Genomic DNA, 57,671 nt, shown 5'->3' with positions numbered 1-57,671 from the left:
GTTTTGCCTCGCTCAGCGTACGCCCAATAACCAGGCGACCAATGGCATTACCAGAGACGTTTCGAGCTTAACTACGATGGGCATGGAAACCGACGACGCTGCACTCAAAAACCTCAGCCGTTGGGATTCTCGCCAATACGTCAACATTTGGATAGTACGGGATATCAACAGCAAAGCGCACGGCTCAGGAGTGGCGGGTTACGCCTATTATGCTTCAGCACACGGCTCCTCATTCGATGGCATTGTGTGTGAGGCGCGTTATTTTGGCAATAGCCCCGCCAATGATGTGGTGCTGATTCATGAAGTAGGGCATTACCTCAATTTGTACCACACCTTTGAAGGGGGCTGTTCCAACAACAATTGTGAATTGGAAGGCGATCGGGTATGTGACACCCCTCCTGATCAAGCCAAACACACTGGATGCGTCTACAACTCCTGTAGCACCGATACCGATGATGCCCGGCCAGTCAACCCACTGAAAACAGACGCCAATGACTTGACCAACAACTACCTGGATTATTCCCCCTTTTCCTGCCAGCATGCCTTTACACCCGGGCAGTCGGCGCGTATGTTGGCGGCATTACAAACCGTGCGATCCAGCTTGTTGGATTCTCCAGGCTGTTTACCTCCCTGTACTCAGCCAATTGCTGCGGATTTCGTAGTGCCTCCAAACTTGATAGTTGGAACTCCGGTCACATTTACCTTTAGCGGTTCAGGGGCGACTCGTTTTGAATGGAAATTGAACGGTACGATTTTTTCTACCCAACAAAACCCTACCTATACCTTTACTCAAGCGGGGATTTATACCCTGGAATTGATTGCAGGGAACAATGACGCCAATTGTATAGGCCGGAAACAAACAAAAATCAATGTTCTCTGTAATGCTTCTGCCGATTTTAGCCCTAAACTCAGTCAAGTCCAATTTGGCGATCAGGTCACTTTTACCAGCACTGGTGCGGGCATCAACATGTACGAATGGACAATTAATGGTGCCATCGTTGGTAGCGGAAAAACCTATACCCACAGTTTTAATAGTTTTGGCGACTACCAACTTGAGTTGAACGTTATTAATCCCAATTGTAGTTCGACGGCGACACAAAGCATCGCTGTCCAGAGCCCTTGTGGGGATTTGGTGCAGGAGTATTCCTATGAGTACAGTTTGCCTCACTTGACTAGCCGGTTTAAGGCGGCCAAAAATGGTGATTTAATGGTTGGAGGCTGGGGACTATCTGAAGATTACAAGGCTGTGATGATGAAATGGAATGCCAAGGAAGAGCTAGAATGGATAAAAAAAGAGCGCAGTTCGGAGTGGAACCTCTGGGATGTTGCTCCACTTTCTGATGGGAATTGGGTGTACTTGAAAAAGCATAGAGACTCTACGAATTGGGTAGAATTGGTCAAAATCACCCCTCAAGGTGAACCGCTCTGGAATCGCCGATTTCGTTTGCAATCCGCTTTTACTTTTGAAAATCAACTCATCTCGCTTGAACAAACCAATGGCTTTTTATTGAACTCGTTCCATAGCCTAACCCAGTTCGACAATGCAGGTAACCTTGTTTGGAGCAAAACCTTGCCAGATGGCGTATTTCTTGGGGGGGCACAGCGAACTGATGGGATGGTTCTCATGCTTACGCAGGAGGTATCCGCCGAAGCGTCTTTGCTGCTCATGGATGACAAGGGCAATGTCGTCAAACAAAATACACTGAATGGTCTGACCTTGAATGCGGCTTTAGGGTCTGTTTATGCTTTGACGAATAATCTGTGTATGCTTCGAATCAATGATCAGAATATTGCCAGATTGATCCAAATCAATGCCAATTTGATTCCTGGCTGGGGTAAGGAAATCCCCAATTATCAACTCAATCAAGATTTAATTATTTCCAAAAACGAGGCTATTCTTTTGCCATTTTATGAAGCGAATAAAATTGATGCCTTGGTTTTTGACAAATATGGCGATTATTTGTGGAGCCTAAAGTTTCAAGGATTCCGACCAGGTTCCGGTGTCACTCATGGCGCTCCTTATTTGGATGGTTGGAAATTTTTTGTTCCCGATTTAAACTTTGAACTACCCGCTAAAAGTTTTTTGTTAAAAATGCCCAACACTCAATTGCCAGAGGAAACCTGTTTTTTTACCCCAGGGCCTCCACCAAGCTTTAAAGACATTAAACTTGGAATTTTGCCTGGAAAAGTTGTACTCAGCAACTTTTTGCTTAAGGAGATACCCTCTGCTCCGATCATTTATGAAAGCATTCAATCGGTACGCCGAACGGCATGCCGTGTTGCCAATCCCTGCCCCGAAATCTGTGACAACGACATCGATGACAACGATGATGGCCTGATCGATTGCGCCGATCCTACTTGTGAATGTGCGGAATGCCGCCAACTCCCCGATGGCATCATCAGTGCAGTGGACAGCATCGAATGCCTGGGCGACAGCCTCCGGGTTTACCTTAAAATTTGCAACCAGGGGCAAGGTGTGTTACGCGCCACTACCCCTATTGCTTTTTACAAAACGGATCCCACGACCAGCAATGCTATGCCCCTGACTGGGACTAAAACCATCGGAATCAATATTCCGGCAGATACCTGCATCTGGCAGCGTTTTGTGATCAAAGCACCGGGTAGCAACCCCATTTTTGTAGTCTTGAACGATGACTACCGCCGCCCACGTCCTTATACCCTGGAACGTTACCTGACCGAACGACATCCCGAATGCACTTACCTCAACAATAAATTTCAATTTACCTACGACTCCCCTCAAACGCCTCAACTCGATCTTGGCTCCGACCAATTGGTATGTGCCAACAGTGTAACCATCCTTCGGGCTACTCCAGGTTTTGCTCGCTACCGCTGGTTTGATGGCAGTACGGATAGTACTTTCACGGCTTTTTCGCCAGGGCTATATTGGATAGATGCCTGGGATGCCTGCGGAAATTTGTATAGGGATTCCATTCGGTTGACTTTGCAGCCACTGGGGGATGTAGAGCTAGGGGCTGATCGCAATATTTGTGCCGGAGATACCTTGCATCTTTCGGTTACCGGATTTACAAAGTTAAAGTGGTGGCCAGCGCAAGGTTTGAATTGTGATACTTGTAAGAGCATCATTGCCAAACCCGATACCACTACCCGCTATTATGTGACGGCGCGGCGCGGCAATTGTTTTGCCGGGGATTCAGTGTTGATTACTATAAATGCTGGGCCAAAAATTGAGATTGAACTTCCTGATACGCTTACCTGTGCTCAAAGTCAGATTCAACTAAGCGTTAATCCAGCAGTCCCTCAAACAAAAATTCAGTGGTACGACTCTTCTGGCCGGGCGCTCAATGGAATACATCCTTCCATTGGTACAGCAGGGTGGTATAGCTTAGTGGCTACGGATAGCAGCGGTTTGTGTACTACGCGGGATTCAGTACAGGTGATACAAAATACAAGCTCGCCCAGCATAGATTTGGGCCCAGATCTAACGCTTTGCAGCGATTCCAGCTTGCAACTTTTGGGGCCATTGTTGCCTGGGTTGAAGTATCAGTGGAGTACTGGAGCAATTTCTCCTTCGATTTCTGTTGCTCAAAGTGGAGTTTATGTACTGGAAATCAGCAACATAGCCGGATGTATTGCCCGAGATACCCTAAGCGTAACTTTTGGCCCCGAGTTTACTTTCGATTTAGGTACAGATACGACCATATGTTCAGGCGAAATGCTCCGCTTGCCCTTACGAGGCATTGATGCCGATGTTTACCGCTGGTCCACCGGCGAGCAAGGCGCTTCAATCGAAGTGACTGGAGCGGGTTTTTACGTCCTGGAAGGTACCAGTGGCAATTGCAGTTGGCGGGATTCAATCAAAATTATGCTGGAAGATTGTAGTCAATTTGCAGTTTACGTCCCCAACGTTATGTCGACCAGCAGCACAGTGAATGCGCAGTTTCATCCTTTCTTTTCAACTCAAACCGAACTGGTCACCTATCAATTCGACATTTACAATCGTTGGGGTGAAATGGTGTTTCGAAGCCTGGATGCCCAACAAAGTTGGGATGGAAGCAAAAATGGCCAATGGTGCAATCAAGGCGTCTACGTGTGGACTCTGCGGGTGCGTTATCGAGAGGATGGGCAGGAAAAAGAGGCATTTAAGGTGGGCGAGGTGCTGTTGCTTCGTTAATAGACAAAACTGGCGTTGAGGGCAATTTGCCGACTCAACGCAAGTTTTGATGACGAGAACTATTATAACAAAGTAGTTGTCAAAGTGATTTCAGCATTCAACAACTTGGATACCGGGCAATTCGCCTTGGCATCAGCAGTGAATTCTTCCAATTGAGCCAGACTTACTCCCGCAACTTTCACTGAAGTTTCCAGCTGCACCGTGGTGATGGCACCAGCTTCAAGGATGACGGTAGCTTTGGTGTCGATGCTATCGGCAGTAAAGCCAGCAGCTTGGAGTACAAACGCCAATTTCATAGAAAAACAACCGGCATGTGCTGCGCCGATGAGCTCTTCAGGGTTGGTACCAATACCGTCTTCAAAACGGGTATTGTAGCTGTACTGGGTATCGTGCAGTACGGTACTTTGGGTGGCCATGGTGCCAATGCCGGTTTTGCCGGAGCCTTCCCAATGGGCAGTAGCTGATCTTTTGATTTGCATGATGGTACGGGAATTTTATGGTTGTATCGAAGAATCAGAATGATTCATTCAAGGGTAAAGATAAATGTTTCTCAAAAAAGTTGATTTAAAGTGTATTTGACTGGCCATTTTCTGTTTGTTTAGCAAATTGATCACTTTTAAGCAAGCCAAAGGCAAAATCAATCAATAATCTCTGCACCTGTTCTTCGCTGTTTCCTGATTTAAAAGAGATGTCGGTCAAAGAGGGCAGGTGTTCTGAAAAATAGACGTGGCTTTTGGCCATTTCCAATAGGGTACTTGACAAGGCCCTGGGATAGGGAAATTGAGGGTTGATCTCCTCTATGATGGCTTGTATGGTTCTGCACAAGGCTTTGTAAGTAAGGAACAAACCTTGTCGGTTCTCTTCATCGACCTGCTTAGTGTAATACCCTTTGGCCGATTCGGCGATGACGATGCGGTGAAGCACAGCTTCATTGACGTGGTCGGTGTTGGGGTCATCGCGGTGGGCGGCTTCTACCAAGGTTTCCAGGGCAATTTTCAATCTACGGGCTGGGTCCTCAATGTTGAGAATTTTGAGGTCAATGCAATACTTTACCCATTCCCAATACCAGCTCAGCAAAAAAAGCAAGAGGCGGTGTTTGTTTTCAAAATAGCGATAAATCGAGGCTTCGGTAGACTCAATTCGTTCGGCTAGTTTTTTGAAGGTAAAGTCTTCGAAGCCCATTGCGTCGATCATCATGATACTGTGTTGGATGATGTTTCTCCCCAACTTGGTTTCTTGAGGATCCCGCAAATAGAGCTTCTCGTTTAATTTCATTTTAATTGCAACAGCCATATACCACTTTTTCCAAAAAGACTTTAGTTATTGTTCACATTGCTTCGAGAAGGGGGCGATAAAAAAATAAGTGCTCATTTTGCCAAAGGATTAGATAAGTAAACGATTCATTTTAAGTGTCTTATCTAATCCTTTGGCTCAGGAAAAATGAGCACTTATTTTTGCCCCACTACTAGGAAACAAAAATACATCTCTTTTCTTAACGCCCGAGCAACTTTTTCGTTCTTGGAGAAATAAAAAAAGGGTTGTTCAACTTGATAAAAGTCGAACAACCCCCTGAAAAAGAAGGATTCCTTCTTATTTCTTCTTCTTAGGATCTTTTGCTTCAGCGGCAGCAGCAGAACGCAATGCACGTGGAATTTCGATGGTAACCACCGGAATGCTTGGTGAGTTCAACAGCTCGATTCCTTCAGGAACCTGGATGTCGCGAACCCGCAAAGATTGGCCCAGATCCAAAGGAGAAATGTCGATAAAAAGCTCAGTAACCATTTCCTCTGGCAAGGTTTTTACCTTTACCCGACGTAGTTTTTGCTGCAATTTACCCCCCAGCTTTACCCCAGGAGAAACGCCTTTGGTCCGCACTGGCACTTCCAGTTTTACTTTTTGACCATCAATCAGACTCAGGAAGTCGATGTGGGTCAAATTGCTGGTCAGTGGGTGCAATTGGTAATCTTTTACGATACAACGGTAAGTTGCACCGTCAACAGTCAGATTTGCAACGCGGAAATCTGGTGTATAGATGAGGTTTTTGACGTCGTTCAGTGTAACTGAAAAATGAACTACGTCCTGCCCTCCGTACAATACACACGGGATTCGGCCATCGTTCCGCAAATCTTTGGATGGCTTTTTGCCCAGGCCAGATCTAGACTGACCAGTGATAGCAATTGTTTCCATGATTTGAGACAAATGTATGGTTAATAATACGTTAGATACCCAAGCCTTCGCTTAGGGCACGCAAAGATAAAAACTTTCTGATTTTTTTATCCCACACCCCGAATAAATAACGCCAATCCACAAGAATGAGTGTGGGTGTGAAAGTGTGATCGTGTGGGTGTGTTGTCCGTTGCCCCTAGGAATCTTGCATAAGCTCAGCCAACCCACGGATTTATCCGTGGGAGGCCACCCAACCGCCTCAACCCATGACTTTAGTCGTGGGAGTTAGTCTACGAAGAGGGCAGATATCGACCGATGCTCATGCGTATTCCGAATCGCCCGCGCAAACAACTTCGCAGTCGACAAGACTTTAATCTTAGGTGAACTTTGCTTTAACGGAATCGTATCACACACAATCAACTCAGTCAGCGCAGAATTTTCTACATTTTCGTACGCCTTGCCAGAAAGTATCGGGTGGGTACAAATGGCGCGCACACTAGTCGCTCCTTTTTCCATGATGATATCCGCAGCCCGGCAGAGTGTACCAGCTGTATCCACCATATCATCCACCAAAATGACATCGCGGCCTTCCACATTTCCAATCACGGTCATCCCGGCAATTTGGTTGGCTTTTTCGCGGTATTTGTCACAAATCACTAGTTCGGTGCGAAAATGTTTGGAGTAAGAACGGGCTCTTTTGACCCCACCCACATCCGGCGAAGCAAAAATGATATTGTCCATCGCCTGTTCTTGCAGGTAAGGAATATAGATGGCTTCACTTTTGAGGTGATCCACAGGGATGTCGAAAAAGCCCTGGATTTGATCAGCGTGGAAATCCATGGTCATGATCCGATTGGCACCCGCTGCTTCCAATAAGTTGGCAATCAATTTGGCTGAAATGGGCACCCGTGGCTGATCCTTGCGGTCTTGTCGGGCGTAACCAAAATAGGGAATCACCGCGGTGACGTAACCCGCTGAAGCCCGCTTGGCTGCATCTATCAGCAGCAACAATTCCATGAGGTTTTCAGCAGGGGGGAAAGTAGATTGGATAAAAAAGACGTAAGCGCCCCGTACCGATTCATTGATGACCGGCTGCATTTCGCCATCGCTGAAGCGGTTCATTTTTACATCGCAGAGCGGGTTCCCGTAATAATCGGCAATTTTTTCAGCCAAATAACTGGAATTGGTTCCTGAAAGAATTTTGACTTCAACCATTGTATGTTTATTGCCCCTGACCCGTGAAGATTCTTTTCTTCCGGGAACAGTTTTTTTGATCAGCTTTAAAAATTTACTGCAAAGGTAAGTGCATTTTGGAAGAGTTGAAAAGTTTAGTGTTGAAGAGTTGAAAAGTTTACGCCGCAAAATAAAAAGCCTATCTTGTATTGGCTCTGAACTTTTCAACTTGTTTCACATGATTTTGCGCCTCGAACACATCGGCATTGCCGTAAAAAACCTGGAAGACAGCAATGCTCATTTTGAAAAACTCCTGGGTATTGCACCTTATAAAGAGGAAGAAGTAGCTTCGGAGTATGTCAAAACCTCTTTTTTGCAAACTGGTGAGGCAAAAATCGAATTGCTGGAGGCTACCCACCCGGATAGTGCCATCGCCAAATACCTGGAAAAAAAGCCCGAGGGCTTGCACCACATCGCTTTTGAGGTCGACGACATTTACGCCGAAATGGAACGCCTGCGCAAAGAGGGTTTTCAACTCCTCAATGCGGAACCCAAGCGCGGTGCCGACAATAAGCTGGTGTGCTTTGTCCATCCCAAGTCAGCCAACGGCGTGCTCCTGGAACTTTGCCAAACTATCGTTTGAACCCTTTGGGGAAAAGACCACTACTCTTAGAGCGTTTGGCTTTGGGCATTTCTTTACCTCCAGCCAGGCGGGAACTGACGGTGTCTACGGCCGGGCAACCCGATTTTCGGCTGCAACTAAAGCTGCTGGCACTGCCCACCACACAGAAAATACAGAGCAAGAGCAAGGCCAAATTGGACGGCAAGGCAAAAGTTTTTCTAAATTTAGGTAACATAACAACTGTTTTTTTGCGTTTATGAGGGTATAACGCTCGAAAGCCCTTGTGAAATCTAGGTTTTTCGGGTTTTTTACCAAAAATAACTTGGTTTTAAAAATGAGAGCCCCTAAATTTGACACCAATTAATTTTTAATCAAAACCCTTTGAGATGAATAAAGGAGATCTGATTAACAAAATTGCTGAAGGCGCGAAGATTACCAAAGCCCAAGCAACTGACGCGCTGAATGCCGTTTTGGACAGTATTGCTGCCGAATTGAAAGGCGACGGAAAAGTAACCCTAATCGGTTTCGGTACTTTTTCTGTTTCCAAACGTGACGCTCGCTCTGGCCGCAACCCACAAACTGGTGAAACCATCACAATTGATGCCAAAAAAGTGGTAAAATTCAAGCCTGGCAAAGAACTTTCTGACTCAGTTAATTAACCGAGCGGACTATTCTACGTTAACATTATTGCTTGAATCAAAAGGGCAATCCGGGTTTCGATCAGGGTTGCCCTTCTGTTTTTAAAAAAACCTCATGAACAACCACCTGCGCTGGACACCCTCCCCGGAGTGGATCGCTCAAACCAACCTGACCCATTACCTGAATTGGCTGGAAAAAGAATCTGGACTCGCCATTCCTGCGGATTATACCTCCGCCTGGCAATGGTCGGTGGATCAGCCTGCGGCATTTTGGACTTCCCTGCTGCGCTATTTTGACTTGGACTGGACTTATTCCGCAGCCATGCAGGGGGAAATGCCCCATACTCGTTGGTTTGAAGGCGCGCTGCTCAACTATGCCGAGGAGATTTTTCGCCGTGCAGACGATCGGTTTCCAGCGATTATTTTCCAGGCTGAACACATTGAGCGGCAAGAAACAAGTTGGGATGAGTTGCGTACTCAGGTTGCCGCACTGCGGGCACACCTATTATATGTGGGCGTGAAGCCCGGTGATCGGGTCGTTGGGTACCTGCCCAACATCCCGCAGGCAACAGTGGCGCTCTTGGCGAGCCTGTCCATTGGTGCGGTTTGGTCCTGCTGTTCCCCTGATTTTGGGGTCAGTAGTGTGCTCGAACGTTTTGTACAAATCGAGCCGGTGGTCTTGATTGCCGTGAATGGGTATTATTATGGTGGGAAAAAATTTGATCGGCGGGCTGAAATCCAGCAGTTGAAGCAACAGCTCCCCACTTTGCTGGATACAGTAGTGATTCCTTATGTGGAAGAGTTTGAGCTGAATTTATTCCAAAGCAACGCTTGGTCGACCATCCTCCTTCAAAACCAAGATGCTGAATTGACCTTCACCAAAGTCCCTTTTGACCACCCCATTTGGATTTTGTATTCTTCAGGCACCACGGGTTTGCCCAAGGCGATTACCCACAGTCAGGGCGGGATGCTGCTCGAACACCTCAAGTACCTGCATTTTCACAACGATGTCCGACCCGGTGAACGCTTTTTCTGGTACTCCACCACGGGCTGGATGATGTGGAATTTTGTGCAGGCGGCCCTCTTGGCCAAGGCGACCATTGTCTTGTACGACGGCAGCCCCGGTTATTCCGATCTCAATGTATTGTGGAAAATGGCCGCAGATTTGCGCATCAACCATTTTGGTACCAGCGCTGCCTATATTTTGTCCTGTATCAAAGGGGGGATTCAGCCTGCTAGTTTTGGACTGGAGCATCTGCGTTCGATTGGGGTGACTGGTTCACCGCTGCCCCCCGAGGGTTTCGCCTGGGTATACGAGCAAGTGAAATCGGATCTCTGGTTGTGTTCCATCAGTGGCGGAACGGACGTGTGTACCGCTTTTGTGGGTGGCAATCCACTTTGGCCGGTATACGAAGGCGAAATCCAGTGCCGCACCCTCGGCTGCGCCATGGAATCCTGGGATGAAGCCGGATACCCGCTCATCGACGAGGTCGGCGAAATGGTCATCACCCAGCCGATGCCCTGTATGCCCGTGAAATTTTGGAATGACCCCGATTTTAGTCGCTACACGGCCAGCTACTTCGACACCTATCCCGGTGTGTGGCGCCAAGGCGACTGGTTGCAAATCACCCCCCGCCAAAGCCTGATCATCCTGGGCCGCTCGGATGCTACGCTCAATCGCCAGGGCATCCGCATTGGCACCAGCGAAATTTACCGCTCGGTGGAAAAACTACCCGAAATCCGCGATAGCCTGATCGTCAACCTGGAGCAGGAAAATGGGGATTCGATGATGCCTTTGTTCGTGGTACTGGCGGAAGGCGTGGTATTGGATGAGGCTTTGTTGAAAAAAATTGCCAACACCTTGCGGACGGATTTTTCCCCGCGCCATGTGCCGGATCGGGTGATTGTGGTGCCGGAAATACCGTATACATTAAGTGGTAAAAAGATGGAACTTCCAGTGAAGAAAATTTTGTTGGGGAAGTCGATAGAGTCGTCGGTGAATCGGGATGCGATGCGGAATCCGGGGGCGCTGGAGGTGTTTAAGGGGATAAAAATGGGGTGAGGATAAAAATTTAACAGTAAAAACACAGAGAGATTTGCTTTGATTTGTATGGATGTATTATTTTTGTTGGAAAATTACTAAACCAAAAAATGGATGCTGTAATGAGGAAATGGAGATTGACCCTGGTTGTAGTAGTGATGGTTTTGGGAATTTTGGGGCGTGTTTGGGGGCAGTTTGGGAAGGAGCGGGTGATTGAGGAATGCGAAGTATGTGAATTGAATGATATCCAAGTTGCCGATTTGGATAACGACGGGGATGAAGATATTCTTACTGCTTCCTGGGATAAAATATCTTTATACCGAAATGAGGGCAGGGGAGTTTTTTCAAAGCAAATAGTAATACTTAAAGGTTCATTCAGAATAGATGCATTGGCAATTGCCGACATGGATAGAGATGGAAAAAAGGATATTGTCTTTGCTGTAACAACTGCGAGATGGAATACTTTTGGCCCTGTTCAAGGCATCAAATGGATCAAAAATAAAGGAAACAATCAATTTGATGAAGCGATTACAATCAAAGAAAGACTAGAACAATATGGATCAACAATTAAATTTCAGGTCGTGGATTTGGACAATGATAAAGATCTGGATATTGTCACTTCTTTTGGCACTTTGTTTAAAAATGACGGGAATAATAAATTTTATCAGGAAGCAATACCGCCTTTTGTTTATAATATGGTTGTAACCGACTTGAATAAAGATGGGTTTGTTGACCTTATTGCAGTAGCTGAAAACCATTTATTGCAGTGGTGGAAAAATGACGGGAAAGGAGGTTTTAAACCTGTTGAAATTTATACCAACAATACATTTATGAACTCACCTATTGAAATTGGTGATTTGGATAATGATGGAGATAATGATCTTGTTTATGGGCTGGACTTTGGACAGAAAAGAGATTCAACTATTATCTTGATAAATATAAATCAGGGAGGTGAAAAATTTTCTACTCCAATTCGGCTTTCAGTGATTTCTGGAGGCATATCTAGTTTGAAATTTGCAGATATTGATAAAGACGGAGATCGAGATATCCTTTTTACTACTTTTGATTATCCCTCTTCCCTTTTCAGTTATAAAAATGATGGAAACGGTAATTTCAAAGAAAAAGCCATCTTGCATAAAACTTTCACTGGCGGGAATGGACACTTGGCTTTATCAGACATGGATAAAGATCAAGACGTTGATATTATTTATGGAATTGAAAATGACGAATTAGGGCTATTTATCAACAATGTAAAGACGGGTTTTGGGGCTTTTCAGAATTTAATACACCCCAATATTAAGGATGTACGTGCTCTTATACCTGGTGACCTGGATGGAGATGGAGATTTAGACATCATTGCAACATCCTATACTGATCATACGATTGGATGGTTCAAAAATCTACAAAAAGGTAATTTTTCAGAACAAATTATTATCAGTGATAGAGAAAATGCCCTCGATGCCAAAGTAATGGATGTGGATGGAGACAAGGATCTTGACATAGCGGCCATGATGTCTGGATCTGCTGTTAAATGGTTTAAGAATGAAGGCAACAAAGGGTTCTTATCATTTAATCCTGTGACTAAATATGGGCTTTCATACAGTACTGTTGGCCAAGGCGATATAAATGGAGATGGTTATTTAGACCTTGTGCTAAATGATGACTCAAGAGAGGAACTACTTTATTTTAAAAATGAGGGCAATGGTACTTTTGTAGATTTCTACACTATCGCGCATGGATTTAAAGACATTAAAGATTTAGCTGTAAAAGATATTGATAATGATTTAGATATGGATATTGTATTGATAACTAAACGTGATTTTTTGATTCATTTTTTTGTCAACGATGGGAAAGCGAATTTTACCAAACAAGTTTTGCGAGATACTTATTTACCTCACCAACTTTTAGTTGATGATTTAGATAATGATGGTGATCATGATTTGTTGACGATAGGAGATAGCTATGTTAGTGCATACACAGTATGGTATCAAAATAACGGGCAAGGTGTATTTAAAGCTATAAAACTGAGTGTTGACTCACTTGATTTCCCATCACTATTAAATTTTGATGTCGATAAAGATGGAGACACTGATATTATTCAAGGAGAAAACAATGGAAAAATAAGATGGCTTGAAAATCAAGGCAATGAGGCTTTCGTTAAGAGATTTATTTCTTTTGCTGAAAAAAAAAATATAATATATCGTATTTCCTCAGCTGATTTGGATTTAGATGAAGATGAAGATTTACTTTTGGCGATTGTAGGGAAGGTTGAAAAAATATCCTGGTTGGAAAACCTTGCCAACCACCCATCCATTTCCGGCTTCGCCTTCTGGGATGAAAACAACAACCACAAATACGACTCTTCGGAGCAAAAAATCTTCAATCTGCCCGTCAATCTAGAACCTGCTGCCCTGGCCTCCTACACGGATGCTCAAGGCCAATACCGCTTTTATGCCCCCGAAGGAAAATACCGCATCAGTGTCGCGCCAGACTCTTGCTGGGAGCTGAGTACGGATTCTCTGAGTTATCAAGTGGTGTTGGAAAAAAACAAACCACTGGTTCGCCACTTTGGCTTCAAACCTACTTCAAGCGCCCCCAAACTTAAAGTAAGGCTAAACTCCGCACCAACACGTTGTGGTTTTGAAGTTCCCTTTTGGTTGAGTTTGCACAATGAAGCTTGTTTGTTTACTCAGGGTAGGTACGGCTTGGTATTGAGCAAATTGGCCAATTTTGTACAGGCTGAGCCTGCGCCAAGTCAAATTCAGGGAGATACCTTATTTTGGGATGTGGATCAATTGTATGGCTCCGAAACCAAATCCGTGAAGCTACTTTTCCGCATTGCCGGGACAGATTTCCTTGGGGACACCATTTTGATGCGTGGCTTAGCCTATGTCGAAAACAATACGGGACAGCTCCTCCTCGCGAATACTTACGATTATCGCTCAGAAATTCGCTGTGCTTACGATCCCAATGACAAATTGGTTCAACCTACTCGGATTGCCAATTACAACCAAAATTTCACCTTGTTTAAAGAGCGTATGGAGTACACCATTCGCTTTCAAAACACGGGTACGGATACTGCATTTACGGTGGTAGTTAGAGACACCTTGGATGGCAATTTGGATTGGAAAACCTTTAAGCCGATCATGGCTAGCCACCCTGTAGAAACCCACCTAGTTAAAGATGGGGCCGTTGAATTTTTATTCCGCAATATTTTGCTGCCTCCAACCAAAACAAATGAACCGCTTAGTCACGGCTTCGTGCGGTATCAGATTTCGGCTAAAGCGGGACTAGCGGAGCAGACTGAAATTGCCAATACGGCGCACATTTATTTCGATTACAATCCTCCGATTACGACCAATACGACAGGGAATATTATGGTATCAGCGTTGCCTAAAAAGGGTGGAGGCCAGGGGCCGACTGGGATCGAAGCAAAGGTTTACCCCAATCCATTTTTTGATTATTTGCAAGTTGAATTAGTAAAAAGCAGCACCAATGCAGCGCTATATACTTTCTATCTGCAAAATAGTCAGGCCCAAGTATTGCTAAATCAGCACATCAATGGTGCGATTGAACGGATTGATACCGGACGGTTACCCAGCGGCCTTTACTTCTACCTAATCAAAGACGCCCAAGGCAGTGTGGTCGCTTCAGGTAAAGTGGTGTGCCGTTGATATCACTTACCGCCACCACCCATTGTCCCGTGTCTCCTTTTCCCGTTCCGACTTCGTCTTCAAAAACGCATCCCGGTTCAAAAAGAATTGTTCCTGGTTGTAAGTCGGGTCATTTTCCCAGGAGGGAACTTGCCGATGTTCATCGCGTTCAATCGAATTTTTGAACACAAAAGAAGCGAATATTCCCACCATAGCCCCCAACAAATGGCTTTCCCAACTCACACCCTCCTGGCCCGGGAAAATGCCATAAACCATTGAGCCGTAATAAAAGCCTACGATCAAGGCTAAAGCGATCGACTTGAGGTTGCGCCGAAAAATACCGCTGAACACTACAAACGCTGCCAAACCATAAATTACACCGCTGGCCCCGATGTGGAACACTGGCCGTCCAAATACCCATACCGCCGCGCCTGTCAGCAAATAAATCAGCGAAATACTGGAGATGGCTACACTGCGGTAAAAAAACAGCACCATCGCACTCAGTATAAACAATGGTGGGGTATTGGACAACAAGTGGGGAAAATCGGCATGAATCAGCGGCGCGGTGATGATACCCGGCAACCCGAAGGTCTCCCGTGGGTAAATGCCCCAACTACCCAAATTCAAATGCAAAATACTTTGTGCAAAGTGGATCAGCCAAATGCCTACCACAAACTTGAAAGGCAATGAAAGGCTTTCATATACACGCTGCTGGACAACTTTTTTCGACATGGTTTTTATTTTCGATAATGCATTATGCAGAATTTAACGGATAGATGCAAGGAAAAGTTTTTGGGGATAGCCTGTTCGGGATTTTGGATCAAAAAGGCATTAAACTAGACGACTTTATTCTGAAACCGTTCTTTAGCATTTCACTGACAAAACTTTAAGCTTTCCTTTCCATCCTCGAAATGAGATTTGTCGTTTTAAATTCGAAGCAATCAAATCCAGCCATCCAACTGAGTACATGCAGCAGCCCTTTACCTTTACACTAAGAGATGTTTAAGTTTTTGAATCACCCGGTAAAAAGGAAAATGATGTCAAGGGTAAAATATTTAACAGGAATCCTATTGCTGAGCTTATGGGCATGCACTCCCGAGGCAGACGACAGTTTGAGCATTAGACCAAGCGAGCCCGATGATTGTTTAGTCAAGGCTTCAGCCAGCAGTGGTGCCATCATTGTAGGAACTTACATTGTAGCGATGAAGGAAGGCAGCCTGCGCAGTAGTGCAAGTGCTACATCGATACAAGCCCGTGCCGAAGACCTCATGCAACAGTACAGCAGCACGACCGAAGAAGAGATAGAAAGTAGTTTTCACGGCGGTGCCATCGATGGCTTTGTAGCTCAGCTCAGTGAAGCTACTGCTCAGCGTTTGCAAAAAGATCCTGCGGTAGATTTTGTTGAACCCGATCGCATCCTGGGCTTGTGTGCCTGTGTAGAATTGGTCAGTTCGCGCCAAGTGGTGTGGAATGTGCGCAAAACCGGCTACGGCAATGGCCTCAAGTTTAGTGATAAAACCGTCTGGATCGTCGACTCCGGCGTCGACCTTGATCATCCCGACCTCAACATTGATGCCGAACGCAGTCGCTCCTTTGTATCTGGCGAAACAACCGTCGATGACGTGAACGGACACGGCACCCACGTGGCGGGCATCATCGGTGCGCTGAACAACAACCTGGGCGTTTTGGGCGTCGCCTCAGGTGCCAAGATGGTCGCGCTCAAAGTGTTAGACAAAGAGGGTGAAGGCCGGGTTTCGGATATTTTACGCGCGGTGGCTTATGCGAGCCTGAATGGCCAAGCGGGCGATGTGGTCAACATGAGCCTGGGCGGCGAAGGCACCTCCCTGGCCTTGGAACGTGAAATCCGCGCTGCTGCCGACAAAGGTATTCTTTTCGCCATTGCCGCAGGCAACGAAGGTGAAGCTGCTTCAGCTTATTCCCCCGCCCGGATCAACCACAGCAATGTCTTCACCGTATCCGCCGTAGACAGCACCGATACTTTCGCTAGCTTTTCCAATTTTGGCAACGATGTAGTGGATGTAGCGGCTTACGGCGTTCGGATTACTTCCACCTGGATGAATGGAAGGTATGCGATTGCTTCGGGGACTTCGGCGGCGGCACCACACGTAGCGGCACTATTGCTGATTCGGGGCGTGGGTATTCCGACCAGAGGAACGGCTAAAAATGACCCGGATGGGGTGGCTGATCCCATTGCGAGGGAATGACTCGCTACTGAGGTGCCCCTTCAGTGTCTTTCGTTCCTTAGGTGGTGAAAATAAAACCAGCACAACATTTTTCACCACCTAAGAAACCTAAGGCACTTAAGACTCACCTCAGCCGCTATTTCCTCCTCGCCCTTACCCTGATTTTAAACGCCTCCTGCGGATTTTTTACCAACATCCATTCAATCTCTTTTTCTGAAAAACCCCGCTCCCGCAAGACTGGCAATAAATGTGTAAAAATCAACGTATACGGCTGAAAACGCCCGCCCCCTGGTACCCCATGCGTATACCAGCCCGCATCGTGCGACAACAACACCCGGCCCAAGCAGCCCGCCGCCTTTAATGCTTCAATGGCCTTGACGTAATGCATCAAGGCCGTTGAATCTCCACCTCGCTCAGCCGGGTTCACCCAACCCAGGCCATCCAGCGAAATCCAGGCCCCTTTTTTAGCCAAGGCTATCCGAGTTGCGTCAGTACCACCTTGGGCGTGCGTCCATACCCAGGCATTGAGGGCTACACCTGCTTGCTCCAGGATTTCTACTTGGCGCAAAGCCAATGGATCAGGGCCAGTATGGGCCACAATCGTCAAGCCGCTGCGCAAGTGGGTACGCGCTGCCGCGCTAACGATTTTGGCATCAATTTCGGAAAGCGTGGAATCTCCATCCACCCCAATTTTGATGAACCCAGGTCGGACGGAAGTGCCATCGATGCCGTTTTTGAATTCATCCAACCAGCGCTCGGCAATTTGTTCGACAGTTTCGGTGTAGGCACTCGCAGGGATGTGTTGGTCACCTCTAGCCCCGTAATACCCCGTATTGCTCAAAAACTGTAGCCCGGTACTGTCCGCCAAACGTACCAGCAATTTGGGGTTGCGGCCAATGTAGTTGGGGGTACATTCCAGGATGGTTTTGACCCCATATTTTTGGACTGCCCGCAGATAAGGGAGGATGACTGCTACCGCTGAGTCGTTGTTCCACAATTCGGGTCGAGTCGTTTCAGCTCCTGACCAATCGAGAAACACGTGCTCGTGGATGAGTGTGAGGCCCATTTTAGCGGGGGAAATACGACCACGGATGGTTTGGATTTTTTGTGCACTGAGCACAGTTAGGCTGCAGCAGAGCAATAGGGAAAGTGTAATAAAACGGCTGAACATGGTGATCTTTTTGGTTTGGACGATAGACTTTAGGTCAAATTGCATAATTTTTTTAGAATCGTTCACCCGTACTGGAAACTTTTTGCCCCTATTTTTGGCTTTTGATTAAGAGCATGTTTAATTTTTTTTGTTTGAGGCGAAAATGACCCAATTTAGGCTGAACGAGACTCGAAAAGCGGAGTTTATCCCGACAAGCCGGGACAGGACAGCGCTAAATGAGCATTTTCGGGGCGAAATGCAGCCTAAATTGGGTCATTTGCAGCCAAACAAAAAAATTTAAACATGCTCTAAAACTACTTTTAGCAATGGACACAATCCTGGAACAACTCCACGCCACCCGCCAGGCGGCCCGTAAACTGAATCAACTCAGCAACGCTGACATCAATACCATTCTAAATCGTTTGGCTGATGCCTGTATCGCCCAAACTCCCGCCCTTTTAGCTGCCAATCAACAGGATTTAGACCGCATGGATCCCACCGATCCCAAGTACGATCGACTCTTGTTGAATCCTCAGCGCCTTCAGGACATTGCCAGCGACATACGCAAAGTAGCTCAATTGCCTTCGCCTTTAGGGCAAGTACTTGAAGAAAAAACTTTGCCCAACGGACTGGAGCTTAAAAAAATCAGCGTGCCGATGGGCCTGATTGGCATCGTGTACGAGTCTCGACCCAATGTAACTTTTGACGTGTTTGCCCTTTGCCTCAAATCGGGGAACGCCGCTGTGCTGAAAGGTAGCCGCGATGCCCATTTTTCCAACTTAGCCATCGTGGGACTGATCGAAACTATCCTGGCTGATTATCAACTCGAGCAAACGGTTTACCTCGCCCCCAGCGAACGGGACGCCCTTTTGCCCATTTTGACTGCCAACCAATACATCGATCTGGTGATTCCCCGGGGTAGCCAGGGGCTGATCGATTTTGTGCGCAAAAACGCCACCGTGCCCGTCATCGAAACCGGGGCGGGCATTGTCCATACCTATTTTGATGCCAGTGGCGACCTGACTAAGGGCAGTGCCATCGTGCACAATGCCAAAACCCGGCGGGTTAGTGTCTGTAATGCGCTCGATACCTTGATCGTGCACGAAGCCCGTTTGGGCGATTTGGCCGCATTGTTGCAGCCATTAGCCGCCAGCCAGGTGGAATTGTTTGCGGACGAAGCTGCCTTAGCGCAATTAAGTGGACATTACCCTGCGGAACTATTGTCCTTAGCCACCGAGGAGCATTTTGGGACGGAGTTTTTGTCCTACAAAATGTCGGTAAAAACCGTGGCGAACCTGCAAGCTGCCCTCGATCACATCGATCAGTATTCCTCCCGCCATAGTGAAACCATCGTGGCGGAAGATCCCGATGTGCAAGCGCAGTTTTTGCGCGATGTGGACGCAGCGGTGGTGTATACCAATGCTTCTACGGCCTTTACCGATGGTGCGCAATTCGGAATGGGTGCCGAAATTGGCATCAGTACCCAAAAGTTACACGCCCGTGGGCCGATGGCGCTACCAGAACTGACCAGTTACAAGTGGGTGGTGAAAGGAGATGGGCATATTCGGGCATAGTTTTTGGCGACAAAGAGAATAAGGAACAAAGGGCGTCCCTTAGGTGTTTCCTTTAGTGCCTTAGGTTTCTTAGGTGGTGAAGAAAGAAAATTTTTAACCACCTAAGAAACCCAAGGCACTAAAGCTACACCTAAGTTAAAATAGCACCTTATTTTTTTCCGTTTCCTGAGCAGGCTTTCAAATTTTTACCATGCAAAATCCCTTCCTTACCGCCGAATGGCGTCGACTCCTGATGTTCAATTACGCTGTTGATCCAGCGGTATTGGTGCCTTATATGCCAGCCGGGGTAGAACTGGATTTGTGGAATGATACCTGCTACATCAGCTTGGTCGGTTTCCGTTTCATGAACACCAAAGTGCTGGGTATAGGTTTCCCCGGGCACCGTCATTTCCCGGAAATCAACCTGCGATTTTATGTGCGGTATCAAGACCCGGAGCTGGGCTGGAAAAGAGGCGTCGTATTCGTCCGCGAGCTGGTGCCGGTGCCCACCATCACCTGGGTAGCCAATACCTTGTACCGCGAACGTTACAAAACGGTACCCATGCAGTACCAATGGAACGAAATGCCCGAGCAACTACAAGTACAATATTCCTGGACGCAAAAAGGCCAGCATTACCAATTTTCGGCTACTGCCCAGGCTCAAGGCGTCGATCTGGTGCCCGGCAGCGAAGCAGAATTTATCACTGAGCATTACTGGGGTTACGCCCTTTGGGATGCGCAACGGACGATGGAGTACGCCGTGGAGCACCCCCGTTGGCAAACCTATGCGGTACACACTTTTGATTGTAGCATCGATTTTGGCGCAGCCTATGGTGCTGAATTTGCCTTTTTAAATACCCTTGGACCCAAATCGGTGTTTTTGGCCGAAGGCTCGGAAATAGCGGTAGGTAAAGGGAGTTTGTTGAAAAAATAGTGGGCTTGAATTTTTTTTGAAAAAAAACTGTGCAAACGAGCGTAAGAAATAAACGGCTTTGGAGATGAGTAGATGAAACCTACTTAATTCGTCCAAATTTTAATTCCATGAACATGAAAAAGTTCCAAAGCCGTTTGATGTTAGTGTTCTTTTACCTCCTGATGTTGAGTGTTCCGAGCACCTTGTTGGCCCAAATCCAACCCACCGTAACCAATACCGCTACCGCGAATGGTTTTGTGGTAAAAAAACAGGTCAGCAACTCCACTGTGCCTTCAGGCGTCGTTTTTACCTACACCATTTTTTACACCATTCCCGCTGGTGCCACCAGCATCGCCATTACTGATCAGGTGCCAGGTAGTTTGGTCATTGATGGGGTGATTCCCGGTTCCGGTTGTGGCACTCCGGTGGTAACCGTAAGTGGCAACCTGGTTACCTACAGCCTCGCCTCGGTGAGCTCAGGTTGTAGTGGTACCTTCCAAATCAACGTTCACTTCCCAGCGGGCACTACTTGCCCTGGCACTACAGCCCGCAACCAGGTTTGCCTGGAAGCCAAAAACCAATCCAAAATTTGCACTGATTTTATCTCTACAACCGCTACTGCAAATAATCCCTTTGCCGTGAGTAAAGGCGTCACGGGCTTGTCCTGGAATCCTCAAAACAATGGTTGCCAATACATCATGGCGCTGGGCGGCAATGTCACCTACAACCTGATCGTGTACAAAGCCAGCCCCTACCAAGGCAACGATGATGGCCAAATCAACTTGAATAGCGCTATTGTTACCGACGTATTGCCTGCAGGCGCTACTCTCGTGTCCAGCACCTGTGGCATCACCCAAAGTGGCAATACCCTGACCTGGAATGTGGGCAACCTCAATGCCGCCAGTCCTTGGGTGTATCAAGTTTGTCAGGTGACGGTGAATTACCCGGCAGCTTCTTTCCCCGTGGGTACCCAAATTCCCAATACTGCTACACTTTCTGGCACCAATGTTTGTAACCAACAGTTCAGCGCCAACAGCAATACCACTTGTGTGCAGGTAGCTGCGCCCATCAGTTCTGGTACTTTTGGCAAAGGTTTGTACCTGAACAACAAAATGCCCGGCTGTCAAGGCATTTACTACCTCACTACTTGCAACAATGGCAATACCCCGCTGACTTTTTCGGTACAGGATGTGTTGCCCGCAGGTGTTACCGTTAACTCAATTGTGTTCAATGCTTCTGCTCCGGTTACCGCCTCTGCTACTTTGGCCAATAGCTCGGTTTCAACCATTGCCAGTAGCCAAACAGGCAACATCAACTGGACGGCACCGATCAGCAGCCCAGTCGCAACCTTAAATTTTAGCCAAACTGGCCTGGCCGCTTCGGCTTGTTTACAAATCCAGATTTACTTCACCATCAATGCCAATGTAGCACCCAATACCACGATTACCAACTGCGCCAATCTGACATCCAGTCAAATCCCGGCTCAACAAAGCTGTGCCAGTTTTGTAACTTCCACTCCCGCGCCGGATTTGTGCCTGTACAAAGAAATTTGCAGCCCTCAAGTGGCTTATCAGCCCGGCAATACTTTCCGCTACCGTTTGCGGGTGCAAAACATCGGCTCCCAAAATGCCACCAATTTCAACCTCAGCGACATCCTCGACCCCAGCCTGACGTATGTGGGCAACCAAATTGCCTATTCCAGCAACAATTACAGCCCTGCCTGCGGTGGGGTAGGAGCGACCCCCTGGGCAATTGCTAGCCCCAGTGTAAGTGGCCAAACCCTGAACTGGACCAACCTGAATATTGCCGCAGAATGTAAGGATTTTTATTACGCCAATTGTGGGGTGTACGGTACGCAAGGGGTGACTTTCTACTTCATCGAATTTGATGTACAAGTATCGGCTGATGCAGCGAGCGGGATTGTTCCCAATACCTTCAAGGGTTCTGGTGGCAACCTGCCAGTTGGTGAGACCTCCAATATAGTTTATACCATCATCAACGTAACCCACGGTACCGAACTGACCAAAGAGATCAGCAAAGACAACGTGACCTGGGCAAACAGCACGACTACGACTGCTGGCGGCAGCCTTTGGTACCGCTTGAATCTCAAAAATACCGGAACTGGCCCATTATACGATGTGCGCAAGGTTGACCTGCTGCCGATGAACGACGGCGCCAACGACTGGAGAGTAATGAACCGCGCACTGACCCGTGGCTCGCAGTTTGGCGTGAGCAACCCAACTGGCTACGCTTACGCAGTAGTGGCTACACCCCCCGCAACGGGAACCGCAGGTACCATGGCCGGAAACAACCTGAGCATCCTGAACTCGATGGGCATCAACATAGGCAGCACTGCCGACGCCTGGCCTTTCACGGGATCTGGCAACAACGTCGGCATCGGTTACGGCGCGGTTTATGGCTTGATCAGCGGTGGAACCCTTCGCTCCAGCTTCAAAGTGACTACTGCCGCAAATGCGCAGACCAACCAGCAAGCTTGCAACGATTTTGTATCCCGTGGTTCGGGCAAATACATCATCAATGGCAACCTTGCTTACACCCCGCTGACCCCTGCTGCATCCAATACGGTATGTGCTTCGGTGGTATCCAGTGGCTGCTGCGAAAAAACGACCCTGCAAGCGATCCAGGGCAAGTGTTGCCTGAAACTGGTGACGCCTTGTGAAGTCAAACTGATTCAGGTTACCGTACAAGGTGGAGTCATCAGCAGCGCCAATTGGAACTGTGCGGCTAGCCTGGGTGCTTACCAGGGCCAAAGCAACTTCAATTTCATCCCGAATGGTTGTGCACCAACGATGGACCTATGTTTTGACGCCAGCCCCAACAATACCACTGGAAGTATGGTGGTCATGTTCAGCATCACTTTTGCCAACGGCGAGCAGTGCTTCAAAGAAATCAAACTTGACGGTTGCAAACCACAAAAACCTAGTGATTGCTGCGGTGAATGGGGCCTGAAGTTCAAGAGCTCTCATTTCAAAAAGACGGGCATTTTCACTTACACCAACCCTTCTACCAAGCCAATTTGCTCGGTAAATATTTTGGCAGCGGCTGGTTTGAGCGCCGGAAGTTACAGTGTGGATGGTGGTTTGTCTCAGCCCATGACTAGCACGAGCCTGATTACCCTGAGCCCTCCCGCTTACAATAGCCTGGTATTCTGGGTAAGTGCCAGTGTGACCTACGGCAGCAACATCGTTTTGCAAGTAAACTACTGCGATGGCACGTTCTGCCGTGATACCCTGAAGTGGAAAGGCAACATCATCAACCACGATGTGCCTACGCTGAGCCACGCCATTCAGTCGAAATTGTACGCAGTGCGCCTGCAAGCTGACCCAAGCTCAAAGTACCACAGCGAAATTGCGGCCATGGCCGTGAGTCTGGATCAAACCGATCCTGGTACTGGACGTTTGTCTTCTGCTCCATACATCTTTGCCGCGAATGCCGGGAAAATTGAAGGAGAAAGCCTGCGCGATGACCAAAACTGTGCGGTCAATACCTCGATGGGTACAGATTATGTGTACAGCAGCTTCCCATCCGCTGAAGACCTGGAATACTGCGGAACGGCCATCGAAAGAGGCATCTCCCTGGTGATTGCCGACAACAGTGGTGCCAAAACCGCCCCTACCTTGCTGATCACTTACTTCGACGCTGAAGGCAACATCCTCAGCACCCGCAAGTTCAGCAACTACATCAGCGGCGACATCAGCACCTCGGCTGTTGACCTCAAGAACAACGAAACCGACTTCGTCCAACTGAGTGTGTATCCCAACCCGGCTAAAGAACAAGCTACCTTGACTTATGCCTTGGGCCGCTCACGCACCTTGAAAATCGACCTTTACGATTTAAATGGCAAATTGGTTCAAACTTTGGATCAAGGGCAACAAACCGAAGGGTTCCACAAATTAAATGTGAATACGAGCACTTTGCCTGCCGGGATGTATTTCATCCGCTTGTTGAGCGATGGATTGGTGCAGACGCAAAGGTTGAGTGTGGTGAAGTAGTTCTTGGATTTATTCTTGGAACGATATAGGTAGGTATTCCCGCAGTGCTGGTTGGCGCTGCGGGATTTTTTTGTACTGATTAAACTGCTACATGAGCCATTGCTTAAATTCCGTAATCTTTTCTATGCTCACAAAAATGGTGTTTTTAGACAATGGTGCTAATTCGACTTTCAGTTTGGACGTTGACACATAAGTAATGTTGGAGATGGATTTGCGCGCGATTAAAAACTGCCTATTTATTCTAAAAAACACCTCGGGGTTTAAGTCCATCTCTAATTGAACCAGAGAATACTCAATGGGGAAACTTCTATTTTCTGTTGTGATTAAAGATGTTGTTTTTTCGATGGATTGAAAATAAGCGATTTCATCCATTTCAATAGAGTGTAATTTGTTGCCTATTTGGACTAGGAATCTGTTTTTATAGGCTTTGTTGTTTGTTTGAATCAACTTGACAAGTTCTTGATATGGAATAGCTGGTTCCAATTTATTTTGAAAAAATTGTTGATATTTGTCAATTGCCAATTGCAAATCTTCTTGGATAATAGGTTTTAACAGGTAGTCAATGCTTAAATGTTTGAAAGCCTTTAATGTATATTGATCAAAAGCGGTGGTAAAAATAATGGGTTTGGTAGACTCTAATTTTTCAAAAATGCCAAATGCATTGCCATCGGAAAGGTGGATATCCATTAGGATTAAATCAATATCTAGTTGTGGGATTTTTAGAATGGCCTCTTTTTTAGACTCAATAACGTCCACCACTTCAATATCTTGGCTGAGTTCATCCAGCATCCGTTTGAGGTTTCTTGCGGCTATGGCCTCATCTTCTACGATTAGTATTTTTATAACAGCCATTATAAATCTTTAATTACGGGAATTTTAGCAATAAAATGGTCGGCACTTTTCTCAAAACTAGCTGCTGGAAAGTTCAACAACTCAAGTCTTTGCTTTAAGTTGCTTAGTCCCACTTTTTGAGAGTGAGTTACATCTTCTCTTGGTTGTATATTGTTTCTGACGATTAGGTTATTCCCATCTGTATATATTTCAATGACCAGTGGATTCTTGCTGGAAACCAAATTATGCTTGACCGCATTTTCTACCAATACCTCCAACGTTAGAGAAGGAATAAAACAATCAAGCTTTTCTGTAGGGATTCGAATGTCGGCGATGAGCTTGTCATCAAACCTGATTTTCAATAAAAACAAATATGATTCAATAAAATTCTTTTCTTGTTTCAAGGTGCTGACTGTTTCTTCGCTCTGTTCGATTACATATCTGTAAATTTCGGAAAATTCTTTAATAAACTTGTCCGATTTATCAATATCCTCGTGTATCAAGCCGCTCAATACATTTAGCGTGTTGAACATAAAGTGGGGGTCAAGTTGCTTTTTTAGCACATTGGCTTTCATGATGGCCTGCTCCTTCAACAATTCCTGAATGGCCGATTTTTGGGTGGCTTTTCGTTGGAAATAACTGAATGTTTCTTCAATGGTGAATAAGGTGGTAAAAAGTGAGGTTGTCAGGAATAGGATTCGCTCTGTGATGGGTAAAAATGTAGGGAATTTTTGATGATGTCCTCTGCCTGTCAACAATTCTTTTTGTAATAAAATTTGGTGATAAAAATCAGGTAATCCAAAATGTTGCATGTAGAAATAGACCGGAATAAATAGAATGACATAAAGGATGAAGCTGTACAATAACATTTCAGCTATTGTTCGTAAAAGCCTTTTTTTAAATTGCGCTTCCCAATGATAGATTACATCTAATGCGATAACGCTTCGTTGTACGCGATTTCTAAAAAGAAAGACACCAAGCAGTATGAAAAAAACGACAAAGACTTCTTCAATAACAAAAATAAGTCCCCGATTGGGATCCAACACTTTGGGCACCACAAAGGTCAATACTACAGTCAATAAAAAAGTAAGGTAAGCTCCACTTCTATTCATAACCCCAAATTAATCGCTTTGTCTGTATTTTTTTATCGCCCCTAAAAAGAAGTTCCTATCAAATACCTTGTGCTTCATTTAAAATTGAAATTTATAAACAAAATTCGGGAAAAAACCCAATTGATAAGTTGTGCTGATGGACTCCCTTTGACTGCTGTACTGTTGGGAGAATACATTATTATGATTGGTCACATTCTGTAAATCCAAGGCAAATGAATGCGCCAGTTTTCTAGATTTGCTATTCAAGGTATAGCCAATTTTGACATCCAACCGGTAATAATTGGCATAATTGACAGAATAGACGTCCTCGCTCAGCACTTCCCGACCCGATGCTACTGAGGCGGTCAAGTCAACTGGGGTGTAATACCTGCCACCTGCATTGGTGTATTTTATATCTGTTGTGAAAGTATTTCTTTTCTCCTTTCCTATTTTCCATTCTTTTCCCGCCAAAATATTGAATACATACTTCCCATTGAAGGCAGTATTCCTTTCTATACCATCACTTCCGGTATATTTAGAGCTGTAAATGGAGGAAGTAAACAAGCCATAAAAACCTTTGCTGAAAAATTTCTCAATCGTCAGCTCCACACCATAGTTTTCACCTGTACCCTCGTTGACCAGGTTTGCTTCTGTGTCCGCTTTGAAAGTAGCCCCAGTATTCAACAAGGAAAAATTACTTGAATAGGCATGAACAGGAACATCATAAATAGACTGATAATACACTTCTGCTTTTAAACGCCAATCCGAAAAAGGCACCAAATCATAACCCAATACCAAATGGTGGCTTTTGGTAAAATCCAGAGCTTTATTGGTGTAACTCGTGGTATTCTCGCTGTTAGTTGTTTGTAAGAAGTAAACATTAATTGGCTGCATTTGAGCATGTAATCCGTAACCAAAATTCAAATTGCTTTTATTATTCAACGCGTATTTTAATCCTGCTCGGGGTTCGATAGAGGTTGAATTATTCAACAAAAACACCTGAGTATGTAACCCAATATTGACGGTCAGTTTTTGTGTTGCTTTGTACTGCAAATGGGCAAAGGCTTGACCCAGATTGGTATAGCTGTCCTCGTTCCAAATTTGTGTCCATTCTGTTGTATTGTTCCTTCTCTGTCTATAAAAAAGAGAGACCCCCAAAACTTCATCTAGAATACCTGCTTTTAAAAACAGTTTTGAACTTATTTTTGAATTGTAATTGACAATAAAATTGTATCCCGTTTTTCGCACATTTTGCTCTTCGCTGCTTTGGGACAGACCGGTTTCCCTGTTCGTATCGTACATGGTCAGGTCATTTTTGGTATAATTGAGGCCGATAAGAGAGCTCAAGTAAGATTTGGCATTCAGTTGTTTGACATGTTTAAGTCCAAAAATACCAATTTTGCTATCGAAGTCTGTATCATTTCCATTGCCATAAAGGCTACCCGTTGTTCCATCATCAAGGCTAATTGTGCTGGACGCCAAAATACCAAAAAGGGAAAAAGTTCCTGCTTTAGTAGTTCCGCTATTTAGTTTAAAAGATAAATCTTGATAAACAGGGGTTGACGGTGTTCCAATATCGATGCCTACATTTTGAGCCAAACCAGCTAGGGAATATCGATAACCGACCAAATAGGATGCATCATTTTTTTTACTAAACGGCCCTTCAGTAGTAGCTTCCAAGCCGGTTATAACCCCCATCTGCAAGGTTGTTTCTCTTTTTTGATTGTTGCCATTCCGCAGCCCTAAATCAAAAACTCCTGATAGTGCATTGCCATATTCGGAAGGAAAAGCAGACGTAAAAAAATCGGATGTTTTTAACAAGTTGGTATTAAGGGCACTCACTGCACCTCCAGTAGTTCCCACCGACGAGAAGTGATTCGGATTGGTCACATTCATTCCATCGATACGCCATAAAACACCAATAGGGGAGTTGCCGCGTATGACGATGTCATTTCGGCTGTCGTCGGGAGCACTTACCCCGGCGAAATTGGCCGCCAACCGGGCTGGGTCGCTTCTTCCACCGGCATAACGGTTAACTTCTTCCATCGAAAATGTTCTTGCGCTTATGGTAGCCAGTTCATTGACCGTATTCCCGTTTTTAGTCGCACTTACTACCACCTCTTTCAAGGATGCAATATCTTCCTCCATGTTGATATCCAGAATTACTTCTTTTCCAGACGTAACCACCGTGTTTGGTATAGAAATTGATTTATAGCCAAGGTAAGAAACGCTCAAGGTGTATCTGCCAGGCTTTACTTCAGACAATATATACATACCGTTCACATCTGTAACCGCGCCTTTTTTGTCATCCGTATTCACGAACTGAATTGTAGCACCTATTAATGGGTATTTTGACAATTCATCCACTACTTTACCTCGGATATTTTGGGTATTATTTTGAGAAAACAAGGGCACTGTAAAAAGAAAAATAAGCAATGGAAAGAGGTTTTTCATTGAAAATGAGTTTAAAAAATTATAAATTACTTGACCGTAAATCGAACGATGACCTCATTGTCCAAAATGACATTGGTACTCCAAATAAAAGAAGCATCATTGGAGCTATCGTCAAAAATATTGGTGAAATTGGTATAGGCTGATTTGCCATTCACTCCAATGGTGCTATTGGTATAAGTGCTTGCATTGGGCCATGCACTGTCATCATAATTTTTTGTGTACCAGTCGCTTGGAACTTTCCAATGCAAGGCATAATAAGCGGTTCCGTTGTTCGAGCCATCGGTATTGCAATTGGTTGTCAACCTGGTTGTTCCATTTTCGGTTGGGCAAGTCAAGTCCTTAATGGGGGCGGTGTAAAAGGTTTGTGCCTTCCATCCTGAGCCAGTAGTCGCAATGATCTTTCCGCTGGCATCTTTGAAAACGGCCACCATACCCCCATCTCCCGGATAATAATTGTTGCCTTGGTTGCTTTCCGAGCCCAAGCCGCTATTTTCTTCCCAATCCACCAATTTCATGGCGATGGTAAAAGGCTTATTCGCTTTAAAGCGGACAATATTGGAATTGAATTGAGTAAAGGGAACCTTGTCTTTGCCGACGGCTTTACCATTGATGTACATTTCAAAATAATTATCGGCAAAAATAAATGCTGTTACGACCTCGCCACCTGCGTCTACTTCAACAATATCAGCACCGCTTAATGCTGCTATCGCTGCTGTTGCGGAACTGTAAGTTACTCCTGAACAAGGGTTGTACAAATCTGAAGCAAAAGGGAAACTAGTGTTTGCAAAATTGACTTCGGATGGAACTGTCCAGGTTGTGCCATCACTTGAACTGATGGTTCCAATTGGCGCGTTCCTACCGCCTGAACACGAAAAAATATTGCTGGTAATTACCGTAGCCGCGCCTTGGGTTACAGATGCAGTACCAGAATAATCATCTTCGGAAGTGCTCACCGTATCATCTTCACTGCATGAAAATGGTGTGAAGGCGATGAATGGCAACAAGAGTAAGAAAGATAGCTTTGGAACTTTTAAACTTTTCACGCTTTGGATTTATTAATTTTCAAGCATAAAAGTAGTTGCGACGGAGATGCCTGCCAAAAGCAAAAGGGTGAGGTGCCAATTTCTACGGACGAATGCCTAAAGATGGGGGAAGAAACAAAATCAATGGTTTTCTATCAAAACAACCGCTCCAAACTCACCTCCGAATGAATTTTAAGTAAAACTAGCCTGCTCTTGTGCTCTACCGATGACCATATTGGTTAATTTTGGAAAAATCCACAATTCTGAGGCACTTATTTCCAGAATTGAGTTCAATTTTGGAAAAATCTATCTTTTTGAAGGACTTATTTCCAAAATTAACCCCATCAAACCACAAGCCAGAGTCAATTACCTCCGTATTCTTCCCACCTTTTCTCCAACTTCCCCATTTCAAGAAAAAAAGTAAGATTAACTTTTATTTTTGCTCCCAGCTTTTACCCAACCATAAAACCGGAAGTATGAAAAACCTTGTACCTTTTTTCACGCTGCTACTCTGCCTTTTGGGCCAAACTTTTACCCTTTCCGCCCAATCCTACGTGCCCATCGCACAAGAACCCAAAATAAAGGTCAAACCCGCCATCGCCCTGCAAGCCTATGGCTTCCCGCTGGAAGATGTACGCCTGCTACCTGGTAGCCCATTTTACACAGCAATGGAAAAAGACGCCGCCTATCTGCTCAAAATCGAGCCCGATCGCCTTTTACACCGCTTTTATGCCAACGCGGGTTTGCCCACCAACGCACCAGTGTACGGAGGTTGGGAAAGTGAAGGTTTGTCGGGGCATACCCTGGGTCATTACCTGTCCGCTTGCGCCTTGATGTATGCGGGTAGCAAGGAAGAAAAATACAAGGAGAGGGTAACTTATCTGGTACAGGAACTGGCGCGTTGTCAGAAAGCCCGCAAAACGGGCTATGTGGGTGCCATTCCGAAGGAAGATAGCATTTTTGCTCAGGTCGCTCGGGGTGATATTCGATCTTCCGGCTTCGACCTCAATGGCGGTTGGTCGCCTTGGTACACCATCCACAAGGTGATGGCGGGCCTGGCCGACGCCTACCTCTATACCAACAATGACCAGGCGCTGCAGGTGCTCAAAGGTATGTCGGATTGGACCGGGGCGGTAGTGAACAAACTCGATGACGCCCAACGCCAAAAAATGCTCAAGTGTGAATACGGCGGTATGAATGAGATCCTGGCCAATGTCTACGCCTTCACGGGTGAAAAAAAATACCTCGACCTTTCTTACAAGTTCTTTGACGACTTTGTGATGGAGCCCCTCTCCAAAAAAATCGACCCACTGCCTGGCAAACATTCCAATACCAACGTACCCAAAGCCATCGGCAGTGCCCGCCAATACCAGCTAACTGGCAACACCCGGGATCAAACCATTGCCTCCTTTTTTTGGGAAACCATGGTGCACAAGCACAGCTACGTCATTGGTGGCAACAGCAACTACGAATATTGTGGCGAAGCCGGCAAACTCAGCGATCGACTCAGCGACAATACCTGCGAAACCTGCAATACCTACAATATGCTCAAGCTGACCCGGCAGCTTTTTTGCCAGGAGCCCAAAGCCGAGTTGGCGAATTATTACGAACGGGCCTTGTACAACCACATTTTGGCTTCACAAAACCCGGAAACGGGCATGATGACTTACTTTGTCCCTTTGCGGATGGGCAGCAAGAAAGAGTTCAGCGACGAATTTCGCACCTTCACCTGTTGTGTGGGCAGCGGCATGGAAAACCACGTCAAATACAACGAAAGCATCTATTACCACAGCGCTGATGGCCAGGGGCTTTTCCTTAACCTGTTCATTCCATCAGAATTGAATTGGCAGGCCAAGGGAATGACCGTACGGCAGGAAACCAACTACCCACAAAGTGGCAAAGTAAGCGTCAAATTTAGTGGCAAAAAAGCCCAGAAATTCAGCCTGAACTTGCGCCGCCCCTGGTGGATGAATACCAACTGGCAACTGAAAATCAATGGCAAACCCGTCGAAGCCGTGGCCCAGGCCAATGGTTATTACAGCATCAATCGCCGTTGGAAAAATGGGGATGTACTCGAATTGGACATGCCCATGCAGCTCTATACCGAAAGTATGCCCGATAACCCCAACCGCATTGCCTTCCTTTATGGCCCACTGGTACTGGCTGGCCAATTGGGCGATAAAATGCCCGATCCCTTGTACGGCACGCCTGTGATTTTGAGTGCCGAGCGCAAGCCGGATCAATTGGTACAGCCGCAAGACCTCGCTACCTTGAAGTTTCAATTGAGCTCGGCCGTAGCTAAACCCGTGGCACCCGTGTTGATTCCTTTTTTCCAAAGCAATAAGGAATATTACAGCGTATACTGGGATTATTTTACGCCTGAACAATGGACAGCCCGTCAGGCCGAATACGAAGCGGAAAAACAACGCCTCCAAAAAATCGAAGCCCAAACCCTGGATAATTTCCGCATCGGCGAAATGCAACCCGAGCGCGACCACAAACTCGAAGCCAGCGAGCGCTCCTACGTGAGCGATGCCATAGGCGTAAATGGCCGTGAAGCGCGTACCGGACACTATTTTGCCTTTGAAATGAAAGTACAGCCGGGGGGCAAAAACCGCCTGCTTTTCACCTACATTGGCGACGACAAAGACCGTAAATTCGACATCAAAGTAAACGGCCAATTGTTGCTCACTGAAACCTTGACCGGTGGACAAACTGGCCGTTTTTACGATCGGGAGTACCCTGTACCAGCCGAATTGTTGACAACGGGGGATAAAATTGTGGTGCGGGTAGAGGCGAATTATGGGAAAACGGCGGGCAGGGTATTTGGTGCTAGGATATTGCGGGATTAATTTTAGGGGCGATAAAAAAATAAATTGTTCATTTTGCCAAAGGATTAGATGAGTAAACGTTTCATTTCAAGTGTCTTATCTAATCCTTTGGCTCGAGAAAATGAACATTTATTTTTGCCCCACTACTTAGGTGGAGTTCCAGAGATTTTGTACTCTTGCCTTTCCAAATTCAAAACAGCCATGCGCAATACTATCTATTTTATCCTGGCCTTAGCCTATGCTCTTTTTTCCTGTACGACTGATCAAAGCAGCTCGGAAGTACAAAATGCTCTGGATGAATGGTTCCCCAAGCAATACAAAGTTGTAGAAGGTACTGAAATAAATGCAGCGGACTCGCTAGTATTGATACCCATTCAGTCTGTAACGGACCCTGAAATCCAGTTTACCGTCGATTACCTGCCAAAAAAGGAAAAAGGAGGCCTGGTTAAAGACTCCATCCAAAGCGCTTTTGAGGCAGCCAAAGTAAATGCCGGAGCAGCGGGCAATTTATTGGACGCATTGCAAAAAAATGGCTTCAAAAATGTGGTGGTAGGGACCAATCTGGCTCAAAATGCAGTCCAAATCCAATTTTACGAGGAGCCATTCAATTCAATCTTTAGCTCCCGCATGAAACACATCCAAAAAATCAGCGCAGCATGGGCTGCCCAGCGCAACATGGTGCCTTGCCGTTTAACTTTACTGGTGATGGAACCGAAAGCTTGGGGACAAAGATTTCAGGAAGTACTTGATGCACGTTTCGTTAACCGAGCGAATGACTGGGTTTATCAAAATACCATTGCCAATGCCAATGCTGACTTGGCTGATCCTGGCTCTTCGGAGTTTTTGCCGGGCAGCTTGACCTTGAGCGGTGGGCGGGAAATGGAAATCCGCAAAAAAGTACACGCCGAAGTGGTAGATTTTTTGCGGACTTCCAAAAAACTGAACTTTCATGTAGAGTTAATCGCGATGGTCAACACCGAATGGGATTTGCGCAACATGGAGACCATTCGCTACTATTTCCCTTATTGTCAACAAAGCGAAACGACCAAAGTCAACGGGAGTTGTATGGGGAATTTTGATGGCCGTGTTTCTTGTGTATACGAATTTAAGACCGGGGAAACACAGGTGGATTTTTAATTCAATAAGTTCGGAAACTGTTCCTTCAACTGATCATCCAGCGTATCGGCCCAGTGTTCAAAATCACTGATGAAAGTGGACAGTTCATTAAAATCAATGCCTTTGATGTCGCGCTCAAAGGTAGCCCAGACTTTATTGACATTGGGCAGAATGCTGAATTTGATGCCGAATTTTTCATCGTTCAACTCCAACAAGCGGCGGTAAAAAGTTAGCAATTGATTGGTAGCAGGAACATCCATTATTGGGCAGAAGACGCGGATGAAGTCCCGCCGTGATCCATTGTCGTAATTGAGCTTGTGGATCATGACCTGGATGGTGGCGGTGCCTTTGGTCCAGCTCCAAAACAACTTTTCCGAATTGTAAACGGTGTGCCGATCCAGGCCAACGGACTCTGCATAGCAGTGCACCATTTCTACCACTTTGTTGTACTGCACATCGGCAGGGTGGGATGGGTTTTGAGTGTTTTCCATGGGTATCGTAATTGGATTATGAAATACCCACAATATCGGAGTTTTTTAAAAATTATCCCAATTTCACCGAAGTCATTGTCAAAGACCCACCAACCGCTTTGTCATTGAAAAAATGCACCGGATCGTTCTTGTCCTGCAAGCCTAAAATGTAAAGCAGCGGATAATAGTGATCGGGCGTAGGAATGGCCAATTTGGCCGATTTGTTCAAATTTTCATAATTGATCAGTGGCTGGTGGTTGCCATCGCTGATGTGTTGTTTGAAGACCTCGTTCATCTCGATGGCCCAATCGAAGCCATAAGATTCTTTTTGGAGCTGCTCCCATGCGACCATGCGCAGGTTGTGCACCATATTGCCACTGCCCACGATGAGGACTCCTTTTTTGCGCAGCTCGGCCAATTCTTGAATCAATTCGTAGTGATACTGGGGCGATTTATAATAATCAATGCTCAGCTGTAATACCGGAATATTCGCTTCAGGATACATGTGTCGAATCACCGTCCAGGTACCGTGGTCAAGCCCCCATTCGTGATCCAAGCCTACCTCCGTTTTGGTAATGAGTTTGCGCGTATTTTCTGCAAGCACCGGGTCGCCAGGAGCAGGGTATTGTACATCAAACAAGGCTTGCGGAAATCCTCCAAAATCGTGAATGGTTTTAGGCATTGGCATCGCGGTAACATGGGTGCCCTTAGTAAGCCAGTGTGCCGATACCACCAAAACCGCCTTCGGGGTAGGAATGTTTTTGGCCAATTGTTTCCAACTTTGGCTAAATGCGTTGTCTTCAATGCCGTTCATTGGCGAACCATGACCCAGGAACAAGAGGGGCATTTTTACGTCTTGTTCTTCCAACTCTTCACGGAAGTTTTGAAAAGATCCCATCGTCATCATAAGCGCAGCTCCTGATATGTTTTTGATGAATGTTTTGCGTTTCATGCGCAACTTTTTTGTAAAAACGCTACAAGGTGAAAAATAGTTGTATATACATTGAATGTTGAAAAATCGTCAAATGTATCAGTTTTCATCCGGTCTTTTGAGGTTCATCCTTGGGCTAAGTGGCCAGTACCACGCTTGAAGCGGGTCAGGCTGGGCAGGGTTAAAGCGGCGAAATTGCGGCAGCAGCGCTTTGGCGAGAGGTAATTTTTGAGCAGCAATTCCTCCCGCAATGCAGCGGGCAATTTGCCAGGCCCCATAGGGATTAAAGTGGGTATTGTCGTTGAGCGCTTCGGTTTGGCCAGGAAAAGTATTGGCAGGATAGATCACAAAAGCGCTTTGACTAGCCTCCCGGCCCCAGGCCTCATACAGGATTTGACTCAGGGCATTGAGGTCGATCAAAGCCGTTTTTTCTTCCTGGGCCACCTGGCGCACTGCTTCAGGATAATCGCCCAGGGTATTCACAATTTTTCCATTGGCATCAAAATTACGGCGGTGCATACTCGTCACCAGTACAGGAATTCCCCCTTTGGCGCGTACCGCCTTGATGTACTCTTGCAGATCACGTTTGTAGCTGCTAAATGCGCCGATGCCTGGCCCTTGTTGCTTTTGATCGTTGTGCCCAAATTCGATAAAGAGGTAATCGCCGGATTTCATTAGCGAGAGTACTTTTTCCAGACGACGTTCACTACGGAAAGAACTCAGTGCTTCGCCCGATTCGGCATAATTGGCAATCACCACTCGATCGGATTTGAAAAAGGAGGGGATAATTTGTCCCCAGGCGGCATAGGGTTCTTCGGCTTGGTCAACCACAGTGGAGTTGCCCGCCAAAAATACGGTGGTCGCTTCCCTGAGTGGCTCGATGTGAATGGAAGAAACCGCTGGTGCTGGGCCATTGAATTCCAGCGTCAGTTTTTCGTCCCAATGGAAATAGGCGCGCTCCCGTGGTTTGAGTCGGATTTTGTTGCCAGTCGCATGGATCAGGGAATCGCGAAGGTGTACGTTGAATTGGATGGTTTTGAATTGCCCTGCTTTGCAGCGGATCAGCGCACTCATCAGGCGCCGATTTTCAACCCGGACCAAGGTGGATGAACTATCCCTGGCAGAACCTAGTACAAGGGTGACCTTATAATTGCCCTCGGCTAGTTTACTGGAAAAAAAGAAAGGTGAAGTAGACCGAACACTATTTTTTGCTTTTTGATTTACTACAGGATTAAAGGATAGAACGTCATGCCCAGGTTCAAAACCATAAGTATGGCTGATGGAATAGGGGAGGGGATCCTGAATCTGGATGGCTCCGTTGGTAGGAGCAGAAGCGCCAAAATCAAAATGTAAAACTTGTACATACAGCACTTGGCTAGACAACAAACCAAACCAAATCAGGCCATTCAGGATCCGATGCATCTTTTTATGCCCAATATAAAGACACATTTCGATACAACTGACCTGTACTTTCCTGATTTCCTAAAGCGAATTGACTTCTGTTTTGATCCAGTCCGCATGTGCCAGAATCTTGCCCCGTTCCTCTGCGTCCATTTTGTCCCAAATCTGATAAGCCATACCAATGCGGGGATTGCCGCGTAGCTTGAGGGTGTGGCGATCATAAAAATCCCAATAAAGGGCATTAAAGGGACAGGCTTTGTGGCCATAACGCAAAGACTTATCGTAATGGCATTTTCCACAATGGTCACTCATCTTGTGGATGTAATTGGCACTGGAAACGTAGGGCTTGGTACCAACAATGCCGCCATCGGCAAACTGACTCATGCCCCGCGTATTGGTGATCTCGACCCATTCTAGCGCATCAATGTAAATGCCGAGGTACCAGGCGTCTACCTCATCGGGGTGTACCCCCAAGAGTAGAGCAAAATTGCCTGTGAGCATCAGGCGCTGGATGTGGTGGGCGTAGGCTCGCTCTAAGGATTGACCAATGGCCTGTGCCAGACACCTCATCTTGGTTTGGCCAGTCCAGTACCAGGTGGGTAATGCGGCCTGATGATTAAAATAATTGAGCTGCGCGAAATTTGGCATTTCTGCCCAATAAATCCCGCGCATGTATTCCCGCCATCCGATGATTTGCCTCACAAAACCTTCCAGGGCAGCATAGGGTACATTTTTTTGATCTTTTTGCCAGTAGCTGATACATGCATCCACCACTTCGCGCGGATGGATCAACTTGACATTCATGGAAAAGGACAATCGAGAGTGGAACAACAACCAATCCCGATCGGTCATGGCGTCCTGGTAATCGCCAAAAGCACGCAGCCGAATCTGTACGAAGTGCTCCAGCAATGCCAGACTTTCGGCGCGAGTAACTGGCCAATTAAAATGCTTTGCTTGAATGGAGCCCATGGTTTTTACCCCCATTTTTTCCAGCATAAGCAGTATATTTTCGACATCGCGGTATTGAGCCAGCGTTGGTGGAACGCTAAGGTTCGTAGGCATTTTTTTGCGGTTTTCCGCGTCGTAATTCCAGCGCCCGGTGAGTGGCGTTTTGCCATCAGGCTCCATCAGGATTTGATGTTTCTCCCGCATTTTACGGTAAAAACTTTCCATCAGGTAGGTCTTTTTGCCTTTGAACAAATCGGCCAATTCATTGCGGGCACTCAGAAAATGCTCGCTGTCATAAACTTGGTGGGGAATAGACAAGCTTTGGCAAAAAGACTTTAACAATTGATCCAATCGCCATTCGTCCGGCAATTGGTATTCAAATTTTTGAATGGAATGTACTTCAATCAGTGCTTGACAATTCGCCTCAAAACTTTGCTGATTGTCTCGATCGTCCAGTTGAAGATACTTTACTGAATGCCCTGCTGCTTGAAGACTTTCGGCAAAAGCCCGCATGGCGAGGAAAAAGGCACAAATTTTTTGGACATGATGTTGGACATATTGGGTTTCGGGCAAAATTTCCATCAAAACGTACAGAATGGATGGGTCTTTGTCCTTTAACCAGGAATGTTGTGCATTGAGCTGGTCACCCAGGACGAGCCTTAAAGTATGGTAAGTCATTTTGTACGATTGGATGAGTTGTTGGCTCTAAACAAAGCGCCATGAAGTTTGTTCTTAGCACCACATCAAAAGGATTGAGCCATGTCAAAACATTACCTGGTGGTCGGCGGGAGCCACGGAATAGGATTGGAAATTTGTCGAAAATTGCTGCAACAAGGCAATGAGGTCACGGTCATTTCGCGTACCCTGGGCGAATTAAGTGAGTTGCCAGAAGTAACCCATCATGTACTTGATGTGAGTGTGGAGGAAATCCCCGCCGCCATCATTCCAGATAATTTACATGGATTGGTGTATTGTCCAGGCAGCATCAATCTGCGGGCTTTTGCCAGTTTGCCACTTGCGGCTTTTAGGGAAGATTTTGAGATCAATGTATTGGGTGCTATCAAAAGCATTCAGGCTGGGCTAAAGGCTCTGAAAAAAAATCCAGGGAGCAGCATACTCTTGTTCAGCACGGTAGCCGTTGGTCAAGGTATGCCGTTTCACAGCAGCATTGCCGCAGCCAAGGGGGCGGTAGAGGGACTGACTCGATCGCTGGCTGCCGAACTAGCTCCGAGCATTCGGGTGAATTGTATTGCTCCCTCCTTGACTGACACTCCATTGGCTGCACGGCTCTTGAGCAGTGATGAAAAACGGGAAGCCGCCGCCAATCGCCACCCCCTCAAAAGAGTAGGAGCTGCCAGCGAACTAGCAGCTCTGGCTACCTTCTTGTTGAATGCTGATGCTGCGTGGATCACGGGGCAGGTCATTCACGCAGATGGGGGCATGAGCGCAGTGCGGGTATGATGATTAGTTGAGAATTGGCAAGCTGAGGCTGGCCGTATTGTTGCTTTCAGACATTTCGGCGACTACACCCGTTGCATCTACCTTGAAACTGAGGGTTACATTGGCTGAGCCATAGGGGGCATTGCGGTGGATCAAATTGTCGGGCACCACAAATTCCACCTGCACTTGTTGGCCTGCGGCCAAAGCGCTGATATTTTGCGTCCTTTTGAGACTTTGGGCGCTGAAAGACTCATGGTCTACCCGCCAATTGTAGATGACTTCAACACTAAAGTTACCCGTAGCGATGGGGCCGGTATTGCGCACTGTGAGCAGAACCACTCGTGATTGGGGTGCGCGGTAAATCTGTTGTGGCTCACCATTGAAATTTAGCTCGGGTTTGAGGCTTAGATCCACTGCCCGCACTTTGGGTTGAACCGCCAATCGGGGCGATTGAATGGGCTGGCTTTGGGCTTGTAAGCTTTGAATGGCGCAATAGAATAGTGTGATGAGCAGGAAAATGGGTCGCATGGCTTGGATGTTTTTGTTGCTACAAAGCTCCGGCTTTGTAGCAACAAAAACATCCTCATAAAAGGGGAGGTGATTAAAATACTAAGAAATAAGGGCTATGGCTTTACACCCAAATGATCAGCTAGTTCATGGGTGCGGGCAAAGGAAAGGAAATCTGCAGTATCACGATTGTTAATGCGTTCGACCTCTGCCAAAAGCAAGTCAAGGGGATCGGCATCTACGATGGCCTCTAACTTATCTAGGATGGCCTCATTCTCAATGTCCAACAAACGTTTAATCAAATGTAATTTCCTCGCATCAATAGTCATTGATCCATTGTTTCAGCTGACAACAAAAATACAAAAAGGTTTGTTCCTGCGCCAGTCTTTGTTTACCGTTTGGTGATTCCCTTAATCCCCCAAACAATCAAGCCAATCACACTCCCCCCGATGGTCGCAAACACTAAAACCCACTTGCATAGGGTAAAAATGCCCCCCAATTTGGCTACACCGATCAATTTTTCAGGATATGCATTCAGCATGGTAATGATGGTAGCATTTTCTGCGTAGTCGAACACTACCGCAAGCAGTGGCAAAAAAGCCAGATAAGGCAACCACTTATTGCTAGGCGCAATTTTGCGTACCAAAAAAGTGAGTAACAAAGCAAATGCAATGCCGTAAATAATGGGATAAACTACATCTGCTGTCAGATCAATGATGAGGTAGAGTGACCGGCCAGCTTCGCCATAAGAATCGAGTAACGCATAACCTTGCTCAGGCGTCCAGGTGGGAATACTCAAGTCGATGGGGGCTACCGACTTTCCGGCAGCCTTGGTCATTAAAGCATGCATATAAGGCATAACCCCCATCATAAAAATTACATCCAATAGGACGAAGATGATGACATTGCGGCCAGTGGCCCATTTTTGCAATTTGTTCAGCATGGTTTCAGGTTTTGGTGTTGATTACTTTATTGCATTTGTGTCCAAAATACAGATATTGTGCCTTCAAATAAAAAAAAATGGCGGCATTTATCTTTGACATGGACGGTACGATGGTAGACAACATGATGGTACACCACCGCATCTGGCAAATAAAACTGGCTGAATTGGGTCTGGAAATGGATCTGGAAGCGGTTCGACAAACCATTCATGGCAAAAATGAAGAGATTTTGGCCAAACTTTTCGGCGACCGCTTTACCGCCGAAGATTTTAAACGCATCGCCTGGGAAAAAGAAAATGCTTACCGGCGCCAGTTTATCACTGAATTAAAATTGATCGATGGGCTGCCCGATTTTTTACAAAAAATCCACTCCAAAGGTATCCTGATGGGAGTAGGTACTGCGGCACCTGCCGAAAATGTCAATTTTGTGCTAGACAACATCTATGGTTTGCGCAATTATTTCCAAAGCGTAGTCCATGCAGGAATGGTTACCAAGGGTAAGCCAGACCCACAGGTGTTTCAAATGGTGGCTCAAGGTATGGGTGTGCCCATTGAAGACTGCCTGATTTTTGAAGATTCACCTACTGGCGTAGAAACAGCCCATCGAGCCGGATGCCAGGTGGTCGTAGTGACCACGACCCATAGCCGAAAAGAGTTTGCACGTTTCCCCAATGTGTTGCGCTTTATTGACGACTATCAACATTTAGATGATCTACTGTAGCAAAAAGGCTGCTTTTGGCATTCAAATGCCTTAAAAGTATGAAAATCAACGATGAACAACCAAAACACCCCGTTTTGCTGCGTATTTCTGTTGTTTGAGTGCGGTTTATCGAAATATTTTTCCTTAATTTCCATTAAACGAAAATAATTTCGTCCTTCGCGTGACTTTTTGGTGCAGGAGCGTCAGAAAAGCATACACATTGAATGAATGTGTGTTTTTGACACAATGAGCAGCGCTAAAAGTCAACTTTAGAAATTTTTTTAGCAAGAAAGAAAAAAAAATTACTCTGGAGTGTGACTTTGAAAAGTGAGTGCGTCAAAAAGACAAACAAAGCGAAAAAGCAAAGGCTTGATTAGCTTAGCGATAGACATAAGATTTTCATGATAGGTTATGGGTTTAGGTGTTATGGTAGGGGAGGATGTAAAGTTCTCCCCTTCTTTTCAAACTTGCCCAGGAGATGAGTGATCGATGAAGTCTGGTGAACTATCCAACTTGACAATGCATAAGAAAATGAGTTTTTTCATGAGATAGGGTTTTTAGTGCTTAGTGGGGGAGAAATTCCCCCTTTTTTCCTACTCTGATCACAACTCTACGAATTTGTAATATGGGTTTTAGGTGTTTTTCGAGGGGGAGTTTTACTCCCCTTTCTTTAAATCCCGCACAAAACCAAAGATATAAAGGGCGATAAAAAAATAAGTGTTCATTTTGCCAAAGGATTAGATAAGTAAACGGTTCATTTCAAGTGTCTTATTTAATCTTTTGGCTCAAGAAAAATGAACACTTATTTTTGCCCCACTGCTAATGCACGTTCACAGGATCTGAATATCCTTTTCCTGTGAGTTGTTTTGCAAAGTTTTCATGATATGAATATGGGTTTTAGGTGTTTTTAAGGGAAGTCAATCGGCTTCCCTTTTTTATTTCCACTCTTTTGCTTAATTTCTCAGCCGATTTTAAACATACTCTTCAGCTTTCAACTCTTGCCAGATGATGATTGAATTGTTTTTTGCCGTATTGGGTGCCCTGTTTTCAGTGGTAAACCCTCTGGGGGCGGTGCCAGTATTTTTGGCCATGACTCCGAATTACACTTCTGTCGAGCGCAATCAAACCGCGCGCAGCACCGGGATTTATTTCACCCTCATTTTATTGGGTTTCTTTTTTGCCGGGACACTCATTCTTGAGTTTTTTGGCATTCGCATCAGTGCCATGCGCATTGCGGGGGGAGTGATGATCTTGAGCTCGGGTTATGGCTTGATCAGTGGTAAGTTTGCCGAAAACCGGTCGGTGAACAAAGAGGTGAAGGAAGAAGCACTCCAAAGACAGGATATTTCTTTTGCCCCCCTGGCCATGCCCTTGCTTTCTGGGCCAGGGTCGATTTCGTACCTCATCACCCAATACAACGAAAACACCAGCTGGGAAGCGCATTTGGTGGTCGCGGCAGTGATCGTATTTTTGGGCATACTGGTGTATTTGATTTTGCGTTCGGCACCCTACCTGTACCGCTTGCTAGGCGAAGCAGGATTGAACGCCCTTTCCCGCGTTATGGGTTTTATTGTAATGTCCCTGGGGGTACAATACATCATCTTCGGCATCATTCAGTTGATCGAAGGGATGAAGTAAATTTGTTGTTAAAAAGCATAGGAACTTAACGCTGCAAAGCATACACTTCTTCGCCGCGGAGCAACACTTTTTTGAGTTTGCCCTCTTGTTCCATTTCGGTTAAAATCGGCTTCATGGCTTCTTGACTTACGCCAAGGGCTTTACAAATGGATTCGATTTTTTGCATCGGGTACTTTGCAAAAGTAGCAGTGACCTTTTCCTGTGGGGTACGATTGTCAATGCCAGGAGTACCAATAATATTCCTCGATCTTAAATCTTCGGGTGCCAATTCCGGGATATCCTCTGGGACTGGAGTGATTTGCTCTGGATCTGGAATTTGGGTATCTATAATCATGTCGGTTTTGTCCGCCGTTTCATTGATTTTGGCCCCCTGCTCTTGCACGGTTTCGCTGGTACGATCTACTTTTTCCTGCAAACTTTGGATCACCCGGCTGGATAAACCCTCCAAAAAACGAGCTGAATAAAAGGCAGCTAAAACACAACAACCTGCATAGATAAAATAATTGAGGATATCTCCTTTGGTGTCGTTCAGGATATTGCTATCCACTACTTTCAAAAACAAAGGAATGGCAATAGTGGCTACCAGGCCCATCAACAAACTGCGCATCAAACTGCGCTCTTCTTTAGGCGAGTTAAGGTAATTGGCGGTTCCACCCAGCAAACCAGTTAGCAGCATAATCCCAAGCAGGGTAAAGACATAGTTCCAATCCAGGGAGGATGTCATCGGTGAGTTTTCAATAGGAGGCTGAACGCGCGCTAAAGAATCGTTGATGCTTTGGGAAATAGAATCAGCTATGCTGTGACGTAAGGAGTCTATCAACAAAGACAAAGAATCGGGCATGGCTTGAAGGTTTTAGTGTTTTTTTACGAATATAGCAGGAAAAAATGATAAATAAACGCCTTGAACAACTTATTCTTGCGGTGGCAATTGTACCCCTGCTGACTTTAGCACCTTTCACCCTAAATTTTCCTACCGAATCCTAAAAAAAAATGCTTAGAGGTTTGCATAATAAACAAAAAAGTCACATTTTTGTAAAAGTTCCATACGGGCCACTCCCCTTAGGTCTGCTCAAATACGTGTCAAACGAATCAAGTCTCGGAACGACTGTTGTTTATAAAACAGTTGAAAGATCAAGTAACCGACTAAGTATGTAAACACATTTTACTTTTGGTGACTTTCTGCGTCAAAAGAAAAGATTACAAGAAGCAGAATTTGTAGTCGAAGGTGCAACTGAAAACAACCATGAACAAAACCTACTGGCACCGTAACCATTACGGTCGCTGTGTAGAGAGTTAAACACGTAAACATGAGAAAACTAATTCTTGCGATTATCTTTTTAGGTTCCTTTGTCATCGCAGGATCTGCACAAGAGTTCCAAATCGCCTGCACCAACGGGTACACGAACAACAACACTTTTTGCTGTGGCTATACCAAAGCCAATCAAGCCAACGTAGGAGTGATCAAGTTTCCGAATTTTGTCCCCCCCTCCAATGTAGGAATCGTGTACACCTGGTATGCAAGCCATCCCGATGGTCCCAAAAACTGGGATACACCTGTTTCTGCGCGGAGGGTACCCCTGCCTTGGTCTGGTGAGTATCAGGTTTTTGTAATGATCCATTTTGTGGATAAAGTGACACTGCGCAGAGTTACCAGTTATCGGTCCAATACCATAACGGTTAAAGCGCTGGCATGTGAAGAAAGCAAAGAGGGCACACCACATTGAAATACAAGTGGGAACGAACAAACAAAACAGTATCGTAGGAGAACAATGCACTTACGATACTGTTTTTTATTTGCCCAATCAGCATTTTTTTTTACAAATATTTGGCAAAAATAACTTTTAGGTAGGTGCTTATTCTGGAGTTTTTTCTACTTTTATTCGCAAGACTCGGTTGACCCAATTGGCATTGTCAAAGGGGAAAAAACGAAGAAAGTAGATATGAACAAACAACGAACATTGGCACTGCTGATACTGCTTTGGGGTAGTATGCTCAGGACTTCCATTTTTGCTCAGGATCGAGCCTTGTTGACTTTTACGGTAGCCAGTGGCGATTTTGAACGCCAGAATAGCCCCGTCAGTTTAAATCTGGATGGCATTGCGCTCCCAGCTACCTCCTATCAACTCCTGGAATTGACCCCAAAAGGTAAAGTTCCCGTTCCTTTTCAGTTGGAACAAGGGTCAACGAAACAACTTTGTTGGATTTTAACGGGAGCGACCCCGGCTGGAACCAAGCGCGTTTTTGAGCTTCGCACGGGTACGGCGAGTGCTGCTGCTGCCCCCATCCTCGCCATTCGGGAGAAAGGGGCCATCGTTTTCCAACGCAAACAACGCAATTTGTTGCGGTATCAATACGCCGAAGCCAATGTGCCCGAAGGGAAATCGGAACTTTTCCGCCGGGGCGGATTCATTCATCCCTTGTGGTCGCCCAAAGGTGAGGTACTGACCCGCGTTCAGCCCCCCGATCATATTCACCATTATGGCATTTGGAATCCTTGGACCAGCACGGTTTTTGAGGGACGCAAACTGGATTTTTGGAACTTGTACAAAGGTGAAGGCACCGTGAAAGTGCCAACTTTGCCCGCAGTTACCCAAGGACCCGTTTTGGGCACCCTCAGCACGCGTCATGAGCACATCGACCTGACCGCTCCTAGTCCCACTGGTTCCAAAGCTGCGCTGGAAGAAGAGTGGAACATCAAAGTTTGGAATGCCGGCGTGGATGATGGGCCCCAGTTGGTCGATTTTCAATCCATACTGCATTGCGCCAGCGACAGCGTTTTTACCATCAAAGCGTATACCTATCAAGGTTTTGGTTTTCGGGCTACCGAAAAATGGGACGACAAAAGCGCGCGTTTGTTGACCTCGGAAGGCAAGGGCAAAGGCGACGGCAATGCTACCCGCGCCCGCTGGATTGATGCCCGTGGGGTATCGAGCTTCGGCAAATCGGGCATCCTGTTCATGACCCACCCTTTGAACCACAACTACCCTGAACAATTGCGGCTTTGGGCAACGGGTGCAAATCAGGGTAAAGAGAACGTTTTCCTCAACTTCAACCCCGCTCAAGAACAAGATTGGGTACTCCAACCCGGCAAAGCCTACTCGCTGAACTACCGCATGCTGGTTTATGACGGCGAAATCAGTCCGGAACAACTGGAGAAATACTGGCAGGATTATGCGCATCCACCCCAGGTAGATATCATTCTGCGCCAACTGGATACCAATAAAAAAGTGCTGTTGTACACCAAAAATGGCAAGGGCTACGTACACGACAACATCGCCAGCTCGATTGTAGCCATTCGTAAATTGGGTGCCGAAAATGGGTTTAGCGTCGATACCAGCAGTAATCCTGCCGTCATCACAGCAGCCAACCTCAACAACTACCACGCGATCATTCTCTCGAACACCAACAACGAAACCTTTGACACTGAAGCGCAAAAACTGGCTTTCCAGCGCTACATCCAAGCTGGGGGAGGTATGGTGGCCATTCACTCCGCTTCGGGATCAGAGCGCCAGTGGCCCTGGTTTTGGCGTACCCTGGGTGGCAAATTTAAACGACATCCGCCATTGCAAAAATTCGAGATTCAGGTGATCGACCCCAAACATCCGTCTACATTACATCTGCCTAGTACTTGGGCTTGGGAAGATGAATGTTATTACCTCGAACACCTGTATCCTGGCAAACATGTATTGCTTGCTGCGAATATGAATACTGTTAACGATGACAAAAAAAGTGAATACCCGGGCATTACCTTCGGGAAACTCTTTCCGCTCTGCTGGTCAGAGGAACAAGGTTTGGGGCGCACCTGGTACACCGCTTTGGGGCACAAAAAAGAATATTACTCCGATCCCACTTTTGTGACCCACTTGCTGGGCGGCATCCTCTGGGTATTGGACGGAAGTGACAAACTGGATTACAGCAAGGCGACTGATAAATTAATTACGGAATAAAGTTGAGGAGGTTTAGGAGGTTGAGAAGGTTTAGGTTACCACAGCGACTTACACAAGTACATTGTCAAAATCGCTTGCGGTAGCCTCAACCTTCTCAACCTTCTCAACCTTCCTCAACTCCCTTAACCTACAACCATGCAAAAACACAAAAAGCGGGGCATGTCCCGCCGCGAATACCTCAAAACCACGATCACTGGCTCTCTCGGCATGATGGTATTGCCTACCATTGTGCCCGCTTCGGTATTGGGCAAAAATGCGCCCAGCAACAAGATTCAAATTGGCCAGATTGGTTTTGGGCGGATTGCCATGGGGCACGACTTGCCGGATACCATGCGTTTCGACCAAGCCAGAGTCATGGCAGTTTGCGATGTGGACAGCAAGCGCAAAGAATTTGGGAAACAATGGATCGAAAAATGGTATACTGATAAGAAGAAGCTGACCAACTACGTCGATGTAAAAATGTACGATGACTACCGCGAGATGCTCCTGAACCCGGAGATAGATGCGGTGATCGTCAGTACGCCCGACCATTGGCATGCGCAACCCGCGATTGAGGCTGCTTACGCGGGCAAACACATTTACTTACAAAAACCAGCAGCGCTGACCATTGCGGAAGGGCGCAGCATGAGTAATGCCGTCCACAAATCCGGGGTAGTCTTCCAAATTGGCAGCCAACAGCGCTCGCAAAACCCTTGGCCGCAGTTCAAACGGGCCTGTGAACTGGTGCGCAATGGTCGCATTGGTAAATTGCATACGGTGAAAATTGGTTTGCCCGGTGATCCAGGGGGCGAAGTAGAGCCAGAAATGGCAATCCCTAAAACTCTGAACTATGAAATGTGGCTGGGTTCTACGCCTTATGTGTACTACACCGAAAAAAGGGTACACCCTCAAGTAGGTTTTGATCGCCCGGGTTGGTTGCGCTGTGAGCAATTTGGCGCAGGCATGATTACCGGCTGGGGTGCGCACCACATCGATACTGCCCACTGGGGTATGGGAACGGAACACACGGGCCCAATCGAAATCAAAGCGGAGGCCAAGTTCCCAACGAGTGGGCTTTGGAATGTACACGGCGACTTTTTGGCCGAAGCCAAATACGCCAATGGCGTGAACATGCAGGTCAGCGGTGCTTTTCCCAATGGGATACGTTTTGAAGGCAGTGAAGGTTGGATATTTGTATCGAGAGGTAACGTGGGCGTAACGGCTAGTGATCCGGGCAATGCCAAAAATTCGGACGCCTTTAGCGCCAGCGATGCCAAGATTTTGCAATCGATCATCAAACCGGAAGAAATTCACCTGTACGAATCGCCAGACCAACACGGCAACTGGTTGGATTGTATTCAAAGTGGCAAACAAACCATTGCTCCGGTTGAAGTGGCGCACCGTTCCACTTCGGCCTGTTTGATCATTCATGCAGCCATGAAATTAAAACGTACCCTCCATTGGGATCCCCTTCATGAACGCTTCAAAAATGACGATGAGGCAAATGCGTTGTTGGTTCGGCCACAGCGCTTTCCATTCGGGGCGGAGTATGTCAAATAATAAGGCTCCAGGGTTCCAAAGTTCCAGGGTTCACGCGGTCACCGAGCGAAGTCGAGGTGCCGCGTGAACCCTGGAACTTTGGAACCCTGGAATCTTTTAAAAAATTAGATAATTGAAAAAAAATGAATAAGTCATTCCTTTTCCTCCTCCTCGTTGGCCTTGCCGCCTGTTCTAATCCAAAAACGCAAGAAAACAGCATGAAACTCAGCGGTGCAGCCAACGAAATCAAACTAATGACCCTCGATCCGGGGCATTTTCATGCGGCTTTGGTGCAAAAAAACAATTACACCCAGGTTGATTCAACAGTGTATGTGTACGCACCAGATGGACCCGAGTTGAAAGCCCATCTGGCCCGCATCGACAGCTACAACAAACGCCCGGAAGACCCCGCCCATTGGAATTCCAAAGTGTACACTGGCCCAGATTATTTGGCTAAAATGTTGAGTGAAAAGCCTGGAAATGTAGTGGTGATCTCCGGCAATAATGCCCAGAAAACCCATTATATCCAATCCTGCATCGACGCCGGACTAAACGTACTGGCCGATAAACCGATGGCCATCAAACCCGCCGATTTTCAGCGTTTACAAGAGCTTTTTCCCTTGGCAGAAAAAAAAGGCGTGCTGCTGTACGACATCATGACCGAGCGCTACGAAATCAGCACCATCCTGCAACGGGAACTCTCCCAAACGCCAGCTCTGTTTGGCACCCTGGAAAAAGGTACGCCTGAGAACCCCGCGATCACCAAAGAAAGTGTACACCACTTTTTCAAATTTGTATCGGGTGCACCACTGATCCGCCCAGCCTGGTTTTTTGATGTGGAGCAGCAAGGTGAAGGGGTCGTAGATGTATCAACCCATTTGGTGGATTTGGTGCTCTGGGAATGTTTTCCCGATCAAAGCGTCAGTTATACCAAAGACATTCAGTTGCAGGCCGCCAAACGGAGTGCCACGGAACTGACGAGTGAGCAATTCAAACAGGTAACCGCCCTGCCCGGCTTCCCCGGTTTTTTGAAAAAAGACCTGACCAAGGACTCAACGGTAAAAGTGTTTGCCAATGGCGAAACCCATTTTAGTGTAAAAGGTGTCCACGCCAAAGTATCAGTGATTTGGAACTTCCAGGCGCCCGAAGGCGCCGGGGATACCCACTTTTCAATCATGCGGGGCACCAAAGCCAATTTGGTTATTCGTCAGGGTGCAGCGGAGAAGTACAAACCCATGCTGTATGTAGAGCCTCTACCCAATGTAGATCGCGCCACTGCAGAAGCTGCTTTAAAAACCGCTATCAATACCCTGAACAACGGTAAGTACAAAGGTCTGGGCTACGAAGCCAGCGGAAAAGGCTGGAAAATCATCATTCCTGAATCTTACAGTGTAGGCCACGAGGCGCATTTTGCCCAGGTAACCGAAAAATATTTGCAATATTTGACTCAAGGCAAATTGCCCGAGTGGGAAGTGCCCAATATGTTGGCAAAGTACTACGTTACGACCAAAGCATTTGAGTTGAGTAGAAATAAATAGACTAAACATGGATCCTTTGGATTTAAACAATAGTTCCGAAACCCATCCCCTCTTTCCCAGCGGGGAATGGGAAGGTTTTTATACTCATGCTCAGGGCCCTGGAGCGGAGCAGTTCAAGATGCATTTTTCGCTCAATTTTGCCAACAATGAAGTCAGCGGTGGTGGAAGCGACAACATAGGGCCATTTGTCTGGAAAGGCATCTACGACACCAAGAGCCTTTGGTGCAAAATGACCAAATACTACGCGACCCATACCGTTTTTTACGACGGTAATGTGGACGAAAATGGCATTTGGGGCAATTGGGAAATCACGCCAAGTATGAGGGGTGGGTTTCATCTTTGGCCTAAAAAAAATGAGGAAACTGCGCAAGTCGAGGTGGTAGATAGTTTGGTGTTGGATAACATCATTCGTGTGCCGAGTTCAGTACCGAGTTAACAGAGTTTATACTCACCCTTCAACACCTCAAGCAAGACATCAGCTCTGGCTCTTTTTATCTTTAACACCTGAATACCTACACCATGAAGATCTTATTCGCCCTCTTCCTCTGCATTGATGTCATTATTCTCCTGATTCTGGGTTACGAAGCTTTTATGGTAAGTTCCAACAAAAAACACATCTACCGCAGAAGGTTCACAGGCTTACTTGGACTTATGGCGGCGGCTTTAGTCCTGAGCTTTTATCGTTTTAATCTGGCCTTGTGGCTGGTGGGTGTGCCTGCAGTAGGCGTTTTGCTCTTTACATCAATCCTGTTGATCAGTATGCTCACACACAAAGGCCCCTGGCACTAGACTCGATTTAAAAATTTCTAAAGATTGCTTGAAGGATAACGTTGCTTGAGGTCAACACAAAGACCGTCAACGTCTAACTTTGTGTCCTTTGAGTCCTTGTTTTGTTCCTTTGTGATAAAAAAAATGCCGCTTTGGTTTTTAAAACTCAAGACAACGCTCTTTTCTCAAAGCCAAATAACTGACCATGATAAAACGATTCACTCTGCTCTTATTGCTCGGATGGTGTTGCTGCCACCTCAGCGCCCAATCCAACAAAACCACCTACCTCTTCTCCTATTTTAAAGGCAACGGTGAAGACGGCCTCCACCTGGCCTGGAGCGCCAATGGCCTGAAATGGGAATCCCTCAAGAACGACCAATCCTTTTTAAAACCTGTCGTAGGCATCTCCAAATTGATGCGTGACCCTTGTATCATCCAGGGGCCAGATGGCTTGTTTCACATGGTCTGGACGAGTGGCTGGACGGAGCGGGGCATTGGTTACGCTTCATCAAGAGATTTGATCAACTGGTCAGAGCAGCAGTACCTCAAGGTGATGGACCACGAACCTACCACCAAAAATACCTGGGCCCCGGAACTGTTCTACGATAAGGCCAGCAAGCAATACATCATTTATTGGGCAAGCACCATCCCCGGGCGTTTTAGTGCCGGAGCGGAAGCAGGCGATACTGGCTATAACCACCGCATGTATTACACCACGACCAAAGATTTTAAGACTTTTACACCCACCCAATTGTTTTACGACCAGAATTTCAATGTCATTGATGGCACCATCCAAAAGATTGGTAAGGAATACATCCTGTTTTTGAAGGATGAAACCCGCAATCCGCCCCAAAAAAATTTGCGGATTGCCCGCAGTACCCAATTGTTGAGCAGCTACAGCAAAGCTTCCGAACCCATTACGGGGAAATACTGGGCAGAAGGCCCCACCGTGTTGAACATCAACAAAAACTGGATCGTGTATTTTGACAAGTACACCGAGCACAAGTACGGCGCCGTCAGCTCCAGCGATTTAAAAATCTGGACGGATATTTCGGATCAGGTGAGCTTTCCAGCCGGGGTGCGGCATGGAACAATGTTTGCGGTGAAAACCAAGTGGTTTAATCAGCAGGTGAAGGCCAAATTGTGATGAAGTTTACACATTTAAGGGCTGGAATTTGATCAGGGATGTCACCCCTGCATCGGTGTGTATTTCCACCCAACCATTGAGTTGGATGGCCAATAAATGCACCAAACGGCTGCCAAAACCAGTTCCAGTTTTAGCGGAGGCATTGGGCTGAGCCTGAATACCGAGCCCATCGTCGGCGATGCGCAGGCAGTACTGTTGACCATCCTCCGAACTTAAGCTCACCTCAATCTTTCCCCGGCGATCCTCCGGGAAGGCGTATTTCAGGGAATTGGTGATCAATTCATTGGCGATCAAGCCCAGGGGGATGGCTGTATCCACATCCAATTCGATGGCCTGCATGGGGAAATGGAGCTTTACCCGCCCCTCCATGTTTCCATAGGTGTCGAGCAAGGTTTGGGCCAAGGTTTCCAGGTAGTCTTTCATTTCCACCCTAGCCAGGTTTTTGTCCTGGTACAATTTTTGGTGGATGAGCGACATGGAGCGCACCCGGTTCTGGCTTTCCTGTACGGCCTTGAGGGCTGTGGGGTCACTGATGGTGGCCGATTGTAAGTTGAGCAGGCTGGAGATGGTTTGTAAGTTGTTTTTGACTCGGTGGTGGATTTCTTTAAGCAGGAGTTCGATTTCCTGATTTTTTTTGGCGAGTTCTTTGGTGCGCAGGCTCAGGATGCTGTTTTCCTCGATGGCCTGGTAAGAGGTTTTGAAGTGCTCGACAAATTGTAGGGTTTTTGCCAGAGTGTTTTGAAAGTCTTCAAAATCAATGGGTTTGCCAATGAAATCAAAAGCCCCACGGTTCATGGCCTGTCGGATGTTGGCCATGTCGCTGTAGGCCGAAATCATGACGGTGCGTAAAAGGGGATTGACACTATTGATTTCTCGGAGCAGGGTAAGACCGTCCATTTCTGGCATGTTGATGTCGCTGAACACCATGTCGAGGTCGGGGTGTTCCTGGAGTTTGGCTAGGGCTTCAATGCCGTTTTTGGCGTAAACAAACTCGTACAAGTTGTCCCGAATTTCCCGCCGGAATTTGTTGCGGATGAGCAGCTGAATGTCTGCTTCATCATCCACGATCAATATTTTGCGTTTGGTACTCATCGGCTATTTGGGGGCATTGGCTGGACTCAGGTAAGGGGCCAAAAACCGGTAAATTTCTACGCGGGATTCCTTGGCCAACTTGGTGTCAATGCGGTTAAAGATGTGCCCACCCGGAGCATCCTGATAAATTTTGTAGTCAAATTTTTTGCCGTTGGCTTTTAAGGCATTGATCAACGCTTCTACTTCCAGGGAATTGACGTCCTCGTCGTTGGTATTGGTGTGGATCAGGAGGGGAGTTTTGAGCTTTTGCGCATTCCAGACCGGAGAACGGCGGCGGTATTCGGCTACATTGTCGTTGGCATCTTTGCCGATGTGGTAGGGGGCCGCAAATTCATTGCGATAAGCTTGTGATTTGTAGCCCATCCGGGCAATCAGGTCGCTGACGGGCACTCCGGCATAAGCTACTTTGTACTCTTCGGGATGCTCAAAAATGTTCATCAAGGTGATCATGCCGCCATGGCTCCAACCCATGATGCCTACCCGGGAGGGGTCGACTTGGGGCAGGTTTTCTACCGCCCATTGTTTGCCAGCCAATACGTCGTCGTTCTCGTAATCGCCATAGTCGATTTGGCGGTAAAAACCTGCGCCATAACCAGTGCTGCCACGGTATTCTGGCGCAATCACGATGTAACCCTGATCAACTAGTTCAGCTACGATGTGGGCATTGAAGGTGTTGAAGTCGCCATGTACTCCACCATGTACCAGCACCATCAGAGGTAATTTGGTTGAAGCAGGGAATTTTTTTGGGATGAAAGTGTAAGCCTGGATCACCAGGGGATTTTTAGCCCCTTGCCCGGTAGGGTTGCTGATCACATGGGGTGGTTTGCTGGTGTAACGCACTTTGTCGATGGTGGCTATGTCGCCCAGTTTTTGGTGCCACATCAGGTCGTCAACCTGTTTGGATAAACCTTGCTCCAAAAATTGCAGGCGGTCTTCGAGGGCTTTGACCCGGTCGGAAAGGTCGGTAGTTTGGGCAAGGCTGATTGAGCTCATTAGACCAAAGATGAAAATGAAATACAATGCACGCATGTGTGAGTGTTTTTTGTGGTCAAAATAAACATTTTAGGGTAGAGTGGGAAGCGTTAAGATGAATTTGGTTCCTTCCCCTTCAACTGATTCTACGTTCAAGTTTCCCCCATGCCCTTTTTTTACAATGTCATAGGCCAAACTCAGCCCCAAACCCGTGCCTTGACCGGTGGGTTTGGTGGTGAAAAAAGGTTGGAAGATTTTGTCGCGGATGGATTCGGGGATGCCGGGGCCGTTGTCCTGTACTTTGAGGATAATATGATTGTCGGTTTTTTGGGTGGAAATGGTGACGGTTGGTTGATGTTGTAGAGACGTTGCATGCAACGTCTCTACCGTACGCCGCTGCACGGCGTAAAAGGCGTTATTGATAAGGTTCAAAAGCACCCGCCCAATGTCTTGCGGAATGACGGAAACGAGGGGCAAATCGGGATCAAAATGCGTTTCCATCATCGCGTTGAAACTGCTGTCCTTGGCACGTAGGCCATGATACGCCAGGCGCAGGTACTCATCAGCCAGTGCATTCAGGTCTGTGGGCTCCTTTACACCCGTACTGGCTCGCGAGTGCTCCAGCATACCTTTGACGATGGAGGAAGCGCGTTGGCCGTGGTGGTTGATTTTATTGAGGTTTTGCTCCAGATCGTCGGCTATTGCGATGACTTCTGAAGTATTGCCAGCTTTTATTTCCCCTTTCATCTCGCCTAGCATTTCGGCGCTCACTTCAGCAAAGTTGTTGACGAAGTTCAAGGGGTTTTGAATCTCGTGGGCGATGCCTGCGGTCAATTCACCCAGCGAGGCGAGTTTTTCGGATTGGATGAGTTGTGCTTGGGTGGATTGGAGGTTTTCTAATGACTTCTCTAATTCCGTTGATTTCTGCTCTAATTGCACTGTCCGAAGGGCTACGTTTTTTTCCAAAATTGATTTTTCTCTGCGCAAGGCTTTGCTACGGGATTGTACATACCACCCAATGCTGCCGCCAATGAGTAGGGCATACAGGCAATATGCCCACCAGGTTTGCCACCAGGGTGGACGAATTGAAAATGTGTAAGTAGATTCATCACTCCAAACTCCTTCGCTATTCATGGCCTTCACCTTAAAAATGTAGTTGCCCTGTGGCAAGTTACCGTAAGGCGCTTCGTTGCGGTCGGTGAGCGCACTCCAGTTTTGGTCCATGCCTTCCAATTTGTATTGGTATTTAACTTTTTTGGGTTGAGCCATTGTAATACCGATAAAATGAAAGGTTACGTAATTGTTGTTGTAAGCCAGACTTAAATGTTCGGGCAAATTATACCAGGGTGATAAACCATCAAACTTAAAATTGCCCACCTTTACGCCATTGCCTAAGGTAAGGGTGGTGTCTTTTACAAAGAAAATGTTTTGGCTTCCTTTCTCTTTTGCAGAAGCTGATTGAAGTACCGATGATGCTAGACTAGCCCAAGCAATGTTTTCATTGAACAAGGCAATACCGGTTAATTGAATGTTTGGCGCAACGGAGGCAATTTCTTTGCCTGTTGGCGGATGATAAGCGGTTAAGCGATCGTTTGCCCCGATCCAGATGGTTCCGTCTTCGGCTTCACACAGCGCATTTGAATTGCAACCTATGCCCAAAAAGCCATCTTCATACGTGTAGTTTTAAAAAAAAGCATCACCGGCTTTTAGCTGACCGGACTTGATTTTTTGGGTATATTCAGCCAACTTACGCTGACTCAACATATTTAACCCAAAACGGGTACCGATCCAAATATTACCGCTTTTGTCTTCCATGATACTGAAAACAAAATCATTGGAGAGTCCTTCTTTTTCGGTAAAATGCGTAAAGGACGTTCCATCCCGACTGAGTCGGGATACACCTCCGCCCGCTGTAGCGACCCAAATATTACCGCTTTTGTCTTCCAGAATACTCCATACAAAATTATTGGAGAGTCCTTCTTTTTCGGTGAAATGCGTAAAGGACGTTCCGGCCCGACTGAGTCGGGATACGCCTCCACCATACGTACCGAACCAAATATTTCCGCTTTTGTCTTCCAGGATACTCATAACAGCATTATTGGAGAGTCCTTCTTTTTCGGTAAAATGCGTAAAGGACTTTCCATCCCGACTGAGTCGGGATACGCCTCTACCATTAGTACCGAACCAAATATTTCCGTTTTTATCTTCTAAGATACTTCTAACATCATTATAAGAGAGTCCTTCTTTTTCGGTAAAATGCGTAAAGAATTTTCCATCCCGACTGAGTCGGGATACGCCTCCACCCGCTGTACCGAACCAAATATTTCCGCTTTTATCTTTCAGGATACTCATAACATCATTATAAGAGAGCCCTTCTTTTTCGGTAAAATGCGTAAAGGAAACTCCCTCCTGATTAATTCGGGATACGCCTCCATTATCCGTACCGAACCAAAGGTTTCCGCTTTTGTCTTCCAGAATACTCAAAACATTATTATTAGAAAGGCCTTCTTTTTCGGTAAATGCGTAAAAGACTTCCCCTCCCGATTGAGTCGGGATATACCTCCACCAAAAGTACCGAACCAAATATTTCCGCTTTTATCTTCCAGAATACTCACAACATCATTGTCGGAGAGGCCTTCTTTTTCGGTAAAATGCGTAAAGGAAGTGCCATCCCGACTGAGTCGGGATACGCCTCCACCCGCTGTACCGAACCAAATATTTCCATTTTTGTCTTCCAAAATACGTTGAACAATAGTATTCGAGAGTCCTTCTTTTTCGGTAAAATGCGTAAAGGAAGTTCCGACCCGATTAAGTCGTGATACCCCTCCATACTCTGTACCGAACCAAATATTTCCGCTTTTGTCTTCCAGGATACTTAAAACATTATTATTGGAGAGTCCTTCTTTTTCGGTAAAATGCGTAAAGGATTTTCCATCCCGACTGAGTCGGGATACGCCTCCACCATAAGTGCCGAACCAAATATTTCCGCTTTTGTCTTCCAAAATGCTTTGAACAATGTTATTCGAAAGTCCTTCTTTTTCAGTAAAATGCGTAAAGAACATTCCATCCCGACTGAGTCGGGATACGCCTCCACCATAAGTACCGAACCAAATATTTCCACTTTTGTCTTCCAAAATACTTTGAACAATATTATTGGAGAGTCCTTCTTTTTCGGTAAAATGCGTAAAGAATTTTCCATCGTATTTTGATACGCCTCCACCATTTGTACCAAACCAAATATTTCCGTTTTTATCTTGTAACATACAGGCTATATTGCCGTGTTTTAGGCCCTGCAGTTTGCTGAAAGAGCTAAAGCCGGCGGGGTTTTGGTCTTTGATCAAAGCGTCTTTTGCGATGACCACTTCGGGTATTGCCGCTGTAAAAGGACGGTCAATGGCGGATACGGTTTTGGGTACTAAAAAAGTGTCCTGCCCGGGTATGCACACTCTTGGTGTACCTGCTAAAACAATTTTTGGTTTTCCTACCGGGTGTACGTTTGTATGGGTAGGTACTACTTTTGGCGTGCCTGTTTTTATCTTTTTTAATTTGCGCTCATCCACCACAACGACCTTGGGAGGCGTTACGCTGTCATTGGGTACCGTATAGCCGATGGTAGCCATTACTTTTGGGGCAATGATAGTGGGGTGTTCCTGCTCCTTAGGTTGGTTGCATGAAAAAAAGAAGAGTCCGGTAATAAAAAGTGCCGTCTGAAATAGGCTTTTTGTTGTCATTCGTTTTGTCATTGAATGTATTACGATGATGGAATAAACCGGGAATATTTTCATGCGTATTGATTGGGTAGTTGAATAATAAAAGTCGTTCCCTCATTTTCTGCTGTTTCTACTGCCAATGTGCCGCTGTGTCCTTTGGTGACAATATCATAGGCCAAACTCAGCCCCAAACCCGTGCCCTGCCCGGTGGGTTTGGTGGTGAAAAAGGGTTGGAAGATTTTGTCGCGGATGGCGTCGGGGATGCCATTTCCATTGTCTTTTACCGTAATGACAATCTGAGCACCTGTTTTTTTTGTGGAAACGGTAACGGTTGGTTGGTACATAGTATCGGGGTGGATCGTAGTGACGCCGTCACTAG

General features: G+C 46.3%; 46 protein-coding genes (1 of these 46 running past the window's edge). 21 read left to right on the top strand and 25 right to left on the bottom strand.

Going from position 1 to position 57,671, the window contains the following annotated elements:
• Positions 1 to 4,153 carry the 3' portion of a M43 family zinc metalloprotease gene (locus ACEW9O_RS22630; RefSeq protein ID WP_373552486.1) on the top strand. The gene continues 392 nt to the left of window position 1, outside the view, so the window shows 4,153 of its 4,545 coding nt (coding positions 393-4,545); its start codon lies beyond the left edge, outside the window; the stop codon is at positions 4,151 to 4,153.
• Positions 4,154 to 4,215: 62 nt separating this feature from the next.
• Here ACEW9O_RS22630 and ACEW9O_RS22625 read toward each other — a convergent pair whose 3' ends face one another.
• The 4 genes from ACEW9O_RS22625 to ACEW9O_RS22610 all read right to left on the bottom strand — a co-directional run bounded on the left by ACEW9O_RS22625 (position 4,216) and on the right by ACEW9O_RS22610 (position 7,534).
• Positions 4,216 to 4,632, bottom strand: a complete 417-nt coding sequence (locus tag ACEW9O_RS22625; RefSeq protein WP_373552485.1) for an OsmC family protein — start codon at positions 4,630 to 4,632, stop codon at positions 4,216 to 4,218.
• 85 nt (positions 4,633 to 4,717) lie between these two features.
• Complete coding sequence (locus ACEW9O_RS22620) at positions 4,718 to 5,446, bottom strand: TetR/AcrR family transcriptional regulator (protein WP_373552484.1); 729 nt, start codon at positions 5,444 to 5,446, stop codon at positions 4,718 to 4,720.
• Between the two features lie 297 nt (positions 5,447 to 5,743).
• The gene (locus ACEW9O_RS22615) at positions 5,744 to 6,340 is read right to left on the bottom strand and encodes a 50S ribosomal protein L25 (RefSeq protein ID WP_373552483.1); all 597 of its coding nucleotides are present in this window, start codon (positions 6,338 to 6,340) and stop codon (positions 5,744 to 5,746) included.
• A gap of 264 nt (positions 6,341 to 6,604) precedes the next feature.
• On the bottom strand, positions 6,605 to 7,534 hold the full coding sequence (locus tag ACEW9O_RS22610; protein WP_373552482.1) for a ribose-phosphate pyrophosphokinase: 930 nt from the start codon (positions 7,532 to 7,534) through the stop codon (positions 6,605 to 6,607).
• A 196-nt stretch (positions 7,535 to 7,730) separates the two neighbouring features.
• Between ACEW9O_RS22610 and mce the strand changes: the two genes are divergently transcribed.
• On the top strand, positions 7,731 to 8,135 hold the full coding sequence (mce, locus tag ACEW9O_RS22605) for a methylmalonyl-CoA epimerase (protein WP_373552481.1): 405 nt from the start codon (positions 7,731 to 7,733) through the stop codon (positions 8,133 to 8,135).
• On the opposite strand, the gene ACEW9O_RS22600 is transcribed toward mce, so the two are convergent.
• Entirely contained in the window at positions 8,125 to 8,349 is a 225-nt protein-coding gene (locus ACEW9O_RS22600; protein WP_373552480.1) for a hypothetical protein, read from the bottom strand. The genes mce and ACEW9O_RS22600 overlap by 11 nt on opposite strands.
• A 151-nt stretch (positions 8,350 to 8,500) precedes the next feature.
• On the opposite strand from ACEW9O_RS22600, the gene ACEW9O_RS22595 reads away from it, so the two are divergent.
• The 3 genes from ACEW9O_RS22595 to ACEW9O_RS22585 all read left to right on the top strand — a co-directional run bounded on the left by ACEW9O_RS22595 (position 8,501) and on the right by ACEW9O_RS22585 (position 14,467).
• Positions 8,501 to 8,773: an HU family DNA-binding protein gene (locus ACEW9O_RS22595; RefSeq protein ID WP_373552479.1), complete on the top strand. Its 273-nt coding sequence runs from the start codon at positions 8,501 to 8,503 to the stop codon at positions 8,771 to 8,773.
• 94 nt (positions 8,774 to 8,867) lie between these two features.
• The gene (locus ACEW9O_RS22590) at positions 8,868 to 10,814 is read left to right on the top strand and encodes an acetoacetate--CoA ligase (RefSeq protein WP_373552478.1); all 1,947 of its coding nucleotides are present in this window, start codon (positions 8,868 to 8,870) and stop codon (positions 10,812 to 10,814) included.
• A gap of 89 nt (positions 10,815 to 10,903) precedes the next feature.
• On the top strand, positions 10,904 to 14,467 hold the full coding sequence (locus ACEW9O_RS22585; protein WP_373552477.1) for an FG-GAP-like repeat-containing protein: 3,564 nt from the start codon (positions 10,904 to 10,906) through the stop codon (positions 14,465 to 14,467).
• A gap of 6 nt (positions 14,468 to 14,473) precedes the next feature.
• On the opposite strand, the gene ACEW9O_RS22580 is transcribed toward ACEW9O_RS22585, so the two are convergent.
• Positions 14,474 to 15,178 carry a rhomboid family intramembrane serine protease gene (locus ACEW9O_RS22580; RefSeq protein WP_373552476.1) on the bottom strand — a complete coding sequence of 235 codons (705 nt, stop codon included), beginning with the start codon at positions 15,176 to 15,178 and terminating at the stop codon, positions 14,474 to 14,476.
• A gap of 305 nt (positions 15,179 to 15,483) precedes the next feature.
• Between ACEW9O_RS22580 and ACEW9O_RS22575 the strand changes: the two genes are divergently transcribed.
• Positions 15,484 to 16,671: a S8 family serine peptidase gene (locus ACEW9O_RS22575; protein WP_373552475.1), complete on the top strand. Its 1,188-nt coding sequence runs from the start codon at positions 15,484 to 15,486 to the stop codon at positions 16,669 to 16,671.
• A 115-nt stretch (positions 16,672 to 16,786) separates the two neighbouring features.
• On the opposite strand, the gene ACEW9O_RS22570 is transcribed toward ACEW9O_RS22575, so the two are convergent.
• A complete protein-coding gene (locus ACEW9O_RS22570; RefSeq protein WP_373552474.1) occupies positions 16,787 to 17,866 on the bottom strand; it encodes a phosphotriesterase in 1,080 nt (359 codons plus the stop codon).
• Between the two features lie 260 nt (positions 17,867 to 18,126).
• On the opposite strand from ACEW9O_RS22570, the gene ACEW9O_RS22565 reads away from it, so the two are divergent.
• The 3 genes from ACEW9O_RS22565 (at position 18,127) to ACEW9O_RS22555 (ending at position 24,279) form a co-directional block, all read left to right on the top strand.
• Positions 18,127 to 19,374 carry a glutamate-5-semialdehyde dehydrogenase gene (locus ACEW9O_RS22565; RefSeq protein ID WP_373552473.1) on the top strand — a complete coding sequence of 416 codons (1,248 nt, stop codon included), beginning with the start codon at positions 18,127 to 18,129 and terminating at the stop codon, positions 19,372 to 19,374.
• 190 nt (positions 19,375 to 19,564) lie between these two features.
• Positions 19,565 to 20,287: a YqjF family protein gene (locus tag ACEW9O_RS22560; protein WP_373552472.1), complete on the top strand. Its 723-nt coding sequence runs from the start codon at positions 19,565 to 19,567 to the stop codon at positions 20,285 to 20,287.
• 113 nt (positions 20,288 to 20,400) lie between these two features.
• On the top strand, positions 20,401 to 24,279 hold the full coding sequence (locus tag ACEW9O_RS22555) for a T9SS type A sorting domain-containing protein (protein WP_373552471.1): 3,879 nt from the start codon (positions 20,401 to 20,403) through the stop codon (positions 24,277 to 24,279).
• 87 nt (positions 24,280 to 24,366) lie between these two features.
• On the opposite strand, the gene ACEW9O_RS22550 is transcribed toward ACEW9O_RS22555, so the two are convergent.
• The 4 genes from ACEW9O_RS22550 to ACEW9O_RS22535 form a co-directional block, all read right to left on the bottom strand.
• The gene (locus tag ACEW9O_RS22550; RefSeq protein WP_373552470.1) at positions 24,367 to 25,131 is read right to left on the bottom strand and encodes a LytR/AlgR family response regulator transcription factor; all 765 of its coding nucleotides are present in this window, start codon (positions 25,129 to 25,131) and stop codon (positions 24,367 to 24,369) included.
• The gene (locus ACEW9O_RS22545; protein WP_373552469.1) at positions 25,131 to 26,222 is read right to left on the bottom strand and encodes a sensor histidine kinase; all 1,092 of its coding nucleotides are present in this window, start codon (positions 26,220 to 26,222) and stop codon (positions 25,131 to 25,133) included. The genes ACEW9O_RS22550 and ACEW9O_RS22545 overlap by 1 nt, the downstream gene beginning before the upstream one ends.
• Before the next feature lie 78 nt (positions 26,223 to 26,300).
• Entirely contained in the window at positions 26,301 to 28,655 is a 2,355-nt protein-coding gene (locus ACEW9O_RS22540) for a carboxypeptidase-like regulatory domain-containing protein (RefSeq protein ID WP_373552468.1), read from the bottom strand.
• A gap of 26 nt (positions 28,656 to 28,681) precedes the next feature.
• Entirely contained in the window at positions 28,682 to 29,659 is a 978-nt protein-coding gene (locus ACEW9O_RS22535; protein ID WP_373552467.1) for a hypothetical protein, read from the bottom strand.
• A gap of 494 nt (positions 29,660 to 30,153) precedes the next feature.
• Between ACEW9O_RS22535 and ACEW9O_RS22530 the strand changes: the two genes are divergently transcribed.
• Both ACEW9O_RS22530 and ACEW9O_RS22525 read left to right on the top strand, forming a co-directional pair.
• On the top strand, positions 30,154 to 32,529 hold the full coding sequence (locus ACEW9O_RS22530; RefSeq protein WP_373552466.1) for a beta-L-arabinofuranosidase domain-containing protein: 2,376 nt from the start codon (positions 30,154 to 30,156) through the stop codon (positions 32,527 to 32,529).
• A gap of 180 nt (positions 32,530 to 32,709) precedes the next feature.
• Positions 32,710 to 33,645, top strand: a complete 936-nt coding sequence (locus ACEW9O_RS22525; protein ID WP_373552465.1) for a hypothetical protein — start codon at positions 32,710 to 32,712, stop codon at positions 33,643 to 33,645.
• Here the strand turns inward: ACEW9O_RS22525 and ACEW9O_RS22520 are convergent.
• The 4 genes from ACEW9O_RS22520 to ACEW9O_RS22505 form a co-directional block, all read right to left on the bottom strand.
• Positions 33,642 to 34,115, bottom strand: coding sequence for a YbjN domain-containing protein (locus ACEW9O_RS22520; protein ID WP_373552464.1), 474 nt, complete (start codon positions 34,113 to 34,115; stop codon positions 33,642 to 33,644). The two genes, ACEW9O_RS22525 and ACEW9O_RS22520, sit on opposite strands and share 4 nt — an antisense overlap.
• Before the next feature lie 52 nt (positions 34,116 to 34,167).
• A complete protein-coding gene (ygiD, locus tag ACEW9O_RS22515; protein WP_373552687.1) occupies positions 34,168 to 35,001 on the bottom strand; it encodes a 4,5-DOPA dioxygenase extradiol in 834 nt (277 codons plus the stop codon).
• A gap of 123 nt (positions 35,002 to 35,124) precedes the next feature.
• The gene (locus ACEW9O_RS22510; RefSeq protein ID WP_373552463.1) at positions 35,125 to 36,447 is read right to left on the bottom strand and encodes a rhamnogalacturonan acetylesterase; all 1,323 of its coding nucleotides are present in this window, start codon (positions 36,445 to 36,447) and stop codon (positions 35,125 to 35,127) included.
• 60 nt (positions 36,448 to 36,507) lie between these two features.
• A complete protein-coding gene (locus tag ACEW9O_RS22505) occupies positions 36,508 to 38,052 on the bottom strand; it encodes a cryptochrome/photolyase family protein (protein ID WP_373552462.1) in 1,545 nt (514 codons plus the stop codon).
• Positions 38,053 to 38,133: 81 nt separating this feature from the next.
• Between ACEW9O_RS22505 and ACEW9O_RS22500 the strand changes: the two genes are divergently transcribed.
• Positions 38,134 to 38,835, top strand: coding sequence for an SDR family NAD(P)-dependent oxidoreductase (locus ACEW9O_RS22500; protein ID WP_373552461.1), 702 nt, complete (start codon positions 38,134 to 38,136; stop codon positions 38,833 to 38,835).
• A gap of 3 nt (positions 38,836 to 38,838) precedes the next feature.
• Here the strand turns inward: ACEW9O_RS22500 and ACEW9O_RS22495 are convergent, their stop codons facing one another.
• The 3 genes from ACEW9O_RS22495 to ACEW9O_RS22485 form a co-directional block, all read right to left on the bottom strand.
• Positions 38,839 to 39,342: a CARDB domain-containing protein gene (locus ACEW9O_RS22495; RefSeq protein ID WP_373552460.1), complete on the bottom strand. Its 504-nt coding sequence runs from the start codon at positions 39,340 to 39,342 to the stop codon at positions 38,839 to 38,841.
• 95 nt (positions 39,343 to 39,437) lie between these two features.
• Positions 39,438 to 39,650 carry a hypothetical protein gene (locus ACEW9O_RS22490; RefSeq protein ID WP_373552459.1) on the bottom strand — a complete coding sequence of 71 codons (213 nt, stop codon included), beginning with the start codon at positions 39,648 to 39,650 and terminating at the stop codon, positions 39,438 to 39,440.
• Positions 39,651 to 39,712: 62 nt separating this feature from the next.
• Complete coding sequence (locus tag ACEW9O_RS22485; RefSeq protein ID WP_373552458.1) at positions 39,713 to 40,264, bottom strand: hypothetical protein; 552 nt, start codon at positions 40,262 to 40,264, stop codon at positions 39,713 to 39,715.
• A 77-nt stretch (positions 40,265 to 40,341) separates the two neighbouring features.
• On the opposite strand from ACEW9O_RS22485, the gene ACEW9O_RS22480 reads away from it, so the two are divergent.
• Together ACEW9O_RS22480 and ACEW9O_RS22475 are read left to right on the top strand one after the other, a co-directional pair.
• Positions 40,342 to 40,983 carry an HAD family hydrolase gene (locus ACEW9O_RS22480; protein ID WP_373552457.1) on the top strand — a complete coding sequence of 214 codons (642 nt, stop codon included), beginning with the start codon at positions 40,342 to 40,344 and terminating at the stop codon, positions 40,981 to 40,983.
• A gap of 984 nt (positions 40,984 to 41,967) precedes the next feature.
• Positions 41,968 to 42,600 (top strand): MarC family NAAT transporter, encoded by a 633-nt coding sequence (locus tag ACEW9O_RS22475; RefSeq protein ID WP_373552456.1) that lies wholly within the window; start codon positions 41,968 to 41,970, stop codon positions 42,598 to 42,600.
• Between the two features lie 25 nt (positions 42,601 to 42,625).
• Here ACEW9O_RS22475 and ACEW9O_RS22470 read toward each other — a convergent pair whose 3' ends face one another.
• Positions 42,626 to 43,441: a YEATS-associated helix-containing protein gene (locus ACEW9O_RS22470; RefSeq protein WP_373552455.1), complete on the bottom strand. Its 816-nt coding sequence runs from the start codon at positions 43,439 to 43,441 to the stop codon at positions 42,626 to 42,628.
• A 466-nt stretch (positions 43,442 to 43,907) separates the two neighbouring features.
• On the opposite strand from ACEW9O_RS22470, the gene ACEW9O_RS22465 reads away from it, so the two are divergent.
• From ACEW9O_RS22465 to ACEW9O_RS22435, 7 genes are all read left to right on the top strand, one after another.
• Positions 43,908 to 44,324: a hypothetical protein gene (locus ACEW9O_RS22465; RefSeq protein WP_373552454.1), complete on the top strand. Its 417-nt coding sequence runs from the start codon at positions 43,908 to 43,910 to the stop codon at positions 44,322 to 44,324.
• 216 nt (positions 44,325 to 44,540) lie between these two features.
• Positions 44,541 to 46,547 carry a DUF6807 family protein gene (locus ACEW9O_RS22460; protein ID WP_373552453.1) on the top strand — a complete coding sequence of 669 codons (2,007 nt, stop codon included), beginning with the start codon at positions 44,541 to 44,543 and terminating at the stop codon, positions 46,545 to 46,547.
• A 135-nt stretch (positions 46,548 to 46,682) separates the two neighbouring features.
• Positions 46,683 to 48,086: a Gfo/Idh/MocA family protein gene (locus ACEW9O_RS22455; protein ID WP_373552452.1), complete on the top strand. Its 1,404-nt coding sequence runs from the start codon at positions 46,683 to 46,685 to the stop codon at positions 48,084 to 48,086.
• Positions 48,087 to 48,208: 122 nt separating this feature from the next.
• A complete protein-coding gene (locus tag ACEW9O_RS22450) occupies positions 48,209 to 49,603 on the top strand; it encodes a putative oxidoreductase C-terminal domain-containing protein (RefSeq protein WP_373552451.1) in 1,395 nt (464 codons plus the stop codon).
• A 7-nt stretch (positions 49,604 to 49,610) separates the two neighbouring features.
• The gene (locus tag ACEW9O_RS22445) at positions 49,611 to 50,039 is read left to right on the top strand and encodes a hypothetical protein (protein WP_373552450.1); all 429 of its coding nucleotides are present in this window, start codon (positions 49,611 to 49,613) and stop codon (positions 50,037 to 50,039) included.
• An 83-nt stretch (positions 50,040 to 50,122) separates the two neighbouring features.
• Positions 50,123 to 50,392 carry a hypothetical protein gene (locus ACEW9O_RS22440; RefSeq protein ID WP_373552449.1) on the top strand — a complete coding sequence of 90 codons (270 nt, stop codon included), beginning with the start codon at positions 50,123 to 50,125 and terminating at the stop codon, positions 50,390 to 50,392.
• Positions 50,393 to 50,576: 184 nt separating this feature from the next.
• A complete protein-coding gene (locus ACEW9O_RS22435; protein WP_373552448.1) occupies positions 50,577 to 51,518 on the top strand; it encodes a glycoside hydrolase family 43 protein in 942 nt (313 codons plus the stop codon).
• Positions 51,519 to 51,524: 6 nt separating this feature from the next.
• On the opposite strand, the gene ACEW9O_RS22430 is transcribed toward ACEW9O_RS22435, so the two are convergent.
• The 6 genes from ACEW9O_RS22430 to ACEW9O_RS22405 form a co-directional block, all read right to left on the bottom strand.
• A complete protein-coding gene (locus ACEW9O_RS22430) occupies positions 51,525 to 52,610 on the bottom strand; it encodes a sensor histidine kinase (protein WP_373552447.1) in 1,086 nt (361 codons plus the stop codon).
• 3 nt (positions 52,611 to 52,613) lie between these two features.
• Positions 52,614 to 53,639, bottom strand: coding sequence for an alpha/beta hydrolase family protein (locus ACEW9O_RS22425; protein WP_373552446.1), 1,026 nt, complete (start codon positions 53,637 to 53,639; stop codon positions 52,614 to 52,616).
• A 33-nt stretch (positions 53,640 to 53,672) separates the two neighbouring features.
• Entirely contained in the window at positions 53,673 to 55,241 is a 1,569-nt protein-coding gene (locus ACEW9O_RS22420; protein WP_373552445.1) for an ATP-binding protein, read from the bottom strand.
• 24 nt (positions 55,242 to 55,265) lie between these two features.
• Entirely contained in the window at positions 55,266 to 56,066 is an 801-nt protein-coding gene (locus ACEW9O_RS22415; protein WP_373552444.1) for a two-component regulator propeller domain-containing protein, read from the bottom strand.
• Entirely contained in the window at positions 56,063 to 57,367 is a 1,305-nt protein-coding gene (locus tag ACEW9O_RS22410; RefSeq protein ID WP_373552443.1) for a two-component regulator propeller domain-containing protein, read from the bottom strand. The genes ACEW9O_RS22415 and ACEW9O_RS22410 overlap by 4 nt, the downstream gene beginning before the upstream one ends.
• Positions 57,364 to 57,671, bottom strand: a 308-nt coding sequence (locus ACEW9O_RS22405; protein ID WP_373552442.1) for a sensor histidine kinase, incomplete at its 5' end; no start/stop codon positions are given. The genes ACEW9O_RS22405 and ACEW9O_RS22410, both read right to left, overlap by 4 nt.

The organism is Haliscomenobacter sp. (genome assembly GCF_041740695.1).
Classification (GTDB): Bacteria; Bacteroidota; Bacteroidia; order Chitinophagales; family Saprospiraceae; genus Haliscomenobacter.
The sequence above is the reverse complement of the archived record's forward strand: the minus strand, read 5'-3'. Positions and strand labels throughout refer to the sequence as shown.

Coding starts and splice junctions, on each gene's coding strand:
- ACEW9O_RS22615 (WP_373552483.1), bottom strand. CDS start 6,340: ATGGAAACAATTGCTATCACTGGTCAGTCTAGATCTGGCCTGGGCAAA.
- ACEW9O_RS22590 (WP_373552478.1), top strand. CDS start 8,868: ATGAACAACCACCTGCGCTGGACACCCTCCCCGGAGTGGATCGCTCAA.
- ACEW9O_RS22600 (WP_373552480.1), bottom strand. CDS start 8,349: ATGTTACCTAAATTTAGAAAAACTTTTGCCTTGCCGTCCAATTTGGCC.
- ACEW9O_RS22545 (WP_373552469.1), bottom strand. CDS start 26,222: ATGAATAGAAGTGGAGCTTACCTTACTTTTTTATTGACTGTAGTATTG.
- ACEW9O_RS22455 (WP_373552452.1), top strand. CDS start 46,683: ATGCAAAAACACAAAAAGCGGGGCATGTCCCGCCGCGAATACCTCAAA.
- ACEW9O_RS22585 (WP_373552477.1), top strand. CDS start 10,904: ATGGATGCTGTAATGAGGAAATGGAGATTGACCCTGGTTGTAGTAGTG.
- ACEW9O_RS22560 (WP_373552472.1), top strand. CDS start 19,565: ATGCAAAATCCCTTCCTTACCGCCGAATGGCGTCGACTCCTGATGTTC.
- ACEW9O_RS22410 (WP_373552443.1), bottom strand. CDS start 57,367: ATGAAAATATTCCCGGTTTATTCCATCATCGTAATACATTCAATGACA.
- ACEW9O_RS22550 (WP_373552470.1), bottom strand. CDS start 25,131: ATGGCTGTTATAAAAATACTAATCGTAGAAGATGAGGCCATAGCCGCA.
- ACEW9O_RS22570 (WP_373552474.1), bottom strand. CDS start 17,866: ATGCAATTTGACCTAAAGTCTATCGTCCAAACCAAAAAGATCACCATG.
- ACEW9O_RS22425 (WP_373552446.1), bottom strand. CDS start 53,639: ATGCGTGCATTGTATTTCATTTTCATCTTTGGTCTAATGAGCTCAATC.
- ACEW9O_RS22470 (WP_373552455.1), bottom strand. CDS start 43,441: ATGCCCGATTCTTTGTCTTTGTTGATAGACTCCTTACGTCACAGCATA.
- ACEW9O_RS22475 (WP_373552456.1), top strand. CDS start 41,968: ATGATGATTGAATTGTTTTTTGCCGTATTGGGTGCCCTGTTTTCAGTG.
- ACEW9O_RS22445 (WP_373552450.1), top strand. CDS start 49,611: ATGGATCCTTTGGATTTAAACAATAGTTCCGAAACCCATCCCCTCTTT.
- ACEW9O_RS22500 (WP_373552461.1), top strand. CDS start 38,134: ATGTCAAAACATTACCTGGTGGTCGGCGGGAGCCACGGAATAGGATTG.
- ACEW9O_RS22460 (WP_373552453.1), top strand. CDS start 44,541: ATGAACAAACAACGAACATTGGCACTGCTGATACTGCTTTGGGGTAGT.
- ACEW9O_RS22525 (WP_373552465.1), top strand. CDS start 32,710: ATGCGCAATACTATCTATTTTATCCTGGCCTTAGCCTATGCTCTTTTT.
- ACEW9O_RS22555 (WP_373552471.1), top strand. CDS start 20,401: ATGAAAAAGTTCCAAAGCCGTTTGATGTTAGTGTTCTTTTACCTCCTG.
- ACEW9O_RS22430 (WP_373552447.1), bottom strand. CDS start 52,610: ATGAGTACCAAACGCAAAATATTGATCGTGGATGATGAAGCAGACATT.
- ACEW9O_RS22565 (WP_373552473.1), top strand. CDS start 18,127: ATGGACACAATCCTGGAACAACTCCACGCCACCCGCCAGGCGGCCCGT.
- ACEW9O_RS22530 (WP_373552466.1), top strand. CDS start 30,154: ATGAAAAACCTTGTACCTTTTTTCACGCTGCTACTCTGCCTTTTGGGC.
- ACEW9O_RS22505 (WP_373552462.1), bottom strand. CDS start 38,052: ATGACTTACCATACTTTAAGGCTCGTCCTGGGTGACCAGCTCAATGCA.
- ACEW9O_RS22490 (WP_373552459.1), bottom strand. CDS start 39,650: ATGACTATTGATGCGAGGAAATTACATTTGATTAAACGTTTGTTGGAC.
- ygiD (WP_373552687.1), bottom strand. CDS start 35,001: ATGATGACGATGGGATCTTTTCAAAACTTCCGTGAAGAGTTGGAAGAA.
- ACEW9O_RS22610 (WP_373552482.1), bottom strand. CDS start 7,534: ATGGTTGAAGTCAAAATTCTTTCAGGAACCAATTCCAGTTATTTGGCT.
- ACEW9O_RS22625 (WP_373552485.1), bottom strand. CDS start 4,632: ATGCAAATCAAAAGATCAGCTACTGCCCATTGGGAAGGCTCCGGCAAA.
- ACEW9O_RS22620 (WP_373552484.1), bottom strand. CDS start 5,446: ATGGCTGTTGCAATTAAAATGAAATTAAACGAGAAGCTCTATTTGCGG.
- ACEW9O_RS22440 (WP_373552449.1), top strand. CDS start 50,123: ATGAAGATCTTATTCGCCCTCTTCCTCTGCATTGATGTCATTATTCTC.
- ACEW9O_RS22480 (WP_373552457.1), top strand. CDS start 40,342: ATGGCGGCATTTATCTTTGACATGGACGGTACGATGGTAGACAACATG.
- ACEW9O_RS22580 (WP_373552476.1), bottom strand. CDS start 15,178: ATGTCGAAAAAAGTTGTCCAGCAGCGTGTATATGAAAGCCTTTCATTG.
- mce (WP_373552481.1), top strand. CDS start 7,731: ATGATTTTGCGCCTCGAACACATCGGCATTGCCGTAAAAAACCTGGAA.
- ACEW9O_RS22485 (WP_373552458.1), bottom strand. CDS start 40,264: ATGCTGAACAAATTGCAAAAATGGGCCACTGGCCGCAATGTCATCATC.
- ACEW9O_RS22575 (WP_373552475.1), top strand. CDS start 15,484: ATGTCAAGGGTAAAATATTTAACAGGAATCCTATTGCTGAGCTTATGG.
- ACEW9O_RS22450 (WP_373552451.1), top strand. CDS start 48,209: ATGAATAAGTCATTCCTTTTCCTCCTCCTCGTTGGCCTTGCCGCCTGT.
- ACEW9O_RS22435 (WP_373552448.1), top strand. CDS start 50,577: ATGATAAAACGATTCACTCTGCTCTTATTGCTCGGATGGTGTTGCTGC.
- ACEW9O_RS22465 (WP_373552454.1), top strand. CDS start 43,908: ATGAGAAAACTAATTCTTGCGATTATCTTTTTAGGTTCCTTTGTCATC.
- ACEW9O_RS22510 (WP_373552463.1), bottom strand. CDS start 36,447: ATGCATCGGATCCTGAATGGCCTGATTTGGTTTGGTTTGTTGTCTAGC.
- ACEW9O_RS22540 (WP_373552468.1), bottom strand. CDS start 28,655: ATGAAAAACCTCTTTCCATTGCTTATTTTTCTTTTTACAGTGCCCTTG.
- ACEW9O_RS22595 (WP_373552479.1), top strand. CDS start 8,501: ATGAATAAAGGAGATCTGATTAACAAAATTGCTGAAGGCGCGAAGATT.
- ACEW9O_RS22495 (WP_373552460.1), bottom strand. CDS start 39,342: ATGCGACCCATTTTCCTGCTCATCACACTATTCTATTGCGCCATTCAA.
- ACEW9O_RS22520 (WP_373552464.1), bottom strand. CDS start 34,115: ATGGAAAACACTCAAAACCCATCCCACCCTGCCGATGTGCAGTACAAC.